The following is a 53,696-nucleotide window of genomic DNA, read 5'->3' on the forward strand; positions in this document are numbered from 1 at the left end:
GGCGGGCTCGTGGAGCGCAAGGACATCGTTCGTGGTACCCTCGTAGGCATTCAAGATCGGGGCGAGCGGGAACCGGTACAGGCTGTCGCCCCCGCTCACGAGTGCGCCGTCAGGCGGAACGCCAACCTCATCCAGCAGGAACTTCAGGTCGCCAACACTCCCGAGCTGGTCGGCGGGGGCCTCCACGCCATCGTCGTGGAGGTGCAGTTCAATCCCTTGGGTGCCCAGGTCCGCCCGGTGACTGGCCGCCCACTCCCGAAAAGCGGGGGCATCGTCATGGTTGACGGCAACGTGGATCTCGGTAAGGGCCGACCAGGCGGTGAGCGCGCCCAGAAGGTAGTCCAGAAGGGGGCGGCCCGCCACCGTGACCAGTGACTTCGGGGTCTCGGCGGTGACGGGGCGCATCCGGGTGCCGAAGCCCGCGCACAGGAGAAAGGCATGCATTGGGGAAGCGGATGGTGCGTCCGGGAGAGAAGGGGATTGGCTCACGCCTGGGCGGCAGCCAGGGCCTCGATGACCTCGTCGTGGACGGGCCCGTTGGTGGCGACGACGCCCGTGTTGGCCTCCAGCAGGCGGCCGTGGGTGAAGTCGAGAGGTGTGCCGTGCATGTCCGTCACGGTACCCCCGGCAGCCTCCACTGCGAGTGCCCCGGCCGCGTGGTCCCAGATGCGCTCGGTGTAGTCGGGGCTGTCCGGCCGCGGGAGGCGCAGGTAGATCTCCGCCTCGCCCCGCGCCACGATGGCGTACTTCGCCTGGCTGTCGATCCGGATGGAGTCGGCCGTGATGCCGAGGCGCTCCCCGGCCTGCGCGGCGAGGTCGTGGGAGCTGTGCGACGAAACGAACGATTCACAGAACCGGCTCTCCGACGGGTCGGTCGTGCCGCTGGTCTGGATTGGGGTGGGCACCGCGTCGGTGGCCGGCGTGAGCGGCTGTTGTACGGTCCCCTCGCCCCGAACGGCCAGGAACGCCTGGCCCCGTGATGTGGGCGGATCGGCGTCGAGCGAATTCGGAAGGTGGGGGCAGCACAGGGCTGCCACCTGGGGGCGGCCGTCCACGATCAGGGCGAGCGCGATCGCGTACTGGTCGCCCCGCACGAAGCCCTTGGTTCCGTCAATCGGATCGAGCGTCCAGAAGCGCTCGCTGTAGCCCTCGTCGGTGCCGTGGTCAATCCAGTCGAACACCAGGCCCGGATTGACGTCCGGGTGGTGGGCGCGCACCTCTTCCAGGAGGTGGGCCCGTACATCGGCGTTCGCGTCGGCCCGCAGGGCCGAGCTGTCTTCCTCGCCGATGACGGGGTCGTCCGGAAAGGCGTCCCGAAGCGCCTTGCAAATGACGGCCTGGCTGCCGAAGTCGGCCACGGTGACGGGCGTGCGGTCGTCCTTTTCCATCACGTCCCCGTCGAGGTCGGCCCGGACGGACTGGCACAATTCGGCGGCGGTCTGAACGGCACGGAAGGCGACGGTGCGTTCGCGGTCGTAGGCGGGCATACGCAAAGAAAACAGGAAGTGTGGAGGAGCGAGAGGCGAGTCCTACGGGCCGTCCGCCCTGCTCAGGAGAACGTCGTAGGGGGGAAGGTCGTCGAGAAAGGCATAGCTCTGGTCATCAAAGTCGATGGCACAGGCGTAGTGCGTCTGGCCGTTGGTCACCACGAGGTACGGGGCCTGCAGGACGATGTTGTAGCGGGCCCCCTGGTCGAAGGCGTCCTGGGCGATCGAGACGCGCGGGGCCTTGCACTCGACCAGAAGAAGCGGATCGCCCTGCCGGTCGTGCACAATGACGTCGGCGCGGCGCGGCTGGCCCTGGACCCGGAATGCGGCTTCAATGGCAACCAGGCCCGCCGGCACATCGAGCTCCTGGATCAGATACTGCACGAAATGCTGACGCACCCACTCCTCGGGCGTCAGGCGGACGTACCGGTCCCGGAGCGGGTCGTAGATGGCCCGAGCGTCCCCACGGGCCTGCGTCCGAAACTCGTACGTGGGCAGATTCAGCGCGTCCACCACCCTGTTGATCGGTGCGAGAGAGCGACTGGACGGGTCCGTATCGGCTACGAGACGGGAGACCCGGGGCTGTCGCCGTATCCCGTCATCTCCACGTACCCGCGGCCGGTCGCGGAGCCCTTCACCCGAACGAAGCCTTCCCAGTAGCGGACGGACACGTTGAGCTCCTGGTCCGGAAACAGGGGCGTAATCCGCAGGTCGATGTCTTCGTCGGGCACGCGCAGGGTCCAGTCCACGGGGTAGGTGTGCGTGCCGTCCGGGCTCGTCCAGGTCTCAAGGACCTCCACAGAGACGTCCGAGCGGTCTAGCGTCTGGGTTGCGCCGTCCGGGCCCACGATCACCCCTTCGCTAAAGCGGCTCGGGGTGCCGTCCGTCCGGCGGAGTTGATAGTACATGAGGTCGCGCCCGTCGTCGAGCTGGAGCGAGAACCAGTCCCACCCCTCCTGGTCGGGGCCGAGGGCGGAGGTGCTCCACTCCCGGTCCATCCAGCTGTTGCCGGTCACCGACAGCGTGTCGCCCGACAGGACGAGCGTCCCCTCGGTGGCCAGGCGCGTGTAGGAGTAGTAGTACGACGCGTTGCCGCTCCCCGGCCCCTTCTGGCTCAGGCCCTGATCGCCCTGCAGCACGCGCGGCTTGGTGGGACGGAGGGCGAGGTCAATGCCGACGCCTTCCTGCTGGGCCCGCAGGCGGAGCGGGAACGCGGACGAGTCGGGCCCGGTCATCGACCAGTCGTCGAGCCACACGCGGAACGGGGACGAGTGCGCCCCTGCCAGCCCGGCGCCGCCCCGCTGAAACCGCTCAAAGGCGTGAAATTCCTCGGTCGCCCCGTCGGTGACGGCGAAGTGCGCCAGGTAGAGCTGGTTCGTGCGCCAGCCGGCCGTCGACGAGTCGGGCGCCTCGGCCGGCGGGGTGAGGCCGGTCCGGAAGATCGTCAGCTCGTAGCCGTAGGGCTGGGCGTCCGGGCCGCTCAGCGTGCCGGTTACGTACCACCACTCCGTCTTGTAGCCGGGATGCGGGCCGTAGTCGTCCGGAAACGAGAACGCCCGGGGCGCCGTGGCCCGCCGGTAGCCGGTGGTGTCCCCGGCCATCGCCTCCGATACGGAGACCGACGTCTGCAGCTCGGCCTCGCCGGACGAGGCCGTGAGCCAGTAGGCCCCCAGGCCGAGACCGGCGACGGCGGCGGCGAGGACTGCAAGAATCGAGACCGAACGAGTCATGTTGAGCAGGAAGGGTCTGGTGTATCGGTGTACCTCAACGGTCCGCCCCGGCCCCCGTTCGCTGCTCGGCGAGACCGTGGGGGGCTCCCGGCGCGGCCCGCTACGTGGTCGTTACGGGGGGCAGCAACAGCCGCAGGGCCAGCGGGACCGTCCCCATCGTCAGGATCACCACGGCCACGACGACCGCGAAGGCGTCCGGGGAAACGACCCCCAGGTCGAGCCCGCGCTGCATGACCAGAAGGGTGATTTCGGAGCGGGGAATAAGGGCCACGGCAAACGTCAGCGCACTGCCGGGCCGCAGTCGATTCATGACGGGCATGAACGAGCCCAGCCCCTTTCCCACCACCGCAGCCGCAAACAACAACAGAACTGCTCCTAGATTTCCGAACAGAAGAGACAGATCGAGCGCAAACCCAACGTGGAGGAAGAAAAACGGAATGAACAGGTCGGACAGCGAGTCGAACGAGGCGTCAATCTTGACGGAGAGTGGATCCCGACTGAAGATGAGCCCGGCGAAAAAGGCCCCGATGGCGGCCGAGAACCCGAGCAGCGCCGCAAGGCCCGCCACCATGAGCCCGACGCCGAGGACGCTGATCATCAGGTCGGGCCGGGGCTGAAGATCGTGAAGCCAGTGCGTGAGCGGATGCTCCAGGTACTGCGCAAACAGGAGTCCGCCAAGCGCGAGCAGGGCCATTTTTCCGAGGACAAGCCCGAGCGTCAGGGCCATCGGACCGACAAGGTCGGCCGAAAGGCCGGCCTGCAGGTGTGGCACCAGCGCCGTGAGGAGGGCGAAAAGCACAACGCCCGAGAGATCGTCGAGCTCCGCCACGTCGAGCATAAGTGCGCCTTTGGCAGAGCCGAGCTGGTCCGTATGCCGCCAGATGCGTACCGACACCCCGATCCCCGTCGCGGTGAGGGCGACGGCGGCAAACAGGCTGGGAAGGAGCGCCCAGTCGAGCAGGAACAGGGCCACGCCAAGCACCGCCCCGAGGCTCAGGGTGATGTTCGCGATCCAGATCCGCGTCGCGCCCGAGAGCCGGCGGAGCAGGTTCTTCGGGGTGCATTCCAGTCCGATGCGAAAGAGGAGGGCAACGATCCCGAGTTGGGCCAGGAAGGAGAGCACCTGAGGCCCGTCGACGAACCAAAAGAGGCCTGTCCCCTCGACCAGGCGAAGGGCCATTCCGATCAAGAGGTACCCGAGGAGGTCGGGAAGATTGAGGCGCTCGAGTGCGGCCTTTGCCAGACGTGAAAGAACGATCAGGATGCCAACCAGAAGGGCCCCACGCGCCGCAAGGTCTTCCATTTCGAATGCTGTCATCAATAATCACGCTGTGGACCGCACACCAACGGTTCCTCGGCGCGAGTCGTTGGGTCGGCAGGCCCACAGGGCTGGGGGAGGACGAGGGCGATGTGGTGTGCCGTTCGTTCTCAATCTCCCTGTAGGGCCACCGCCGGGTTTGACCGCGCCATGCGCCACGTCGGGTAGAGGCCCGCCAGGAACGCGGCCACGACCGCCAGCACGAGCGACTGGACCAGGACGTCGGTCGGCACTGTGAGCTGGAGCGTCCACCCGAAGGAGCGCTTGTTGATGACGAAGACCAGCACGTAGGCCAGCACGTAGCCGAGCGGCAGCGACAGGAGGCCGGCGATGGCGCCCATCAGGCTCGATTGGAGCGTCAGGTAGCCGCCCACCTGGGGGGGCGTCATCCCGGTGGCCCGCAGCACGCCCATCTCCCGTCGCCGTTCCAGGGCCAGGGCCATGAGGGCCGTGAGCACCCCGATGAACGCTACGGCAATGGCGAGCAGGCGCAGGACCGTCGTGATGGTAAATGTGCGGTCGAAGACGCGCATCGACGTCTCGCGCAGGGCCCGGTTTGACCGGATGAGCACGTCCTGGAGCCCCGCCACGGAGGCGCGCATGTCCGCAATGAGGGCGTCGACGGAGGTCGTGTCGGCGGCCGCAAACGCCAGGCCGGACACGCCGCGGTCCTCGTAAAACTGCTCGTAGGTCGACCGGCTCATGAGGGCCACCCCGAGGTCGGAGCCGTAGTCGTAGTAGACCCCTTCGACGGCAAATGGCTGCTGGCCCCGATCCGTCTGGAGGCGCAGCGTGTCGCCCACGCCCACGTCATAGCGGTAGCTGTAGGGCTCGGAGACGAGCACGGAGGGCCCCGACCGAACCGCCTCCCACGCCGTCTCGGGAGTGCCGGCCTTAAGCTGGTAGATGTCGGCGGTCTCGGGGCCGGGCTCCACGGCCACGAGGTCCGTGCGCCCCACGTCGGCCCGTACGGTGACGCGACGGACCGAGTAGGCCCCTTCGACGCCCGCAACGTTCCGCAGGCGACGCGCGACGGTGGAGTCGATCGTGGCGGTGGAGCGGCGGAAGACGAGGCTCGGCGGCTGCACGTAGACGTCGGCCTGCAGCGACTGCTCCAGCCAGCTGGTGACGGTGCCGCGGAAGCTGTCGATCATCACGCCCACGCCCACGGTCGACGCGATGGCGATCGTGAGGGCGGCGATCGCGACGCCGGCGCGGCTCAGGTTCGTGACGACGCCGCGGGCCGCCATGCGCCCGATGACGCCGGCCGCCCGCCCGAGCAGGGGGCGCGCCCCGTTCGACAGCCCCACCACGGCCCACGGAATCATGAAGGCCGCCCCGACGAGAAGACAGAACAGCGCCCCGTACCCGGCCCAGATGCTCTGTTCGGTGACGAGGAGCAGGAGGCTGCCGGCCGCGGCGACGAGGAGGCCGAACCCGGCCCACCCGGGCGCCCGCCGGCGCAGGGTGCTCTCTCGGGTCGACCGGCGCAGCACGGTGCTCACCGAGGCGGCGGTGGCCTCCTGGGCCGGGGGCAGGGCTGCGGCCAGCGTGGTGCCGACCCCCAAGAGGGCGCCTTTCGTCAGCGTCCACGCCGGGACCGACAGCTCGCTCACCTCCACCACGAAATAGAGGTCGTTGATGGTCTGCGCCAGGAGCTGCACCAGGCCGGACGCCAGCACGATGCCGAGCAAAAGCCCAATCCCGCTGCCCACCAGGCCCAGCACGGCGGCCTCCCCCACCACGAGCCGAAAGACCTCCCCGCGCGTCACGCCCAAGGCCCGCAGCCGGCCAATCAGGGCGCGGCGCTGGACGACCGAAAAGGTCATCGTGTTGTAGATGAGAAACGCGCCCACGATGAGGGCCAGCAGGCTGAGCGCCGTCAGGTTGAGGTCGAACGCCTTCGTCATTTGGGCCACGGTCTCCGTCCGGGTGTCCGAGCGCCGCAGTTGGGCCCCGTCCGGAAGGGATTCGCGCACCCGACGGAGGTAGGCCTCCCGGGCCGACGCCGCCGAGGGGGTAAGCAGGTCGATCCGGCTCAGCTGGCCGGCCTGGTCGAAAAGCTGCTGGGCCGTCGATACGTCCACGACCAGCAGGTTGGCCACCGCCCGGCGCGTCCGTTCGTTCTGCGGCGAGATCAGCCCGCTGAGCACCACCGGGTGGGTCGTGCCCTCGATCCCCACGCGCAGGGTGTCGCCGGAGGAGAGCCCAATCGCCTCGGCGGTGGGGGCACTCATGAGGGCTGCGTCGTCCGTCATGAAGGTCCCGAGGTCCAGGTCGCTGCCGGCCCCGGTGCCCAGGTAGGGCCGGAAGGGCGCGTCGGCCAGGGGATCGATCCCCACCACCTGGAATGTGCGGTCCCCTCGTTCGAGGGAGCCGTAGCCCTCCACGATGGGGGCGGACGGGCGAATGCCGGCCGCCCGGAGGCGCCGGTACACGTCGTCGTCGAGCGCCCCGCCGGCCCCCACGACCTGGTGCGTCGCGGCGCCGGTGACGGTCTCGGCGGACAGCTCAAACGCCCGGCTCGCGCTCGTATTGGCGAGGTCGATCGCCACCACCACGGCCACCCCGATCGCCACCCCCAGTACCGACAGGCCCATGAGCCACGGGTGGCGGGTCAGGTAGCGCCGGCTGGAGCGATGCAGAAGTGTCATCGAGGAGCGAACGGGACGGGTGAGAGAGACAGGGACGAGCGCGGCGCCCTGGGCGGCGCCACGGCGCTTCGTTCACGAATCGCCTGTGTGTGGGCTACGTCCCCGACGTGATGTATTCGGGCACCTCTTCGTGCAGGGATCCGCCGTGGAGGTGCAGGACCCGATCGGCCCGGGGAACCACCTCCGGGTCGTGCGTGGCCACGAGGAGGGTGGTATCGGTATCGACCACGAGGTCGCTGAGGAGGGTGAGCACCGCCTGCCCGGTGTCGTAGTCCAGGTTGCCCGTCGGTTCGTCGGCGAGAACGAGGAGGGGCTCGTGGGCCAGGGCCCGGGCGACGGCCACCCGCTGCTGCTCCCCGCCGGAGAGGCGGTCGGGGAACTGGTCGGCCCGGTCGGCCAGCCCGACCCGGTCCAGCATCGCACGGGCCCGGTCTTTCGTGGCCCGGGGCGCCCTGCCGGCCAGCTCAAGGGGCAGCCGCACGTTCTCCCCAACCGTCAGGGTCGAGATCAGGTTGAACGACTGAAACACAAACCCCACGTGAGAGCGGCGAAAGCGAGTGCGTTCCGTCTCGGACTTGCCGGTGAGGTCGGTGTCCCCGATCCGGACGCGGCCGGAGGTGGGCTGGTCAATGCCGCTGATCAGGTTGAGGAGCGTGCTCTTCCCGGCCCCGCTGCGTCCCATGAGGACCGAGAAGTCCCCCCGATTCAGTCGCAGTGAGACCTCCTGAAGCACCGCGCGCTCCTGATCGCCCTCCCGGTAGGTCTTTGTGAGGGCGTCGAGCTGGACGAGGGGCGACGAGGCGTCGGGCATACTGGCGGGCGGCGGTCGGAATGGGGCTTGGCGGCAGGGACGAGACCCAAGTCCAAAAACCCAACGCCGAGGATGGAGGGGGCCGTTCCGAGGGGAGCGCCTCTCTCCAGAATCTTCGCGCCCGACCGCCAACGAGATGAAGTCCGAGGACCTGCGATCTCGACGTCTCCCCGTGAGAGGAGGGCCTGCCCTGGTGCTGTTCGGACCAGATCCAAGGATGCACGTGGGCGAGGCCCCCGCCCGGGCTCAGCCGAGCGGCATCGGGCAGAGCACCGACCTTGGGGCGCGCGGCGGCATTTCTTCATTCTCAGAACCGGATTGTCGCCAACGAGAGGCTTACCGCGTAGCGTGCGCCGCTGCCGAGCGTCGAGGTGGAAGGGGTGATGCTCGCCCCCAGGTCGAACCGGTAGAATCCGAGGTCCAGCCCGAAGCCTCCGGAGAGGGCGACGGCCTGTGTGCCGGAGACCCGAGCGCCGGCGCGGATGGGGACGGGCCCGAGGTGGAGCGTCCCCCCCATATGGAGGGCCGCCGGACTGGGCACCGCCCCGGCGTCCTCGTTAAGCCCGATCGATGCGCCCCCGTTCAGGGTGACGAGGCCCTGGTCCCAGGTGCTGTTCACGTGTAGCGTGGTGGGAAGGCCGGTAGCGAACGACGAGCGGTCGCGATTCACGTCCTCGTAGGCGGCATGAGCAAGACTGTCGACCTGGTCTTCGATGTACTCCCCCGTTGCGCCGTCGTACTCATCATCGATCCGATCCGAGTCCAGCGTCACGCCCTCAAACCGAAAGACATCCTCCACGGGCGTCACCGTCTGGGCCTCCTGGCTCCAGCTGATCCGGCCCAGGTCCGTGATGCTCGCCGAGACGAGCAGCCCCGGCCGCACCGTGTAGGTGGCCCCGAGGTCGAGGCCGCCCCCGATCCCCGCGATCCCGGACGACCCCCCCACGACTTCGTCCACCGGGTCGTCGTTGAAGGCGTTGAACGTGTCGAACAGGCCGGTGCTCAACGGGCCCGCCGCCCGGGCCGTGTAGTCGAATCGGTGCACCAGGGAGTCGCCGCTCACGGTCGCCTGCGAGTTGAGGGCGGCGTCCGCGAAGGCCGTCCCGAAAATCACGCGGGGCGAGACGCCCACCGACAGGGGCACCGACGAAAACCGGTAGCTGAAGGCCCCGGTGACGTCGACGGTCGCGTACGCTCGGCTGCGCCCGTCGACCGGTACGGTGCGTTCCTCCCCCGTCCCTCGGAGCAGCACGTCAAACAGGCCCTTGTTCATCGCGGAGGTCTGAACGGTGCGGCCCCGAATGCCGAAGCCGACCGCCCAGGAGCGGTCGCTCGGGCGATGGGTGATCGACAACGGGACCACCTCCAGGTACGTGCTTGCCGTTTGCTGGTCCCCCCCGAACCAGTCGTCGAGGATGGCCTTCTGCTCGTCGTTCGGGAGGGCCTTTTCGTTGTTGTAGAAGAGGGGGTCGATGTGCTCGAACTGGTAGAAGTCGCCCCCGTGGTAGGCCCCCACCCGAAGCAGCTGAATCTCGAGGGAAGGGTCGGTCGGCCCGACCGTCAGGTTGGCCGGATTGGAGTAGAGCGCGGCCGGGCCCGTATCGAAGACGGACGTGCCCCCGCCGGTGCTCACGGCCGTCACGCTGCGCATGCCGGACTGGCCGTGAACGGATTCGGGCGCCAGGGCCAGAAGGCCCGAGAGGAAAAGAACAAGGGCCGAGCGGAAGACAAAGGCGTGGGGCGTCATCGGTCCAACCTGCTGTGTCGGGAAAGAGAGGTGCCGGGGGGGGCGGTCGCGTCGAGGCCTCTGGGGCTTAGTTGCCGGTTTGAACGGAGGCGTCGGCCTCGAGACGGACGCGGTTGAGGATCAGCTGGTCGTCGGCCCGGAGGCGAGCGACGGCCGACGTGCCCCCTCCCGATCCCGCCTGATCCATGTTGAGGGCGAGCCGAATTTCATCGCCGTCGGCCAGCGCTCGCAGGTCCTCCTGGGTACTGCCGAGGGGGAAGACGAATGTGCCCGATGACGGAGCCGCTGCCGCGCCGTCGTCGTCCTTCGCGGCCGGCTCAATTCGGAAGTTGTCGTTTTCGAAGTCGCCGTTGAACGTCTCAATTGCCGAGCCCGCGGCGTCGACAATGACCATCCTCACGTCTGCCCCGAGGGGCAGGCCGTTCGTATATTCGAACTGCAGCTCCGCCGTCGAAATGTTCACGTCCTCCTCCGGGTCGGTCAGGTCGTTGAGGTCGGACAGGTCCGCATCGATGGTGTCCCGCACGCGGAACCGATCCTTGATGCGGAGGGGGACGTTGAGCGAGAACTTCGCGTCCAGCGAGATGGGTGTTCGGACGCTCAGGCCGCCCTCGTCCGTGTTGATCCGGGCCTGCCCGGCCAGGCGGACCTCCGTCGGGAGGGCGTTGACGAAGTCCGCCACGTTTGAATTGTCTCCATCCACCACGAGCGGCGTTCGCACCGTTTCGCCCAGGGACGCATCCTCAAGCCCAACGCCCAGCTTGATCAGCTCCTCATTCGGAAGGGTAGAGCCGTTTTCCGTAAACGCAGAAAAGGGTGAGGGCAGGGAGGACACGTTCCGGTCCGCCCCGCGCGACGCGTCCTGATCTTCCGTTCCGCCAAGATAGATCTGGTCTGTCTCGTTCGTCCCCTGAATCGCCGCATACAACTGGGCGTCCGTCGACGCGAGGTTGGCGGTTTCAACCTGGAAGGTTAGGCTCACGTCCGCCAGCTCGAGCCCGTCCACGCGTCCCGTGATGCCCCCAAAGCCATCGAAGGCCGCCGTCCGCACTTCGCTGTCGTCGGCAACATCAACGGCTCCCCCGTCTTCATTCGGCGTGACGGCCACCGTGAACGGCCTCGCCGCACCGACATCGATCTCCTGAATCTCAAAATTGTCGAGGGCGGTCGACGCCCCGAAGGAGATCTTGTCGTCGTTTTCCACTCTCAGGTCGGGGTTCACTTGGCCGTCAATCTCAAACGTGACCGTCCCGTCTTCGTCGATCTTCGGCTTGTTCGGGTACACGCGCGTGCCCTCCGGACCAATGCGAAACCCACTTCTCAGGTCGTTTATGTCCCGTTCGTATTTGCCACTGGGATTTTCGACAAAGCTGACGACGAGCTGGTCGTCTTCGCCGTACGGCTCAACTCGAATGTCGGGATATACGAACCGAAGCTCATCGAACACACGCTCCTGGGCGGTCGGGGAAACCGTGATGTCTTGCCCCCTAATCTCCGTGCTTCCGAGCTCCACGTAGTTGTCCTGCGCCTTGTCGAACGCGACCCGGTCGCTTCCACGTACCGGGATAGTGGCCGTTGCCGATCTCTGTAGCTCCTCTTCGGTGAGATAGTCCCCGATCCGCTGTTCTCCCGAGGACGGAATTCCTTCCTCTTGCAAATCAATGAGGTCCCGTTTGAAGCTCTTCTGGGCGAAGGTGAGGGCCCCGGTCGCGTTGTCGAGGGCGCCGTTCAGGTTCCCGATGTCGAAGTTGTCGATTGTCTGCACGACCGAGATGTCGTTGTTCGCCGCCTCCACTTCGAACAGGGCGTCGAAGTCCGACGAGGTGGTGTCGATCAGCGGGTCGAATTCACTGTTCGGCCCCCCGAGAAACGTGAAGGTTTTTTCCTGTACGAGCGGCGTGCTGACCTCCGTGTCGGTGTTGAGGGATGGCGAGGAATTGCCCGTGGGCACGTCGCACCCCATCAGAGTGACGAACGTGAGTGCGGCCGCTGTGAGGGGCCACCAGCTAGCCTGAGAAGAAGACATGGCGCAGAACCGGTTGCGGAAAGGAAAGACGGTGTTCACTGAAAGTGGGAGCGGTGGCCTCTCGGAGACGGGCCGTTGTCCGCGGTAGGAAAAGGGGCGTTTCTCCAAAACGGCCTCGCCGTGATCAAAATTCCTGAGGTCAGCCCTGAAGCGCAGCACATTGAGCGGCACTCGCCCTTGAGTCCGGCTCACATGGTGCGTTGGTCAAGAATCGCGCCAGGTCGGATGCCCCGCCCTTACGCTGCGGCCTGGTTTCTTGAGGGCGACGATACCTGTGCTGGACCTGTAGTTTCTTCGCCCCGCAGTGCGCAATTACGCGGCCTGCGTTCGGCGGACATGGATCTCCACGCCGGACGGGCACGCTCGACGTTCGGGGCGACCGGGCCGTGGTCGTAGACAGGCGTGCCGTCGCCGCCCGTCTGGCCGAGAGGGCTTCTCCTGCCGACGCCCAATTGGGCCCGCGTGGAATCAGCAATCATCCAGAGAGCGGGTGGCGGGTCGTGCTTGGCGCCCCGCACCCCTCGTTATCGGCAGGGACTGAGGCAATCGGATCCGGTACGGCATCCGCCACAGTTCCGGCTTCCCGCGCCGTCATACAGGCCCCCAGGCGCTCGTCGGATGCAACACATCTGCGCGCTCGTCTCGTCGGCCGGTCTCTCGTGCAGGGCCCTCGCCCCGGCGCAGCCCGTTGGTCCGGACGTCAGTAGACCCTGATTCGTCCCATTGCGGCGGCGACGCCGTCAATTCCGGGCGGTCGTCGATACGATGTGAGTGGGCGATGGGGGCGCTGCCCCGGAGGATGCGCTTGAGACCCTTCCTCGACACCCTCGACATCCGTGGCGGCTCCGTTTGACGACCGCGGGGCTACGCCTCCTCGCGGCGCGGGGCCAGGACGTAAAGCACGGCCATCCGCAGGGCGACCCCGTTTGTGACCTGGCTCAGGATGATGGACCGCTCGTGGTCCACGACGGCGTCGGTCAGTTCAATGCCGCGGTTGACCGGCCCCGGGTGCATGATGAGAAGGTCGGGGTGACGGCTTAGGTGGTCGGTCGTGATGCCGAACTGGCGGTGGTACTCCCGGGTGCTGGGGAAAAGGCCTGCGTTCTGCCGCTCCATCTGGATGCGCAGGGCCATGGCGATGTCGCAGCCCTCTAGGGCCTCGTCGAGGCGGGTCGTGGTGCGCACGTCCAGCGCCGCCTCCATCTCCACCGGCAGCATCGTCGCCGGCCCGCAGAGCGTGACGGTGGCCCCGAGCGTGGTGAGGGCCTGCACGTTGGAGCGGGCGACGCGGCTGTGCGTGATGTCGCCGATGATGGAGACGTTCAGGTCCTCAAACGAGTCGACGTGCGCCCGCATCGTGAGCACGTCGAGCAGCGCCTGGGTCGGGTGGGCGTGGGCCCCGTCGCCCGCGTTCAGAATGACGCTGTCGGTGCAGCGGGCGAGGAAGTGGGGGGCGCCGGGCGACGGGTGGCGGAGCACCACCACGTCCACCTTCATGGCCTCCACGTTGCGGGCCGTGTCCTTCAGCGTCTCGCCCTTCGTGACCGACGAGCTGGCCTTCGAGAGGCTCACGGTCTCGGCGGAGAGGCGGCCGGCGGCGAGGTTGAACGAGAGCTTCGTTCGGGTGGAGGGCTCAAAGAAGAGGTGGGCGACCGAGGTGCCCTGCAGGGTGGGCACCTGACGGATGGGCCGGTCCAGCACCTCCCGAAATTCCTGAGCGGTGTCGAGCAGGTACTGGATCTCGTCGGCCTCGTAGGGGGAGAGGTCCAGCAAGTGCTGGTGGCGCAGCCCGTCGGGGCGATCCAGGGCGGCAGACGATTCGGAGGCAGCCATAGGAGGGGCGGGAGAGGGGATATGGGAATCAGGGAAATCGCGGAAACGGGCACGCTCAGCGGCCGTCGTCGGCGGACGGACGGGACGCGGGGGCTTGGACCAGCCACACGCCGTCCGCCTCGTCGACCTCCTCGACGCGCACCCGCACTTCCTCGCCGGGCAGGGTGGGCACCTCGCGCCCTACAATGTCCACCGAGATGGGAAGCTCGCGATGCTGACGGTCGATGATGGTGAGGAACTGAATGGTGGCGGGGCGGCCCCGGTCCATGAGCGCGTCGAGGGCGGCGCGCCCCGTTCGGCCGGTGAACACCACGTCGTCGACGAGCACGATCGTCCGGTCCGTGACGTCGAACGGGATGCGTGTGGTCTGAATCTCGGGCTGCTCCAGCCGCAGGCGCACGTCGTCCCGGTACATGGTCACGTCGAGGAGCCCTAGGGGCAGCTCCAGTCCCGTCTGGGCCTCGATGCGGCGTTGGAGGCGACGCGCGAGGTGGACCCCTCGCGTCTGCATGCCCACGAGGGCAAAGGTGTCGGTGGGAGACGCCGCCGCCTCGGGGGCGAAGCGCTCGATGATCTGCTGGGCCATCCGGTCCAGCGTCCGGCCGAGGTCCTGGGCCGTCATGAGGTGCGCTTTGATGTGATCGTCGGACGGCATGGGGGCGTCGGGCACGATGAGAGCGGAAAGGCGCTGGGGGAAATTGGGGCCGTCGCCGTTGGGGCGAATCGCCTCCCTCAAGGAACCGAACAGGCGGCAAACTTTCTAACGGGTCCGGTGCATTTGGGAATTTGCCAGTTTCTTTATGGCCGAATCCAATGCCGCGCGTCGCTACCTCGATCCCGTCGTCGTGTCGCAACTCGAGACCATGGAGCTGCGGGCGCGGCTGATCGTGGAGGGGTTCATCACGGGATTGCACCAGAGTCCCTACCACGGCTTCTCGGTCGAGTTTGCCGAACACCGCCCCTACAACCCGGGCGACGAGCTCCGGCACGTCGACTGGAAGGTCTACGCGAAGACCGACCGCTACTACATCAAGCAGTACGAGGAGGAGACCAACCTCCGCAACTACGTCGTCCTCGACACCTCCGCCTCGATGCGCTACGCGGGCGACAGTGAGCTGTCAAAGCTCGACTACGGGTCGTACCTCGCCGCGGGGCTCCACAACCTCATGCTGAAACAGCAGGACGCCACGGGGCTCATCGGGTTCGACGAGTCCGTGCACACGCTCCGGCCCCCGAAGGCGACACAGGGATACCTGCGGCAGTTGCTCGTCACCCTCGAGCAGTTTCGGCAGCGGGACGCGACGGAGCAGCGCACGAACGCGGCCGCCGCCCTCGAGGAGGTGGCCGAGCGGGTGGAGCGCCGATCCCTTATCATCGTGATCACGGACCTCTTCGAAAACATCGCGGCCCACGACGACCTTCTGCGGGCGCTTCGTCACCTCCGGCACCGGGGGCACGAGCTGATTGTCTTCCACGTCCTGGAGGGCCAGACCGAGCGACAATTTCGGTTTCCGGACCGGCCCATGCTGTTTCGGGACGTGGAGACGGGGGAGGAGGTGTCGCTCCGGCCCGCCCAGCTGCGCGACCACTACACGGAGGCGGTGGAGCACTTTACCGAGACGTTCCGCCGCAGCTGCCTGGAACACGACATCGACTTCGCAGAGCTGGACACGAACGAGGCCTACCACACGGCCCTCATGGCGTACCTTAACAAGCGCTCGCGCCTGGTGTAGTCGCCCTCACGGGCGGGCCGCGGCCTCCGACGCCGAGGCCGTGAGGGCCTCCAGGTGGTCCAGTAGCGCCGCCCGCGCCTCGGGCCCTGGGAGGGCCACAATCACGGGGCCGTCTCCCGTACGCACGCAGAGCACCTGCTCCGAAACCGCACTGGCAAACACCTGCGTGGCGGCGTAACGGCGGTAGTGACGATGGTAGCGCTGGGCCGAGATGAGACGAACGTCCTGAATATCGGGGGCCGAGAGGGTGCGCGTCTGGTCCCCTTGGCGAAGGGTGACCGCATCGGGGCGGCACGTCACGCGAACCGCCGGGCGGAAGCCCACGAGCCCAAGCCCGGCTAGGACCAGAACCGATCCCACCTGTGTCTGCCAGAACAGGGGCTCCCACCCCGGAGACGCGGCAAGGGCCGAGGTCAAGAGCGCCCAGCCCAAATAGTGCGCCATGAGCAGGATGATGGTGAGGCCCGTCATCGCCACCAGGTAGAGCGCTTCCCCCTGCAGCCGGTCGTTCGTCCAGGCCCGAACCGCGCGGCCGAGGACGGAGGCGCTGGGGCGGTAGGTCCGAGGGGCCTCAAAGGTCCGCGTCACGATGTCCATTGGGGATTGATGGAAAGAAGTCCCTGCCGGAAGGGAGGAGCGGGAGGGGCACAAGGAGCACGACTGGCCGTCGGGCACAGGCCATCACGCCCAACCACACGAGGGCGGGTGGGGTGCGTGGGGCCCAGCCTGGGGAGGAACTATTTCATGGGGCGCCATATTCGCTGAGGTCAAGCGTCAACTCTTCGCGGAAGGCCCGGTAGCCCGTCATCAGGATTGCGGTCATGGGCACGGCAATCAGAAGGCCGAACACGCCGAGCAGCGTCCCGAAGACGAGCAGGGAGAAGAGCACCAGGAGCGGGTGCAGGCCGACCTGGTAGCTGAGGATGTTTGGGGTCAGCACGCTCTGTTCGAGCAGGCTTTCCCCCAGGAGGACCGCAATGACGATGACGGCCTTGACCCAGCTCCCGAGGATGAGCGCCACCAGGGCGCCCACGACCATCGTGATGAGGGCGCCGATCTGGGGAATCAGGTTGAGGAGGCCGGCGAGCAGCCCGATCAGCAGCCAGAACGGGATGTCGAACAGAAACAGGAGCACCGACACGTTGATGGTTGCGATGATGCTGATGAGAAGCTGCCCGCGAAAGTACCGGCCCACGATGCTTCCGGCCTCGACCAGGTAATCGCGCCGCCCGCCCGCCGTGGGAAAAAGGTCGACCAGGCCCGACTGGACTGTCGGGTAGTCCTTCAGGGTGTAAAAGAGGATGACGGGCACCAGGGCGAGGAGCGTGACGACGCCTAGAAAGGACCCCAGGGAGGCCACCAGGTTTTCGGCGGCGCTGGGCAGGCGGCCGGCCTGCTCCTTGATCAGGGCCTGGAGTTGGGCAATCACCTCCTGCTTTCGGAGGAGCCCGGCCCCTTCGAGGGCGTCCAGCACCGTGGAGGCCTCCAGCCAGGCGCGCAGGGTCTGGACGGTCCCCAGCACCCGGTCGGAGAGGGCCTGCGCCTGATTGGCGATGTTCGGGGCGAGAATGAGAATGAACAGAACAAAGACGCCCACCACGAGGCTGGTCACCACGAGCGAGGGCAGCCAACGGGGCACCTGATAGCGCTCCCTGAGCCGCTCGACGAGCGGGTTCAAGAGGTAGGCCAGGAGGTACACGGCCGCAAACGGAACGAGAACGCGGCTGACCTTGTCCAGCGTCCAGAGCAGAAGCAGAAGCCCCCCGGAGAGCAGCAGGGCCCGCACGGCCTTGTGGCCGCGCAGTGGCCAGAGGAGAACGACGCCCGCAAGGCCCACGAGGGCCGGAGACAGAAAGCCGTTCTCCGGCGGGGGCGTGTGCATCTCGTACAACATCACGAGGAAGAGCACGACCCCACCCGCCACGAGCACCGCTTCGAATGCCACCCTGCGAAGCCGTTCCAGCCGGGACGCCGGGGCCGACGATCCGGGCGAGGAGGGGTCCGAAGGGTCGAGGGGCACGACCGAATCGGAAGACTCCGATGAGTCGGGCGAGGGGGAGTCGGGGGGCATGGGACGGGAGACGGACTTTGACGGACCGCCTGCTGCAAACTGCTTCTGTCCTGATGGGTTCGGGCCGCCGGTCGTCTACGTTTGGCGGGGGCATTGCTGCTCGTGAGAGACCCGGAGCCCGTCCCCCAGTCTATGGTTTTGGAGAAAAGAGGAACGGGCCCGACCTCCCGGGCGGGGTCGCAGTACAGATTCCGAAGAATCTCTGTCCCCTTCTCTTCCGCAAGCCGATTGCTATTGTGGACCCTACCGACTCCTCTGCACCGCTTCCCCCACCCCTTCGGGGCACCAATTCGGGAGCGTTCACGCGCCGCACGATCGCCGCCCGATGGCCCCGAATCGCCGGGCGTGTCATCGCGGACAACGACTTTCCCGACCCGATCAATGCTCGCATCCAGGCCCTCCGCGATGCGCTTCCCAACGGGCCGATCCGGCGGCTTCGCGACGACGAGGCGCCCGACGCGGCCCTCTGGGAGGAGTATGTGGCGCCTCATCTCGGGAAGACCTGGTTGGAGGTGCCGTGGTTCTTCGGTGAGACCTATTTCTATCGTCGGCTGTTAGAGGCGACCGGATACTTCCGGGCCGGGGCCGGGCGCCAGGCCGACCCGTTTGCCGATCAGAAAGAGCAGGGCCTCGCTCACACTGAAGCCCGAATCGAGGCACTGGCTCGGCGACGGAACCGGGCCCGCGACGAGGGGCACGAGACGCATTCCGTCCTGACACGGTTGCTCCGTTCGGCGCTCTGGGGCAACCAGGCCGACCTGAGCATGTGGACGGCCGACGAGGAGGGGCCGGGCCACCGGCATCCCGAGCGGGCCGAAGAGCACCTTCTGGTCGACGACACCCCCGTGGCGCTCGCGCAACTGGAGGAACGGGATCGCCCGGCCCGGGTCGACGTGTGGGCCGACAACGCGGGGTTTGAGCTCGTGTCGGACCTTGCCCTGATCGACGGGCTGCTTGCCGCCGCGGCCGTCGGGCGGGTAACTTTGCACCTGAAGGCGCATCCCACCTTTGTCTCCGACGCGACCGTCGACGACGTGCACGCCACACTCGCCACCCTGGCCGACGCCGACGAGGCGCCTGTTCGGGCTCTGGGGGGGCGGCTGCGCAGGGCCCTCGCGGCCGGGCGCCTTCGCCTGCGGGAGGGGTGGGTCTGGACCTCGCCGCTCCGGGCCCGTGAGCTGCCGCCTCCCGTGCGTGCCGAAATGGCCCGGGCCGATCTCCTGATCAGCAAGGGGGACGCCAACTACCGGCGCCTCCTGGGGGACCGGCAGTGGGACTTCACGACGCCGTTTGCGGAGGCAAGTGCGCCGGTGCCGGTGCCGGTGCTGGCGCTCCGGACGCACAAGTCGGAGGTGGCCGCCGGGCTGTCGGCGGCCCAGGTCGATCGGCTCGACGACGAGGAGCCGGACTGGGCGGTGAACGGAGAGTGGGGCGTCATGCAGTTTGCCCCGGCCGACGCATCGCCGGAAGCCATGCGCCCCGTGGCCTGAGAACGCATGCAGGAACGCCCGGGCGCCACGATCGTGGGGAAACGAACTGTCAACCCCCATCTCATTTGGCCTGCAGATTCCATGTCCGACCGCCTGACGTCTCGCCAGCGCGCCCACCTTCGCAGCGAAGCCCACGGGCAGGATCCCCTCGTGCACATCGGCAAGGAGGGGGTGACCGACGCCGTCATGCAGGCGGTCGAGGAGGCCTTCAACACCCGCGAGCTGGTCACCATCCGCGTGCTCGACAACGCCCCCCGCCCCGTCCGCGAGGTGGCAGAGGCGGTGGCGGACGCCCTGGAGGACGTACAGGTCGTCCGTACGATCGGGGGCACGGCCCTGTTTTACCGTCCGCACCCCGACAACCCGAAGATTGACCTGCCGGCGTCGGGGGCCGAGGAGGCGTAGGGGCGCCCCTACGCCGTCTGCGTCGTCCAGTATCGCCGCAGCCCCAGTGCCGCCATCCAGCTCGGATTGGCCCGTTCGTAGCGGTCCCAGGCGTCGCCGTCGACCCCATGGTCGGAGGCCCGGCCGCGCATCCACTGCGTGACGGCATCCTGGAGGGCCTCATCGCCGTCGTCCCACCCGGGCAGCGTTCGGGCGGCCCAATTGTCGGCGGTCTCGATGGCGGCCTCCAGCCGGTCGAAGTGGGCAGGAAGGTCGTCGTAGAGCCCGAAGTGCGTGGGGGCGAGATGGTGAAGGTCATGCCGGTCGGCCGCGGCCCGGAGGGCGGCCAGGCTCTCGCGCCAGGCATCGAGGTCGATTTCGGGGGGCGCGAGGGGAAGCTCGACGTGGCGCTCCTCGGGCATGCGGACGCCCCCCACGTCGCCGGTGAAGCAGACGTCCCCGAGCACATAGCTCATGTGGTGGGAGGCGTGGCCTGGCGTGTCGAGCGCAGTCAGCGGCTCCCCGCCCAGGGGCACGGTGTCCCCGTCGTTCAAAGCGACGAGTTGGTCGTCGGGGACCGGGTGCATCTCCCCCCAGAGGGCATCCATGTCGTCCCCGTAGATGCGCCGCGCACTTGCCAGTAGGCGGGCCGGGTCGGACAAGTGCGGGAGCCCGACGTGATGGGCGTAGATCGTGGCGCCGTGCCGGGCGAGATGGCCCGCGGCCCCGGCGTGGTCGAGGTGGATGTGCGTCAGAAAAACCTCCGAGATGTCCGCCGGAGTAAGGCCCCGGGCGGCCAGCCGGGCCTGCAACATGGGGACGGTGGAGCCAGGGCCCGTTTCGATGAGGGCCACCCCGTCGGCGTGGGGGTAGAGGTAGGCTGCGATGATGCGCCGTTGGTCCTGGAAGTGGAGGTCGAGCGTGTCGAGTCGGTCCAGCATGGCGGGACGGAAGAAATGAAACGAGGGCGGCGATCTCGCGCGGCCATAGAGGGGCCGTTGAGGGGCAGCGAACGAATTGAGACGTACGTTCCTTCCCCCAGTCAGCGGGGAGGCTCTGCCCCATCGGCGCTCGGTTGAAGCAGGCTGCGCACCTTGTGGAGCAACGACTCGCTGCCGGCCGTGACCAGACTGCCGCCAAACACGACGTCGTCGGCCTCGGGGGCGAGCGGTTGGGCAACACCGCCGGCCTCCCGCACGCAGGGCACCAGGGCGGCCACGTCCCACGGGCGCATGAGGGTGTCCACGGCCGCGTGGGTCCGCCCCCGGGCCACGAGGGCGTGCTGAATGCAGTCGGTGACGAACCGAAACTTGCCGGCCCGCCGGACCAGATCGGTGAGACGGTAGGGCGTCTGGTCGGCCTCCGCCGTGACGTCGGAGCTGTGGAGGGCCGTGGTCGTGACGGTGGCGGCATCGAGCGACTCGACCGGGTCTGCGCTCACCGCGTGCTCGGCCTCGCCTGTTCGAAACCAGCAGCCTTCCCCCCGGGCGGCGTATACGGTCTCGCCGAGCGCAGGGAAGTGGATCACCCCCGCGACCGGCGTGCCGTTTTCCAGAAGCCCCACGAGTGTGCCGAAGAGGGGCACCCCAATCGTGAACCCGGCGGTCCCGTCCACGGGGTCGAGCACCCACCGGTACTGGGCGTCGTCGGGGCCGCTCGCGCCGAACTCCTCCCCGAGTACGGCATGGTCGGGGCGCTCGTCGGCCAGGTGCTCGCGCATGACCCGCTCGGCTTCACGGTCGGCCTCCGTGACCTCCGTGCCGTCCGGCTTGTGGGTGACGCTGACCGTGCGGAAGCGGGGAAGGATTTCGTCTTCGGCGATGTGGGCCAGGTCGAGGGCCAGGTCGAGGTCGGAAGAAAGGGCGGACATCAGAACGGCGTTGCGTTGTGGAAAAGTGAGTTGTGGGGCCCGCCGAGTCCGAAGGGATCACGAGGGGGACGGGTCCGAGGCCATCTCGTTAAGTGTCCGGCGGGCGGCCTGTTGCTCGGCGTCCTGTTTGCTTCCGGCGGTGCCCCGTTCGTGGGCTGCGTCCCCAACCCGCACCTCCACCGTGAAGGTTTTGTCGTGGCTCGGGCCCTTCTCCTCGACGACGTGATAGGTGGGCTGAGGGCGCCCCAGGGCCTGAAGGTGTTCGAGCAATTGGCTCTTGTAGTTGTCGTCCCGGGTTGCCACGTCCTCCAGGTCGACGCGGGCGAGCACGCGGTCCTGGACGAATCCCCGCGCTGCCTCGTGGCCCAGATCTAGGTAGACCGCCCCCACGAAGGCCTCGAACGCGTCGGCGAGGATGCTGGGGTTGTCGCGCCCGTCGCCCTCGGCCGCGTTTTCGCTCATCAGGAGGTGGGGGCCGAGGCCGAGGCCACGGGCGTAGGTGGCCAGGGGGCGCTCGCTCACGAGCCGGGCCCGGAGTCGGGTGAGCGCGCCCTCGTCCTTCTCCGGAAAGCGGCCGTAGAGCACCTCCCCCACAAAGACGTCGAGGAGGGCGTCCCCCAGAAACTCAAGCCGCTCGTTCGACCGGAACGTGCGCGCCGGGTAGACGCGGAGCAGCGATCGGTGCGTGAGGGCCCGCCGGTAGTGGGACAGATCGTCGACCGGACGCCCCACGAGCTGCTCGACCGCGGCCGGGTCGACCTGCACGCCGGGGGGAAGAGAGTCGCTCATGCGCCGTCGAGACAACGATTGCGGGGAATGACGAGGGGTGAGTTTACGCAGGCCCCCCCGCTGGGATCTAGTGACTCGACGAAGACGGCCCGGAATTGGCGAGGAAGCAACGAGCGGCCGCCGGGATCACCGTTCGACGGACGGTCGTGAAACCCGGTGTCTCGTCTTGTCGCATTGCATCTCTCCGGCCATGCCCCTCGTCTCCGTAAACCCCACGACCGAACAAGAGATCGAACGATATTCGACGCACACGGGCCGAGAGGTCGAGCGACGCCTCGAACGCGCCGCGTCGGCCTTCGAGGTGAACCGGAGCCGCTCGTTCGACGAGCGGGCCGCGCGCCTGGAGCGGGCCGCCGACCTCCTCGAAGGCAACGCCCCCGCGCTCGGGGCCCTCATGACCGAGGAGATGGGGAAGCCCCTCCCCCAGGCACAGGCTGAAGCCGAGAAGTGCGCGTGGGCCTGCCGGTACTACGCGGAGCACGGCGCCGATTTCCTGGCCGACGAGCCGGTGGAGACGTCCGCCCGGAAGAGCTATGTGGCCCACGAGCCGCTCGGGCCCATCTTGGCGGTCATGCCGTGGAATTTTCCGTTCTGGCAGGCGTTTCGGTTCGGCGCGCCGACCCTGATGGCCGGCAACGTGGTCCTCCTGAAGCACGCGCCGAACGTCACCGGCTGTGCCGAGGCGATCGCGGACCTCCTGCGGGAGGCCGGATTTGCGGACCACGAGCTGCAGGTGCTGCGCGTCGACGAGGAGACGGTCGGGACCGTTCTGGACGATCAACGGGTTCGGGGCGCTACGCTCACCGGAAGCGTGCCGGCCGGGGCGGCGGTTGCCCGGCAGGCGGCGGCCCAGATCAAGCCCACGGTGTTGGAGCTTGGCGGCTCCGATCCGTTCATCGTCTGTGCCGACGCCGACCTGGAGAAGGCCGCGTCCGTGGGGTGCACGGCACGCATGCAAAACAATGGCCAAAGCTGCATCGCCGCAAAACGCTTCATTGTCGAGCGGGCCGTGCTCGACGACTTCCAGGAGCGGCTGGTGGAAACCGTGGAGGCCCTTACGGTCGGCCCCCCCACGGATCGGGAGACGGACGTAGGGCCGATGGCGCGGGCGGATCTGCGCGACACGGTGCACGACCAGGTGGAGCGGGCCATTGGGGCGGGTGCCGTGGCCGTCGCCGGGGGGCACACCCTCGAGCGCGACGGGTTTTTCTACGCCCCGACCGTCCTCGCCGACGTGGATCCCGGCACTGTGGCCTTCGACGAGGAGATTTTTGGGCCGGTGGCGTCTGTCATTGCGGCCGACGACGCCGAGCACGCCGTGGCCCTCGCCAACGACACGCGGTTTGGGCTCGGGGGGAGCATCTTTACCGAAGACCTCGAAAAGGGAGAGCGAATGGCCCGTTCTTTGGAGGTCGGCTGTGTCTTCGTGAACGAGATGACAAAGAGCGACCCCCGCGTTCCGTTCGGGGGCATCAAGGACAGCGGCTACGGCCGTGAGCTGTCCCGCCACGGGATCCGGGCGTTCGTGAACGCCAAGACCGTATGGGTTGAGGAATGAGAAAACGGCCCGGGCCGCCCCCAGGCTGAGCGACCCGCGCGGGCGTTCCCGGGTCCCGCCGCGAGGGGGCGGGGAGCCCCGACGTGCTCCCGCCCGCCTTCGGGGGACGGAAGGCGAAACGAAGCCAAGTCCCTGCCGTGAAAGCAGCCGTGGTCTCCCATTCCAGACGAACCTCGACCAAGCCTTGTGGCCACCAACTCCGATTCTCAAGGGGCCGTGTTCTGGGACTGGCTGCGTCCCCTCTTTGCCGCAGACGACGAGCCTCGACGGGACGGAGATCCTCAGCGCGGCATGGCCCTCACGGTCTGCGTCCTGCTTTCCTGCATCCTCTGGCTGTCGCTGACCCTCGGTGAGCAGCGCACGCAGACCGTCCGGCTGCCGGTCGAGGTGGTGGAGGCCCCGGCGGGGCAGGCCCTCGCTGAGGTGCCCCCGACCCACGTGCAGGTACGGGTGGAGGGGCGGGGGCTCGACCTGCTCCGACTGCTCTACAGCCCCCCCGTTGTCGAGGTCAGTGCGACCACGAGCCGGGTCGACGTGGCCGACGAGGTGACCCTGCCGCAGGGCACGTCGTTGCAAATTGAGGCGGTCACCCCTGCGTCCTTCGAAATGGCCCTGGAGCCTCGTCGGGCCCGAACGGTGCCGGTCCGGAGCCGTGTGGAGGTCGTTCCCGCGTCCGACTACGAGCTGATCGACGACCCGCACCTTGCGCCCGACTCGGTGAGGATAGAGGGGGCGGCGTCCGTGGTCGAGGGGATGGATGCGTGGCCCACCACTGCGAGCACGATTGAGGATCTGCAGGACACCGTTGAGGTGGAGATGCCCCTGGCCGATACGCTTCGCCGGCTCGTAGACGTGCATCCCCGGTCGGTTCAGGTGACGGCACGGGCGGGGCGGTTCGTGGAGGAGACGCGGGCGGTGGAAGTGGGGGTGACCGGCGTGCCGTCCGGGCAAGACCTCGTGTCGCTTCAGCCGTCCACGATTCGCATTCGGTATCGGGTCCTGTTCCGCGATCTGTTCAAGGCGCGCCGTGCCTCGGAGTTCTTCGCCACCGTTTCGTACGATCAAATTCGCTCCGACACGACCGGGTACGTGACGCCGAGGGTACACGTCCCGCCCGACCTCCACATCCGAGACGCGGCCCCCGTTCCGTCGCGGCTGCGCTACTACACCTTCGTCTCCGAGAGCTAGTGGACGGCGGGGCCCGAACTGGTGAGAGCGCCGTCGTGGCGGGCGGCCGTGAACCCTGAACACATCCCCTGTGTCTGGTCGATGATTTTCTTGGTCTTCGCCGTGGCGAGCAGCGTCACCATTGGCATGATATTCAAGCATGCCAGCCGGCAGCAGCTGGACCGGACGGCTCTCCTGACCGTGAATTACGCCGCGGCCGTGGCCGTAGCGGTGGGGGTCCTCGGCGTGGGGGGGCGGGAAATCGATCAGGGCCTCGCCCTGTCGGGGCCGCTGGTGGCGCTTGGGGCGGGGACAGGGGCCGTGCTGATTGCAGGGTTTTTCGTGCTGGCGTGGGCCACGGAGGTGGCGGGCATGTCGCTCGCGATCGGGGTCATGCGGGTGTCTGTCGTCGTTCCCTTTCTGGCGTCGTGGGGCGTGTGGGGGGAGGTGCCCAGCCCGGCACAGGGCGTGGGGATGGTGTTGGCCATGGGGGCGTTTTTCTTGCTGGCGCATCAGCGATCGGCCCCCGATCCCGTCCCTGCAGGGGGGGCTGCCACGACCGAGCCGACGGCCCCTTCTCGTTCGCCGGTCTGGTCCCACGTCGATTGGTTCGCCGCGGGCGTACTGGCCCTCACGTTCTGTGCGGGGGGCGCCATCGATGTGCTGATGAAGACATTTGAAGAAGGCTTCGGGGCCGAGAACAGCCGGGTCCTGTTTCTGCTGCTGGCGTTCGGGGTCGCCTTCCTCGTGGGCGCCGTCATCGTCGTGCGTCGGGGGCTCCGAGACGGGGCGTGGCCGACGCCCCAAACCGTTGGGTGGGGCGTCCTGCTCGGCCTTGCGAACTATGCCTCCCTTGAGTTTCTGCTCCGCGCCATCGAGGGGCTCCCCGGCACGTTCGTCTTTCCGGCGAACAACATCGCCATCATGGTCCTCGCGGCCCTCCTCGGGGTGGTCGTTTGGGGGGAGCAGCTCTCCCGCCCCAATCGCATCGGCCTCGGCCTGGGCTGCGTCGCCCTCGTGCTGCTCGGGCTGTGATGCGCCGCCTGCTCGCCGTCTCGCCGCCATCGTCCGTCGTTGCCGACCATGACCCCCCACGTGCGTGCCGCCATCGGGGGCGGTGTGATCGCAGGGCTTCTTCTGGTGGTAGGGGGGCTGCTTTGGGACCCGGGCCCGTCGGACGCGACGGTACGGAAGACGGTCCTCACGACGATTCAAGACGAGGCCCCGGCGTCCTTCCTCGTCACGGGCACCCTGGACATGCGGGCAACGGTGCGGGTGGACTCGGCGCAGTACCTCACGCCCTCGTGGCTGACGTACCTGCTGCGACAGACCCAGCCGAGCGCCCTGCCCCTCCTGCGGGGCGGGTCGGAAACGCAGGTGCGGGTGCCCGGGACAGTGTCCTATGGCTTCGATGTGCAGACGCTCGACGCGTCGATGATTGCGGTGGACGACCGGGGGCGGGTGGGCGTGGCCCTGCCCTCGCTCGCCGTCTACGGCGTGGAACCGGACCTTGGCCGACTGGAGGTGCGCTCGCGGACACGTGGCTGGATGCGGGTCCTGCCGTCCGACATGCCGGCGGCCGTCCGACGAGAGGCGCTGGGGGCCGTCAAGGCAGCCTTCCGGGAGCAGGCGGTGCGTCGCCTTGGGGCCGCCACCCAGCCGCGCGTCAACACCGCACGGGCCCTAAAGAAAATGCTTCGGCCGGCCCTGGAGGCCGCCGGGGTGGAGGCGCCCCAGTTTCGGATCCGGGTCGGCGACGAACTCGTCCTCCAACCGAAGGGCGGATAGGCGCAGTCCGTGCACGCACCACGCGTTCGGGGCGGGGCGTGATTTTGAGACACCGACGGAAGGGGCCCGGTAGGCGGGAAAGTCCTTCAACTTTCAGTTTGAATTGAAACCGCGCCCCCCAGCCCCTGTACGGGGTCTTCGGCGACTCAATCGTGGAAGAGTCGGCCGTGGTTTCGTGACATGTAAATCCTGACCCAGTACGCTCCGGATGGAGGGGTCCGCCACACCATACGTCGACACCCCGTACGGCCTCCTCACGGAGGGCGGACGATGGTACCACGTCACGGAGAGCGACGTGGAAGAGTATGCCGGGGCGGTGCTCAACCACGTGCCGCTGGCACAGCTGCTCCGCTGGGCGGACACATGGGTCGACTCCGCCAGGACCGTCACGGTCTGGGCGTTGCCGTTGATGCTCTGGGGGCTTCCCGTGGGATGGGCGGTGGGAGGAGCGCTCACGCTGTTTGTCGCGTGGGCCCTGTTGAGCCCGTCTCTGCCGAGCCTGCTGGCGGTGCGGGCCGTGTCCGCGCTCGACCACGTGCTCGCGCAGGCGCTGTACTACGTGGTGGCGATGAGCGCCGTTGCCGCCGCGGAGATGTACGCGGCGCTTGGGGCCGGCCTTTTGGGATTCGTGCTCCTGCGGTGGGGGGTGCTGGGGTGGGCAGCCGGGTATGTGGTCCGTCCATTGCGCCGAGCGCTCTATCCCTTGCCGGTGGCCGACCAGGTGCTCCGGGGGTTGATCGTCCGGGTGGCACTCAAGCATCGCCTGTCCCTGCCGCAGGTCGACGACATCACCAAGGACATCCTCGATAATCTGCATGATCGCCAGGGGACAGACCCGGACGACGCGTAGACGGGCGTCCAGGCGTTCGCAGACTCTGTCTTTTCGTGCACGGTCCCCACAGTGGTTTGTATGAGTGACGGCTTGCGACCTCGTGCTGCGGAGGCACCGACCACCCTGTACCTGGTTCGGCACGGCGAGACCGAGTACAACCGACGGGGCATCATGCAGGGCGGGGGCATCGACAGCACCCTGAACGCGACCGGCCGCGAGCAGGCCCGGGCACTGGCCCGCCGGTTCGCGTCGGCGGACATCGATGCGCTGTACGCCAGTACGCTTCGGCGGGCCACGCAGACCGCCGATATTCTCGCGACGACCCACGATCTGCTCTCGCGTACCCATCTTCGAGCCCTGAACGAAATGGATTGGGGCGTCTACGAGGGGGAGGCTCCATCTCCGGAGCGGGACGCGTCGGTCGACGCCCTCAAATCAGCCTGGCGTGAGGGGGCATACGATCGGGGGCCGAAGGGGGGCGAGTCCATCCGGGAGGTGCAGGGCCGGGCGCGACAGGCGCTCCGGCACATCCTTGCACGAGAGGCCGGGGGAACGGCCCTCGTCGTGACGCATGGCCGGTACCTGCGCGTGTTGCTCGCGACCCTCCTCGACGCGTACGAACTGGAGCACATGCCCGAACTCGACCACTCCAACACCTGCGTCAATCAGGTGGTCTACGAGCGGGGGCAGGCACGGGCCGAGCGGCTCAACTGCACGGCCCACCTCTCAGGGGGCTGTGCCTCGGCCCCTGCCTAGCCGATCCGCCACGCCTCATGGCAGACGGTGCGAGCGGCCTCCCCCGCCCGCTCCTCCCCTTCACCCACGACCCGTTTTTCTCACGCACACCTCCATGCTCGATCTCGATCCCACCGTCATTCGTGACATCGAGGGGGCCGACGACGTCCGTGCGGCCCTGGCGGACCGGATCCGTGATGCGACCCGGTCGTCGGCCGCCCGGACGGTTCGCGTGAGCGTGCCGGTGCCGGGGCGCATGCGCCCCATCGACTGGGTGCGGGCCCGGTCGTCCGCCGAGGCGGTATACTGGTCGGGGCGGGACGAGGACCGCACGGTCGCGGCGTGCGGCACGGCGGACGTGGTGTCGGGCAGTGCGGCGCCCGTCGACTACCAGGCCCTCGGCCGCGTCCTGGACGAGCGCCTGGACGGCGCCGATTCTGGGGTCCGATACTACGGGGGGATGCGGTTCGACGCCGGGCAGCCGACCGCCCCGAACCGACCCGACGGTCGCTGGGCGCCGTTTGGCACGTATCGCTTCGTCCTGCCTCGGTTTGAGTTGGTGGAGGCGGACGGCACGCTGCGGCTCGTGTGTGCCTTGGTGCTTCCCCGCGATGCGGAGCGCGTGGACGAGATTGTGGACGCGCTTGGCGCGGTGGCGCTTCCGGTCCCCAGCGAACACACGGCCCTGCCCCGCCCCCACCAGCGACAAGACGTGCCGGGCCACGGCGAGTGGACCGACATGGTGCGCTGGGCACTCGACGCGATAGACGGCGGGTCCCTCGACAAGGTGGTGCTGGCCCGACGCGTGGCCCTCTCGCTCGGCGCGCCGATGGACCCCCTCCTCGTGCTGAGTCACCTGGAGCCCGCGACGCCGGGGTGCTACCACTTTGCGGTGCGTCCGTCACGGGGGGCGGCGTTCGTCGGGGCCTCCCCGGAGCGCCTCTTTCGACGGGCGGGCCGGACCGTCGTCAGCGAAGCGGTGGCCGGCACGCGGCCCCGGGGGGAGACGGCGGCGGCGGACGCGCGGCTCCGGCAAGAGCTCCTGCAGAGCCCGAAGGAGCGCCGCGAACACGCGTTCGTGCGGGACGCCATCCGGGACGACCTGAACCGGGTCTGCCGCGAGGTCCGCATTCCGAAGAAAAGGGGAGAGTTGGCGTTGGCCCGCGGACGCCATCTTCACGCCCGCATCACCGGTACGCTCCGCCCCGATACGGGGACGACGGACGTGTTGGAGGCGCTGCATCCCACCCCAGCGGTGGGCGGGGTGCCGACCGATGACGCCGTGGCGGCGATCCGGGCCCGAGAGCCGTTCGATCGGGGGTGGTACGCGGGGCCCGTTGGGTGGGTGGGGCGCGACGCCGCCGAGTTTGCAGTGGGCCTGCGGGCGGGCCTCGTGGAGGAGGCGCAGATGGCGCTGTTTTCGGGGGCGGGGATCGTTGAGGGGTCGGCGCCGGACCGGGAGTGGGACGAGATCGAACAGAAGATTGGCGACTTTGCCGCCATCATGGGCGTGAGCGATCCCCGGATGGCCTCCCGGTAGTTCTTCTGATCAACCAAGTGCGCCTGTGGCCCATCAGTCCTGGTCCGTCCTCGACGCCCCGAATCCCACCTACCTGTGGACGCAGCTGCTCGTCGAGGAGCTCGTGCGGAATGGCGTACACACCTTCTTCGTCGCGCCGGGATCCCGTTCTACGCCCCTCACGGTCGCCATTGCGCGCCATCCGGAGGCCGAATCGGTGCTGCACGTGGACGAGCGGGGCGCCGCGTTTGCGGCACTGGGCGTGGGGCGCGCCGCGCGGGGGCCCGCCGCCTGGGTCACGACCTCCGGAACCGCCGTCGCGAACGGCCTGCCCGCCGCGGTGGAGGCGTCGGTCGACGGCGTGCCGATGCTCCTCCTCACGGCCGATCGCCCGCCTGAGCTGCGCGATACAGGGGCCAACCAGACGATCGACCAGGTGAAGATCTTCGGGGACTACGTGCGGTGGCAGGCCGATGTCCCCCCGCCGTCCGACGAGGTGGACCCCGCATACGTCCTGACGACGGCCGACCAGGCCCTGCACCAGACCCTCCGGGCGCCCGCAGGCCCCGTGCACGTGAACTGCATGTTTCGGAAGCCGCTGGAGCCGGTGGAGACGGAGGCGTCGGTCGCCGTTCCGACGGCCGTCGACGCGTGGGCGAGGGGCACCGAGCCGTACACGCACTACCCGACCCCCGCTCCTTCTCCGCCCGGCCCCGAGGTCGACGCGCTCGCCGAGACGGTACGTGGGACCGAGCACGGGCTCGTGGTGGCGGGGCGGCTCGACTCGGCCGCGGCGGCCGACGCGACCCGACGGCTGGCCACGCACCTCGGCTGGCCGCTCATTCCCGATCTTACGTCGCGTCTCCGTCGGGGCGGGCGGGAGCAGCCGGAGCAGGTGCCGTACGGGGACCTGGTGCTGACCTCGGCGGCCTTCCGGGAAGGCCATCCGCCCAGGGTCGTTCTGCAGGTCGGGGGGCGGTTCGCGTCGAAGCGGCTGCGTCTCTTCCTGCGCGATAGCGCTCCCGAGGTCTGGGCCGCTGTGCGCCCGGATCCGTCCCGCATCGACCCGGATCACCGGGTGACGCACCATGTGGAGGCGGCCGTTCCCGCGGCGGTCGACGCGCTGGTTGCGCGGCTGGAGGAGGGCCCGAGGGGCACGACGTGGCGCGACGACTGGGCCGGTGCCAGCGAGCGCGCCGGGGCCGTCGTGCAGGCCCACGTGCAGGAGTCGGACACGCTCACCGACCCGCTCGTGGCCGCGCTTCTCACGGAAGAGATGCCGCCGGAGCATGCGCTGGTGGCGGCCAGCAGCATGCCGGTGCGGGACCTTAACCGCCACGCCGCCCCAAGCGGGACGGGCGGCCCGGCCTTTGCCAACCGGGGCGCGAGTGGCATCGACGGGACCGTGGCAACCGCGGCGGGCATTGCCGAAGGACGAGACGGCCCGGTGACGCTCCTGATCGGAGACCTCGCCCTCCAGCACGACCTGAACGGGCTGGCCCTTCTCCAAGACCGTCCCATCGTGGCGATCGTCGTCAACAACGACGGTGGAGGCATCTTCCACTTCCTGCCCATCCGCGAGCACGACGAGTTTGACCCGTACTTCACGACGCCCCACGGGCAAGACTTCGAGCACGCGGCGGCCCTGTTCGACCTGCCGTATCATCGCCCGGACTCCCCGCCGGCCCTCCGCAGCGCCTACGTGCAGGCCTGTCGGTCTGGCGAATCGGCCCTCATTGAGGTCCAAACCGATCGTGCGACGAACCGGCAGGTGCACGATCGGCTGGAGGCATCGGTCGAGAGGGCCGTGGAGGAGGGGTGATCTCGGCCAGACACCGGGCGTGCATTGTGCTACGTGTCGACGGCGTGTGCACCCGTTCGGGAAGCCTGCTCGTCACCCGGCCGTCTGCTCCCGGTAGACGGCCTCGATGCAGTCGGCAAGCGACAGGGCCCAGTCGAAGTTGAAGGCCTCGAAGCCGTCCAGCACCTTCGTCTGCTTCATCTCGTCCAGGGACGCCCCGGCCTGGCGCTGCTGAGTGACGTACTCGTTGAGCGCCGAGAGAAAGTCGCGCATCACCAAGAGGTCCTCGCGCCCACCGGTGACGCCAAAGTCCGGGTTGCCGTGGCCGTGAATGACGATCGTATCGTCGTCGAGGGCCCCGTGGATGGTTTCGAGACTGTCAATCCACCCTTGGGAGTCCGCCCCCCCACCGACATCGATAAAGGGGTAGGCCCGGTTGAAAACCAGGTCGCCCACGTGGACGATGTTCGCGTTCTCGAAGACGACGATCGCGTCGCCGCCCGTGTGGGCCGGGCCGCGGTAGCGAAGCGTGATGGTCTCGTTCCCGAGGGGCTCGGACCACGTGTCCTGGAACGTTTCCGTCGGGTACGTTTTCTCGTCGGCCGTTCCGTCCTCGGCGCCGGCCCGCATCAGGTCCGGCACGTTGGCGTGCGCCACGAGGCGGTCGGTGTGCCGGGCAAAAACGCCGTTGCCGCCAATGTGGTCGCCGTGGTGGTGCGTGTTGATGACCATCGCGAGGGGACTGTCGGACCGTTCGCGGAGGCCGTTCCAACAGTCGGGGGCCGACTGGGGGGACTGCGTGTCGACGACCGCGAGTCCGTCGTCGGTGGCGAGCCACCCGATGGTGCCCCCGCGCTGGGTGAAGGTGCCGATGCCGCCCCGGAGGGACGTGAAGCCGTCCGCGGAGGCGAGCCAGGCGGGGAGGGACGAGAGGGCCGGAGCGGCGGCGAGGGCAAGGCCGCACTGGCGAAGAAATGTACGGCGAGACGACATGGAATTGGGGGGAATTGTTGCGATAAAATGTAGAGTTCAACGTAGCCCCCGCCGGCGGCGAATGCCAGCGCACCGGCCCGCGAAGAGACAAGATTTTCCAACCCTGGCGAGCCTCACACGCAAGGGGGGATGGGATCGTCTCCGTCCTCCAGGGCGTTGAGGTGTGCGCTTGTATGCACGCTCGTCTTGTTTGCTGCACCCCCTGACTACTCGCTCATGAACGATTCGACGGACGCCCAGGACGTGAGCCAGGCACGTGTCTGGCTGTGGGCGGCCCGGCCCAAAACGCTCGGGGCGGCCGTCGCCCCTGTGCTCGTCGGGACGGGGATGGCCCTTGAGGCCGGCGCGTGGCACCTTCTCTCGGCGCTCCTGGCCCTTGCCGGGGCGGTGCTCATCCAGGTCGGGGTGAACTACCACAACGACTACGCCGACTACGTGCAGGGCGCGGACACCCCAGAGCGCGTGGGGCCGCTCCGGGTCACGCAGGCCGGGCTCGTGGCCCCTCAAACGATGCGACGGGCTACGATTCTGGTCTTCGGCCTCGCCGTGATGGCCGGCCTCTACCTCATCGCGCGGGGCGGATGGCCCATTCTGGCCGTGGGCGCGGCGTCGATTGGGGCGGCCATCTGGTACACCGCGGGCCGGTATTCGCTCGCGGCCCTCGGGCTGGCCGATGTGTTTGTGTTCGTGTTCTTCGGCCCCGTGGCGGTGGGGGGCACCTACTACGTGCAGGCCCTGTCGCTGCCGACAGAGGTGCTCCTCGCCGGGGGGGGGCCGGGGCTGCTGTCGATCGGCATTCTACTGGTGAACAACGTTCGGGACGTGGCGGAAGACCGTCGGGCCGGCAAGCGGACGCTCGTCGTGCGCTTCGGCCGGCGATTTGGGGTCGCCGCGTACGGGGCCTGCCTGGTCGGGGCCCTGTTGCTCGCAGGACTTTTGGCGGCGGGCCTGTTCGGGACGACGCCCCACCCGTGGGCGGCCCTGCCCCTCGGGTTGCTCCCGCTCGCGATCGGGCCCATCCGGAGACTGTCCGAGACGACGGATCCGGAGGCGCTGAACCCACTGCTCGGGGCGACCGGCCGCATCCTGGTGCTCTGGGCCCTCCTCTTCGCCGTTGGCTGGAACCTCTGATGCCCCCGTGCCCGTGACGATCTCGGAGAGTGCTTTGTACAGGTACGCGCTTCCGCTCACCGCGCCGCTCCAGCTGGGGGGCGAGGCGGTGACCCGGCGCCGGGGCGTGCTCGTGCGGCTAACGACGGAGGAGGGCTGCGTCGGCTGGGGCGACGCCGCGCCCCTGCCGGGCTTCAGTGACGAAACACTGGGGGACGTTGAACAGCACGCCCGCGCCGCACTTCCTCGCTGGACAGGCAGATCCTTCTTCGACGCTCAGGGGGACCTTGACGCCCTGCTGCAGGCCCTTCCCTTCGAGGCGGAGGCCCCGTCGTCCTTCCGGTTTGCGGTGGAAGGGGCCCTGGTGGGGGCCGCTGCCGGGGCGCACGAGACGTCTGTCCCGCAGATGCTGGGGACGCCACGACAGACCGTGGCGCTGAACGCCCTGCTCCCGCGCGCTGGGGAAAACGGCCCCACGCAGGCCGTGCGGCGGCAAGAGGAGGGCTACCGGGCCGTCAAGGTGAAAGTGGGGCGGGGGGACGTCGAAGAGGATGTCGCACGCGTCCGGGCGATTCGGGAGGCCCTCGACGCGTCCGTTGCCCTTCGTGCCGACGCAAACCGCGCCTGGTCGTTTGATGAGGCCGTGACGTTCGCCGACGGCATCGACGATCTGCACATCGCCTACGTGGAGGAGCCCCTCGCCGACCCGGCCCGCCTGGACGATTTCATCGAGAGAACGAGTCTCCCCGTGGCGCTCGACGAGACGACCCGGGAAGCCCCGCCCGCAACCCTCCGAGGCCTGCCGGGCGTGACGGCCGTAATCCTCAAGCCGACGCTCCTCGGGGGCCTGCTGCGCACACGAGAGTGGGGGCGCGTCGCACGAGATGCGGGCGCGGCCCCTGTCCTCAGCGGCTCCTACGAGTCCGGGGTCGGGATTCAGATGCTCGTGGCGCTGGCGGCGTCCGGGCCGGCGGTGCCCGTGGGCCTGTCCACGTACGACCGCCTCGCGGCCGACGTGTACGACCCTCCGCTCCCGATCGGCGGCCCAAACGTGGACGTGCCCGCCGTCGCGACGCCCTCCACGGCTCGCATCGCGTGGGGGCGGCTCGATCTCATCGAACGCGTTTCGGCCTGATCCGCACACCATGGCTGCCGGCCCCTATGCCCCGTGTCCGATTCATCGCCACGCCCAGGCGCGTCCCGATGCCTTGGCGCTCTGGACGCCCGACCGACGGTGGACGTACGCGGCACTTGACGCAGCGGTCGCGGCCACCGGCCGGCACCTGCGGGAGCGGGGGTGGGCCGACGGGGCACGTGTCGCGCTTCGGCTGCCGCCAGAACCGGCGTTTGTGGTGCTGCTGTGGGCCTTGTGGCGCGAGGGGGCCGTGGCCGCCCCGATCAGTACCCGCCTCCCGGACGTGGAGGCCTGGCGGGCCACGAGTCGGCTCCACGCCCGTGGTCTCGTCACCCGGAACCGTGAGGCGCTAAACGAGGGAGGCGGGGGGGCAGACGCCGTGCCTCCCGAGTCACTCGTGGTCCGAAATGCCACGAGCAGGCCCGCGTCGACCGCCCGGTCGATCCGTCGCCGGGCGACCATTCTCTTCACGTCCGGCAGCACGGGCCGCCCAACCGCCGTCCTGCACTCCTGGGCAAATCATCTGTACAGCGCGAAGGGGGCGAACGCGAACGTCCCCCTCCGGGTCGGGGATCGGTGGCTGCTTTCGTTGCCGTTGTATCACGTGGGGGGACTGGCCATTCTTGTCCGGTGTGCGCTGGCCGGGGCCGCCGTGGCGGTGCCGGGCCGGGACGCGTCTGTTTCGGAGGCGGGGGCCACGACCGGGGCGACCCACCTGTCCCTCGTGCCGACCCAGCTCCGTCGCCTCCTGGATGCCCGACAGGGGCGGGCCCCGGAGCGGGTGCGCGCCGTCCTCGTCGGAGGGGGGCCCATTCCGTCCGGGCTCCTGCGCCGGGGCTCCGATCGGGGATGGCCCCTGCACACCAGCTACGGCTCCACCGAGATGGCATCGCAGATCACCACGACGTCCCCTGGGGCCTCGCGTGCGGACCTGCAGACGGCCGGGCGCCGGCTCCCGCACCGCCGCGTGCGGATTGCGGAGGACGGCCACATCCTCGTTGCGGGGCCGTCCTTGTGCGTGGGCGTAATCGAAGGGGACACCCTCCGGGATCCGCGCGAAGACGGCTGGTACCCGACGGGCGACGTGGGGCACGTCGACGCACAGGGACGCCTCCACGTGCAGGGACGTGTCGATCGGCAGTTCGTCTCGGGGGGGGAGAACATCCAGCCCGAAGAGATTGAGGCGGCGCTCGAACGGGTCGACGAGATCGAGCGGGCGGTGGTCGTGGCGGTTCCCCACGAGGCCTACGGGCATCGGCCCGTGGCCTTCGTCCGGACGCGCGGCCCCCTGCGGCCGGACGCCTGGCGCCAGACGCTGTCGACGTCCCTGCCCAAATTTAAGCTCCCGGATGCCATTCGCTCCCTTCCCGAGGCCGCCGTGGACGGGCAGTTGAAAGTGGACCATGAGGCCCTGCGTCAACGGGCCCGGAGGGGGTAGAAGAAACGGCGCCCGGTGCCCAGAAGATCGGGATTGCGTTCGGAAAACGATGCAGGACTGTTGCATTCGGCGGGCCTGCCCGTTTCCTTAAGGACGCACCAGCAGTCGATAAACACCCCTCTTCGATACGTCCCGAAATTGGAAGCGCTTCCGAAATGGACACACCGCCCCCTGTTCCCGACGTGACGCCGCTGCATGGAGAGCGGATCACGTTTACGCCGCTCCGAATGGAAAACATCCACACGCACTTCCGCTGGAACAACGACCCGGAATTGAATCGCCTCGACAGTGAGGTGCCGTACGAGGAGGAGTCGTTCGGGGCGTTCAAGGGGCGGTTCGAGCGCATGTGTGAAGAGTCGTCCCCCTCGACCCGGACGTTCGAAATTCATGCCCTTGAGGAGGACACGCTCATCGGCGTGGCCTATGCGGCGCACATCAATCCGCACAGCCGCCACGCGAAGGTCGGCATCACGATTGGGGATCGGGACTACTGGGGCCGTGGCTACGGTCGCGCCTCGTTTGAGATGCTGCTCTCGTACTGCTTCGATCAGGGAAACCTGCACCGCGTGAGCGCGGAGACCTTCGAGTACCACACGGCGTGGCGGGATCTGATCGAAGGAATGGGGTTCACGAGGGAAGGGACGGCGCGGGACTACCTGCGCCGAGACGGGCGCTACTGGGACAAGGGCCTGTACGCCCTCTTGGCACCAGCGTATCGGGCACGCCGGGGGGAGGCACGGCAGGAGCCGTCCGTGGAGGCGGCGTGAGGAGGCCTGCAGGGAAACAGAGGTGGGGACAGGAGGGGCGGAGTCGGGCCCCGCGGCCGGGAAGCTAGTCGGCCAGGCGCTCCAGCCAGACGACCAGGAGGTCGTCCTCAAAGCTGTCGGAGGGGCTTCGGGACAGAACCCCGTCCAGCAGGGCCTGAATTGGGGCGTCGCCGCCGTAGGCCTCCACGGCGAGGTCCCGGACGCCGTCCTCGCCCAGCATGCTGCCGTCCTGGGTGTGCTGTTCCGTGAGGCCGTCGGTGTAAGACACCAGGGCGGTGCCTGGGTCGAGGTCCAACGAGACCTCCGAGAAGCGCACGTCCTCTTCCAGGCCCAGGATCAGGTCGCTGTGCTCATGAATTGTGGCTCCGTCCGGACGTACCAGGACGGGGCGGCAGTGGCCCGCGTTCGCGTACGTGACGGTGTGGGCGTGAGGGTCCCAGTGGAGGAGCAGAAACGTTGCGAACGTGTCCTCCAGCACATCGTCGTTGAGGAGCATGTCGTTCAGCTCGCCCATCAGGGCGGCCGGGGAGGTCGACTCCTCCAGCAAGGTGTGGAGGGTGCCCCGCACGTAGCTTAGGAAGCTAAAGGCGTAGAATTTGGCCCGGAGGCCCTTGCCCATCACGTCCCCAATCGTGAGGAAGTAGGTGCCCTCGTCGGTCTCCGTCCAGTCGAAGAGGTCGCCGCCGCCCTGCTCGCGGGACTCGCTGTAAAAGTCGAGCTCGTAGCCGCCCATTTCCGGCGTCTCGTCCGGCAGGAGGCGGTTGGAAAAGTCGCGCCCGATTTCCGCGTCGAGCTGGGTCTGGAACATGTCGATGCGTTCCAGGAGGCGCTCCACCCGAGAGAGCAACGTTTCCATGTCGAAGGGCTTGGTGATGTAGTCGTCCACGCCCTTCCGCTCGCCCTGCTGGCGCGCCTCTTCGTCGGCCCGGGCCGTGAGGAAGATGAACGGAATGACGCGCGTGTTCTTGTCGGTTTGCAGGGCCGACTGCAGCGCGAAGCCGTCCATCTTCGGCATCATGATGTCCGAAATGATCAGGTCGGGGATGGTCTCCTCAATTTGATCCAGGGCCTCCTCGCCATTTGTGGCGGTGTAGACCTCGTAGTGCTTGCCGAGGCGGTACTTCAGAAGCTCCCGAACCGTGCTATCATCCTCAACAACTAAAATAGTGTGTTCAGCCATGGATCGTGGTCGGAGGGGATGATAAATTCGAAGCGGTGAAGGCCGTCCTCCGTCGGCGAATACGAAAGGTCATCGGTACACGTCTTGATGATCCGGAGGCCCATGCCGCGCTCCGGGAAGGCCTCCGGGTCCTCGTCGTCGGCCGGGAGGTAGGAGGTGAGGTCGAAGCCGTCCGAGTTGTCGAGCACCGAGCAGGCCACCCGTTGGGCGTCACAGGTCAGCCGGATTTTGACCATCGGGGTGCCGTTTCGGAAGCGGGCGTGCTGGTGGAGGTTCGCAATCCACTCGTGGAGCACGAGGCACGTGCAGTGAAGCGTTTCGTCGTCGATTGTGCCGTCTTGCTGAGAGACGGGCCAATCATCAGAGAGGGTACGCACCTCATCGATCGCCCGATCGAGGTCCGTGTACGTCTTCGTAAAGGGGTCCATGGAGCCGGATCTGTGTCCAACAAGGCAGGCCGCCGTTGATGCAGACGCCCAGGGTGGGGCAATCGGCTATCCCGAAAACGCCTCGCGGGCGGCGTCCACGGACGGGAATTGGCGAAAGACCTTGTACGTTCGGGTCAACTGGACGACCACCTGAACCGGCTCCGACACGTCCGCGAAGGCGACCTTCCCGTCGTCCGGCGAGATGGCCCGGTACAGCGAAAAGATGGACCCGAGGCCGGTGGAGTCGAGCACCTCTGTGTCGGAAAAGTCGAGAATAAACTGCCGAACGCCGTCGTCAACGTGCTCCTGGAAGGTTTCCTTGAAGTCGTCTGCGTTCCGAAAGTCTAGGGCTTCCCCAACGTGGATGATGACGGTTTCGGAGGAAGCGGTCTCGGCGTCAAAGCTCATGATGGTGAAACGAGTCGTCTAGACGGAGAGTGGTGAGGAGAAGGTGTGCCGCAGGAACGCAGCGTGGGGCGTAGGGCCCCTCCAAAGCAAAGGGCCAAGTGGGCATGAGAGAACCCCGGGAATGAGAGAACAAAATCAATGCCAATATAACGGATAGGGGCCGGACTGTGAAACGAGGCCCCAGGCGCCGCCATTGCTCCCTTGGGGAAACGCAAAGCCTGCGGGGGATATTGAGGTCTTAGTTTGGATCAATGGACCGACGCAAACACAAAGTCGGTGGAATTTGTGATCCGCGCTGTACAACAAAAAGGTTAAATTGAGAAAAATAGGAAATCGTGACTCGACTGCACTGGGGCCGGCGTTCTGTGTTGGGGCTACTGGTCTGCGTGGCCGTGGGGGGAGGGCTTCTGGCCGGCGGCTGCGAGCACCGAACGCGGCCGGGGGGAACCGACCGGGACAAAACGACGACGGGACCGACGCCCAAACACGTGAGTTGGGATGCCGCGTTCAACATGTCGGAAAACGGACGACCGCGGGCCGTTCTCCGGGCCCGTCGGATGGAGCAGTACCGGACCGACGACAGCACCTACTCGGTCTGGCGTTCGATGGACGACACGACGAAGGTGCGGGTGTACCTTTTCGACGAAGAAGGTGATTCTTCGGCCACCGTCACGGCCGACAGTTTGGTGTTTCAGGACCAGAAGGGCGTGCTGGATGCGTACCGAAACGTGGTCGTGACCACCGAAGATAACAAACGGCTCGAAAGCGAACACCTTACGTGGCACCAGGCCGACCGGACGATCCGCACCCGCCGGTTCGTGCGCATCCGCACGCCCTCGGAGGTGGTTCAGGGGGACGGGCTCGTCGCGGACGAGGATCTTGAAACGTACCAGCTCGGACGGTTTTCGGCGGAGGTGGACGTCGACGAGGACAACGACACGGATGAACAGCAGTGAAGCGCGACGCCCCGGCCCTGCGCAGCATTCCTGCTTTTCGTGGGAATTCCGGTCCGGGCGCCGTGGTGCAGAGCAACTCGTCTTGACAAACCCGATTTCCCGGTGGGAACACTGCCGTCATCTGCATGACTGATCCCTTTGACCATCGGATGTGGCACCTCCTGGGACGCGCCCTGTTGGTGGCGACGGTTGGAATGGCGTGGATGGGAGGTGGAACAGAGGCGTGGGCCCAGGCCGAAGGCGACACGTCCCGGGCGGCCCCGACTGGGGTAGAGCCGGCGGGCTTGGACTCGCTGCCGACAGGGGGGACCGTGCCGCCGCCCACACCGGTGCAGCCAGCACCCGACACCATCGCCCCCCCGCGGGCCTTCGTCAACGCCGACTCGCTGATCCGGAGGGAGCGGCGTGTGCAGGATCTGTACGGGGATGTCTTCGTCCGCCAGGACTCGACGCGATTGCGGTCGGACTACGCCCGGCGGTACCTCTCTCGCAGCGAGCTCCTCTTTACCGACAACGTGGTCATCTACGAACGGGGCGACACCCTCCGGGCCGATACGGTGCGGTACGACCGCGCGACCGAAGTCGGGTACGCCCGCGGCAACGTGCGACTAACGAACGGTGAGGTGAACGTCCGGGCCGACAGCGCGCGATACTTCGCCTCGGAGAAGCGCTCGGTTTTTCCCGACAGCGTCGTGCTCGTTGACGGCGACCGGGTGCTACGGGCCCAGCGGGGCACGTACTGGTCCGACGAAGGCCGGGCGGAGTTTGGGGGGCGCGTGCGGCTCACCGAGCCGGGCACGACGCTTCTCTCGGACTCCCTGACGTACTACCGCGACCGCGATCGGTCTGTGGCCTACGGAAACGTCTTCATCGACCGGCGGGGCGACGACGGGGCGGGCGCCGACACCACGGCGCGGACCTATTTGTTCGGGAATCGGGCGGACAACCGGGAGGCCCGTCGCTACAGCCGGGTGGAGGGCGACGCGCTGCTGGTCCGGGTCCGGATGGACTCAACGGGCGCCCCAAGCGACACCCTGGTGGTAGCGGCCCGTCGCCTGGAGGCCTTCCGCACGGACATGCGTCGTCGGCTCGTGGCGGTGGATTCGGTGCGCATCTGGCAGCCCGACCTTTCCGCCACGGCGGATTCCGCGGTGTACGACCGCGTCGTCGCCACTACTCCCGACAGCGTCGCCGGTCGGCGGCCCCCAATCGACACGATCCGCCCGCCGCCAGACTCTGTGGCCCCACAGGCCGGTTCCGACTCGCTCCGGGCCGCTGCCGCCACAGCCTCCCCGCCCGTTCCCTCTCAAAAACAGGCAACGGCCCCCCCCGATTCGGCCGGCGGTCGGTCCCGACCCGTGCCCGACACGTCGGCGCGTCCTGCCGGGGCGGGCCCCTCCGGCCGCCCTTCTCCTACAGCCCGGCGAGGTGCCCGTGGGGCCCCAGCACCGCCGTCCCGGAGGTGGCCCCCCCCAACGGCACGGGCCGACAGCGCCCTGCCGATCGAGGAAACCCGCCTGTTCCGGGCCCCCACGACGTGGTTTGACGACAGTCAGGTGTGGGGGGACTCCATTCGGGTCCGGGCGCGAAATCGGAGCCCCGACACCGTGTTTGTCCGGGGGGCTGGATTCGCGGCCCAGCGCGATTCGGTGCTGGATCGAATCCAGCAACTGAAGGCCGAGACGATTACCGCATACTTCGACAAAGGCACCCTCCGCCGCATCCGGGCCCGCCCCAATGCCCGGGCCATCCGGTTTCTGGCGGCCGAGAACGATTCCCTGAACGGGGCGGCCCGGACGTCCGGCGACCGCATCGAGCTGCGTTTCGTGGACGGCAGCGTCCGACGGGTGAGCGTCATTGGGGGGACGCAGACCACCTACTACCGGAACAGTGAGAACATCCCGGACCCTTTTCAGCTGGAGGGCTTTCAATGGACGCCAGCACGGCGCCCGATCCGAGGCGAGCTGCTCCGGGACGCCCGGGTGCGTCGGCGGCTCGATCGAGGGCCGGCGCGTCGCGACCGCCCGGTGGCCGGGCCGGTGCCTCCGCCGGGCGCCGAGGGAGCGTGGGCCTTTGGGGCCGACTCGACCGCCCAGACCTGGACCGAACCGCCGTCCCCCACAGACTCCATGCCCGTATACCTCCGGCAGGGAATGGTGCCCGAACGTTCGTCTTCGGACTCTGCGGATCGGGGCCCGGCAGTCCCGCCCGACTCCCTGCGATCCCTCCCGCCGTCAGACACCCTCAGCACAAGGCCCAGTCCCGACTCATGAGCGCCTCGTCCTCCGATGGGTCCTCTGTGGACCGCGACGCCTCCGGCGAGCCGGCGACGCTCGCGGCGCGTCACCTCACGAAGCGATACGACAAGCGGGCCGTGGTCGACGACGTGAGTCTTGAGGTGAAGCAGGGGGAGATCGTGGGCCTCCTCGGCCCGAACGGCGCCGGCAAGACGACAACCTTCCACATGATCGTGGGTATGATTCGTCCCAACGGGGGATCCATCCACCTGGAGGACGACGACATCACGCGACTTCCGATGTACAAGCGGGCCCGACGCGGGGTGGGGTACCTGGCCCAAGAGACTTCCGTCTTTCGGGAGCTTACGGTGGAAGACAATCTGCACGCGGTGTTGGAATTCCAGTCGATGAGCGACGCGGACCGCACCGCCCGCGTGGAGTCGCTCATCGAAGAGTTTGGGTTGGAACGGGTGCGAGACTCGAAGGGATACGAGCTGTCCGGGGGCGAGCGCCGCCGCACCGAGATTGCGCGGGCCCTCTCGACCCGGCCTCGGTTCTTTTTGCTCGACGAGCCGTTCGCGGGCGTCGACCCGATCGCGGTCGAAGACATTCAAAGCATCGTCGCGGGCCTTCAGGAGCGCGGCATCGGGGTGCTCATCACGGACCACAACGTACACGAAACCCTTGCAATCACGGATCGCGCCTATTTACTATATGAGGGGCACATCTTAAAGCACGGCACCGCGGAAGAGCTTGCGGCCGACCCCGAGGTGCGCAAGCGGTATCTCGGCGAGAAATTTTCGCTCGAGCGGTACTAGTCGGTTTGAGCCTCCCTGGTCGGTTTTTTGCAGCGTCCATCCCCGGCCACTGCGGTCGCAAAAAAGCCCGGCTTCGACCCGGCGCGCGTTTGCTTTTCATCTCTGTTGTCACGTCAAGCCAATCGGACGTCTATGTGTGGAATTGTCGGATACATTGGGAGCCAAGAAGCGGAGGAGCTCCTGCTCACGGGCCTCAAGCGCCTCGAATACCGCGGGTACGATTCGGCCGGACTCGCGACGGTCGACGACGCGGCCCTGCACGTTCAAAAACAAGAAGGAAAGGTCGACGATCTCCGGAGCAGCCTGAACGGGGCGTCCGTGGCCGGAACGACCGGCATCGGGCATACCCGCTGGGCGACCCACGGGGCCCCGAATGACGTCAACGCCCACCCCCACGTCAGCTCCGACGGGGCCTTCGCCCTGGTACACAACGGGATTATCGAAAACCACGGGGCCATCAAGGAGCGGCTCGAAGAAAAGGGCTACGCCTTCCAGAGCGAGACCGACACGGAGGTGCTCGTGAAGCTGGTCGAGGAGGTAAAGCGGGCCACCGACCTGTCGCTTCCGGAGGCGGTGCGGCAGGCGCTCACCCAGGTGGTGGGCGCGTACGGCATCGCGGTCGTGTCGCGGGAAGACCCGGATCTGCTCATCGCGGCCCGCAACGGAAGCCCCCTCATCCTGGGCGTGGGCGACGACGAGTACTTTGTGGGGTCCGACGCGGCCCCGCTCGTGGAGCACACCCGACAGGTCGTCTACCTGGAGGACGGCGAGATGGCCACGCTGCGGCACTCCGGCTACGAGGTGACCACCATCGACAACGAGCCCCTCAAAAAGGAGGTGCACGAGCTCGAATGGTCGCTCGGGGAGATCGAGAAGGGAGGGTACGACCACTTCATGCTGAAGGAAATCATGGAGCAGCCCGATGCCCTGGAGGACGCCATGCGGGGCCGCGTGCGGCCCGAGCACAACCAGATCCACCTGGGCGGGCTCCACGGGCACTGGGATCAGCTGCGGGAGGCGGATCGCATCGTCATTGCGGCCTGCGGGACCTCCTGGCACGCGGGCCTGGTGGGCGAGTACCTCATCGAGTCGGCGTCCCGCGTTCCGGTGGAGGTCGAGTACGCGAGTGAGTTCCGGTACCGGGACCCTGTGCTCCGAGAGGGCGACGTGGTGCTCGTCATCTCGCAGAGCGGGGAGACGGCCGACACCCTCGCGGCGGTGCGCGAGGCCCACAGCAAGGGCATCCCCTGCTTCGGCATCTGCAACGTCGTGGGGTCGACCATTGCGCGGGAGACGGACGCGGGCGTGTACCTGCACGCCGGGCCCGAGATTGGCGTCGCGTCCACGAAGGCCTTCACCGCGCAGGTGACCGTGCTCTCGATGATCGCCCTGAAGCTGGCGGAGGGGCGCACGCTGTCGAAGGCAGAGCTGGCCGACAACATCCGGGCCCTCGCGGGGGTGCCCGACAAGGTGCGCCGCGTGTTGGACGCCAGCAATGGGGCCCTTCAATCGATGGCGCATACCTACCGGTACGCGTCGAACTTCCTGTACCTGGGGCGCGGCTACAACTTCCCGGTGGCGCTGGAGGGGGCCCTCAAGCTCAAAGAGATCTCCTACATCCACGCGGAGGGCTACCCGGCGGCCGAAATGAAGCATGGGCCGATCGCGCTTATCGACCGGTCCATGCCGGTGGTCTTCATGGCGATGAAGGACAGCACCTACGACAAGGTGCTCTCCAACATCGAAGAGGTGGCCGCCCGCGAGGGGTCGGTCATCGCCATTACCGACGATAAGGACGCGGAGCTGGAGGGCCTGTGCGAGGCGGTCGTGGAGATTCCGCAGACCAAAGAGTTTCTCTCTCCGCTTCTGACTGTGATTCCGCTGCAGCTCCTGTCGTACCACATCGCGGTGCTGCGGGGGTGCCACGTCGACCAGCCCCGCAACCTCGCGAAGAGCGTGACGGTGGAGTGAGTAAGGCCTGGCGGGTGTTGCTGCTGTGACCAAACAATACAGCCTAGGCCTGCGCCCTACGGTCTGCCCCAGGGCCAGAAAGGAATTCGGTTCCAACTGTGCTGATCGGTGGGAATTACACGACCGTGGGGGCGTTGCTCCGGACGAACTCGACGCCCTTGCCTCCGTAGGGCACTTCGCAGTAATCCCGTCAGACCCACCTGCTCTATGATCGAACGCGAGAAGCTCGACAAGGTCAAGCATCGGTTTCAAGAGGTTGAAAGCCTCATGGCGGATCCGGAGGTCGCGAACGACCCGGACCGGATGCGGGAGCTGGGGCAGGAGCACAGCCGCCTCGAAGAGGTCGTGGAGGCCATCGACCGCTACGAGCGTCTTCTGGACGAGCGGGGCGAGCTCGAGGAGATGATCCGCGATGAGAGTGGGGAGATGGAGGCCCTGGCGAAGGAGGAGCTCGAGCAGCTCGAGGCGAAGCTTCCGGCGGTAGAGGAAGACCTGAAGCAGAAGCTCATCCCGAAGGACCCGGAGGAGGAGAAGAATGCCATTGTGGAAATCCGGGCCGGGGCGGGGGGGGACGAGGCCTCCCTCTTCGCCGGCGACCTGTTTCGGCTGTACACGCAGTACGCGAAGCAACAGGGGTGGACCTACGAACTCATCGACGCGTCGCCGGGCACCCAGGGCGGATTCCGGGAGGTCATCTTCGCCGTAAAGGGGGAGGACGTGTTCGGTACGCTGAAGTACGAGGCGGGCGTGCACCGGGTGCAGCGCGTCCCCGAGACCGAGTCGAGCGGCCGCATCCACACGTCCGCGGCCACGGTGGCGGTCCTGCCGGAGGCGGAGGAGGTAGACGTGGACATCAACCCGAGCGACCTCACGATCGAGACGTTTAAGGCGACCGGCCCCGGCGGGCAGTCCGTGAACACGACCGACTCGGCCGTGCGCATCAAGCACGCGCCGTCGGGCGTGGAGGTGTCGTGCCAGGACGAGAAGAGCCAGCACAAAAACCGATCAAAAGCGATGCGCGTCCTGCGCTCCCGCGTCTACGAGAAGAAACGGGAGGAGCAGCGGGCCGAGCGGGAAGAGGCCCGCCGGTCTATGGTGGGAAGCGGCGACCGGTCGGCGAAGATTCGGACCTACAACTTTCCCCAGGACCGCGTGACCGACCATCGACTGGAAGGGGGCCAAAAAAACCACTCCCTCCAGCCCATCATGGACGGGGAAATCGATCCGATCATCGATGCCCTTCGTGCCGAAGAGCACGCGGAGAAGTTGGCGAATCTGTAGGCCGTTGGGCCGGACCGTCTACTCCCGTCGGGCGCCCTGGGCCCGAGGCGGCACAGCGCGCCGTGCGGCCGGCGCCCATGCTCGCAATTCTGAAGGCAAAAGAGGGCGGGGCGGACTGCTCACTGATTCCCCTCCGCACCGCGGAATCCTCACCCTGTTTTCAAGGCGTCTGTGCGACCTCCTGGGACGACGGTCGTACATGTCAACTGCGTTTTCCCTGCTCCTCCGCACTCCGACAGCCGTCGGCGTTCTACGAGGGGCATGACTCAACTTCATCCCATAGGGACCCAGGCACACGACATGGCACAAAAGTATCAGTACGAACTGACGTACGTCATCAGTGGGGTCGTCAAGCAAAACCAGGTGGACGACATTGTCCGCAAGGTGAACCACCTCATCGAGAGCAACGACGGCGACGTGCTTGAGGTCGACGAGTGGGGCAACCAACGCCTCGCCTACGAAATCGACCGCAAGCGCAGCGGCTATTACGTGAACATGTATTTCCAGGCGCCGGGCGAGCTCGTTCCGCGCCTGGAACGAGAACTGGACATCAACGACGACGTGCTGCGCTACCTCACCCTGCGCATGGACGCGAAGATGAAGCGTCACTACGAGCAGCGCAAGGAGCGCCGTGCGCAGGAGGCCGCCGAAGAAGAGGCGGCGGACGAGTCCGACGAGGAGTAGCGTCTCCCCTCTTTGCCTTCCCGCGTTTCTCGAACTTGAGCTTCCGATGACCCATGGCTGACCAAAACGACGTCGACTACGAGCACCTCGAATACGTGGACTACAAGGACACCGAGTTCCTGGAGCAGTTCATCAACAACCAGGGCAAGATCTTGCCGCGGCGCGTGACGGGGGTGCCCGCCCGCGTGCAGCGCCAGATCACGAAGGCGATCAAGCGGGCCCGGCACCTCGCCCTCATGCCGTACGTGTCCGAGTCGGTTCGGTAACGGACCCGGACGAACTGTCTCCACCATTTCCGACTGACCCGATTGCATCATGCAGATTATTCTCCTCAACGACGTGGACCACCTCGGCGAAAAGGGCGAGGTCCACGAGGTGGCCGACGGCTATGGCCGCAACTACTTGATTCCCCAAGGACTCGCGCGGGTGGCCACCGACGGGGCCATTCGCCAGTTGCGCGACGAGCAGCAGCAGCAGGCCCGCAAAGAGGCCGCCAAGAAAGAGCAGGTCGAAGAGCTCAAGGACGAGCTCGAAGACATGCAGGTGGTCTTCACCGCGAAGGTGGGCGAGGACAACCGCATCTTTGGCACCGTGACGACTCAGCAGATCGCGGTGGAGCTCTCCAACCGCGGCTTCAACATTGACCGGCGAGACATCGAGCTCGACGAAGACATCCGGTTCGTGGGGGCCTACACGGCGTCCATCGACCTGGGCTACGGCATCGAAGCGACCCTGGACATCCAGGTCATTCCGGAGTCGGGCTGACCGAATGGACAACAGACTGCGGCGACAGAGGGGCCCTCATTTGCGTGAGGGCCCCTTTGCGCATTCCTGTAGGCGCTTCTGCTTTCTGCAGGCGCTTCCATTCGAGAGATGTCGGAAGGCGGCCTGCGCCGCGAGGAGCAGCCGAACAGTACGTTGCCCCGGCCGTCCGTCCTTCTCAACCCCGCCACTTAGTAGGCGTCGGGTTCGCGTCCGGTGCCGGCCGCCCCTTCCGCCGTGCGCACCCCCTGCTCCACGTCCCGGGGCAGCCGTTCGGCTTCGAAAACGATGCCGTCCTCAATCGTGCGCAGTCGACACCGTCGGCCCCTCGAACGCCTGTGCGCCCTCGAGCGTCGCGGCGCGAGCGACCCCAGCGGCCCGACCGATCCCGGCCTCCCGCGGTGGCCCCCGCACGTCCCCCGCGGCTCAAAACACACAGGGGGAGGAGAGAGAACAGAGGAGGGGGGACGGCTACTCGTCCAGCCCGGCGTCGAGCGCCGCGGCAAAGTCTGCCACGAGGTCGTCGGGGCCTTCAAGCCCTACGGATACGCGCACGAACCGATCGGTAATGCCCATGGCCCGGCGGGCCGCCGGGCTCACGTCCTTGTGGGATGTGTGCACGGGCTGCGTCACGAGCGTCTCGACGCCCCCGAGGCTCGGCGCACGAAGGGGGAGGGAGAGGGCGTCGAAGAACGAATCGACCGCTGTCTGTGGGGCCAGTTCGAGGCCCACCATGCCCCCGAACCCGTCGAGCAATGTCCGGGCGCGATCGTGATGGGGATGGGACGAAAGACTGGGGTGGTGCACCCGTTCGACGCCGTCGTGATCGGCCAGCGCCGCCGCGAGCGCCCGGGCCGTCTCGTTTTGCTTGCGCACCCGCACCCCGAGGGTCTTCAGGCTCCGATGCAGGAGGCCACACGCGTGTGGGTCCAGCATGCCCCCAAGCAGCTTCGTCGTCCGGAGCGCGTTGTCCAAAGGCTTCGACGCCCCGGCCACCACGCCCGCAGCCACGTCCGAGTGGCCCCCGAGGTACTTGGTGGCGGAGTGGAGGACTACGTCGAACCCCAGGGAGGCCGGACGGAGGTTGACGGGCGAGGCGAACGTGTTGTCGATGACGGTCGTGAGGTCGTGCTCCTCCGCGCGGTCGACCATGCCCGTGAGGTTCAGGACCTCGAGGCGCGGATTGGTGATCGCTTCCGCGTAGAGCACTTCCGTATTCGGCTGCAGGGCTTCAGTCCATGCCTCGGGCGTGTCCTCGGGAACGAGGGTGTGGGTGATCCCGAACCGAGGAAGCAGGTCGTTGAGAAGGGCGAGGGTCCCGCCATATAGGCTGTGCGGAGCAACGAGATGATCGCCCGCATTCAGCACGCCCAAGAGGGCGGACGAAATGGCGGCCATCCCGCTCGCCGTCACCAGGGCGCGCTCCGTCTCGGTGAGGGCCGCAAGTTTTTCGTGGAGGGCCTCGTGGTTCGGCGAGTTGTTGTACCGGACGTAGCGGGGCGACGCCCCCGGCTCGTCGTGGGTGTAGGTCGCCGTCTGGAAGACGGGCATCGACACGGCCCCTTCAATCCGTGGCTCCGGCTCGCCGGCGTGAATGGATTGAGTATCAAGGGTGGACATATGCCAGACGGGCATCGCCGCTAAAGACTCGAAGACAGCGACCGATCCTGGAGGTTGGACTGCAGGGATGAGATGTCGTCCTGCAGTTCGGGGTCGGATTCCAGGTCCTCCTCGATCTTGCGGTAGGCGTGGATCACGGTGGAGTGGTCGCGCCCGCCAAATCGGGAGCCGATGTGGTCGTACGACTCGTCGGTCAATTCGCGGCAGAGGTACATGGCGATCTGGCGCGCCTGTGCCACCGTCTGTTTGCGGGATCGAGAAAGCAGGTCGCCCTTTTCGAGCCGAAAGTACTCGGCCACCTGCTCGATGATGTCGTCCGCGTTGAGGGCGTCTGCGCCCTCGTCGGTGTGCTCGCGCAGGAAGCGACGGGCCGTATCGAGGTCGAGCGTCCGGTCGTCGAGCTGGACGAGGGCGGTGAGGCGGGTGAGGGCCCCTTCGAGCTGGCGCACGTTCGAGTCGATGCGCTGGGCGATCAGCTCCAGCACGTCCGGCGACACGGCGATGTCCTGCCGGGCGGCCTTGCGCTGCAGGATCGCGATCCGCGTTTCGAGGTCCGGGCGCTGGATATCGGCGCTCAGGCCCCACTGGAAGCGAGAGAGCAACCGCTCCTCGATGCCAGGGATCTCTGCGGGGGGACGGTCCGCACAGAGGAAAATCTGTTTTCCGTTCTGGTGGAGGTCGTTGAAGATGTGGAAGAACTCCTCCTGGGTCTTCTCCTTCTCGCCAAAGAACTGGACGTCGTCGACGATGAGCAGGTCGGCCTGCCGGTAGTAGCTCGAAAACGCCGCGATCCGGTTCTCACGGACCGACTGCACGAACTGGCTCGTGAAGCGGTCGCTGGAGACGTACAGCACCCGTTCGGCGGTGTTGTGCTCCAGGGCGTAGTTGGCGACGGCCTGCGCCAGGTGCGTTTTCCCCAGGCCCACACCGCCGTACACCAGGAGCGGGTTGTAATTCGTGCTGCCGGGCTCCTGTGCCACGGCGAACGCGGCGCTCCGGGCCAGGCGATTGCCGTCCCCTTCCACGAACTCGTCGAACGTGTACTCCGGACGAAGGTGCTGCTTGGCCTGTTCGTAGAGGGCCGAGCGCTCATCCGGGGAGCCCGCGTCGGTTTGGGGCGGGGAGGGGGCGGAGGCATCTTCCGTACGGCCAGGGTCCGAGACATCGGCGACGTCGGGGGAGGACGGGCGGGGCGTGGTCGGGCCCGTCGGCGAGGAGGCTCCCCCGGAGGTCGATGCGTCCGGGGAAGGAGACTGGTTGATCGCCTCCCGACCGGCTGGGGACGAAGACGACACCGGCTCCGATGGGCGCGGGGACGTGGAGGAGCGTCCGGCCTGGTCGCTGGAGGGGGCGGACGACGGTCGATCCTGGGGGGACGAAGGCGCGTCCGGCTCGTCGGGAGCAGATCCGGACGACCCGGAGTCCGTGGCAATCTCGTCGGGGCGTTCCTCCTCGGGGGCCACCTGGTAGGTCACGTCCGTCGGCTCCCCGACCGCCTCACTCACGGCCTGCCGGATGGAGCGCTGAAACCGACTGCGGAGGTACTGGATGCCGAAGGGCGTGGGCACCTGCAGGGTCAACGTGGGGGATCCCTCATCCGTAGACAGGTCGAGGGGCTGGATGGGGTCCAGCCAGTTCTGAACCGTTCGCTCCGGAAGCGTCTCGCGGAGATCGCGAAGCGCAGTGCGCCAAGCGTCGGAGGCGGACGGGACCATAGATGAGAAGAAGACCGTGCGTTAGCGGCGACAGAGAAGCGGCGCCGGCGGAGGCTGAGATCGACGCCCGCACAACGTAGACCACAGCCGTTCAGAACGCAAGTGTGTGCCGGGAAAATTTAAAGAGGCGCGGCCTCGCGCCGCTAACGGTCCCTCCGAAATTTCGGGCCCGAATCGCCTCCACGAAAGGAGGCCCGACGGCCGTGGCGCAGGCCAGGCTCGTGCAAGAATCTGACGCCACCCTCAGGGGCCTCGCGGGCCTCACCGTGGGAAACTGAATGGCACTACAGATTGCCCCGACGCTCCTGCTCCCGCTCCATGGCCTTGAACAGAGCCTTGAAGTTGCCGGCGCCGAACGAGCGAGCCCCTTCCCGCTGAATGATCTCAAAGAAGACCGTGGGGCGGTCCTGGACCGGCTTGGTAAAGATCTGAAGCAGGTAGCCGTCCGGGTCGCGGTCCACGAGGATGCCAAGCTCCTCAAGGTCGTCGATGGACTCGTTGATGGAGCCCACGCGCTCGGTGAGCACCGCCCGGTCGTAATACGTGTCCGGGACGTGGAGAAATTCGACGCCGCGGCGACGAAGTTCGCGCACGGTGGTGATGATGTCGTCGGACGCGAGTGCGACGTGCTGCACACCGGCCCCCCGGTAGAACTCGAGGTACTCCTCAATCTGGCTCTTCTTTTTGCCTTCGGCGGGCTCGTTGATTGGGAATTTGATCTTCTCGTCCCCGTTGGCCATCACCTTCGACATGAGGGCCGAGTACTCGGTCGAGATGTCCTGGTCGGTGAAGTGGAGCATGTTGAAGAAGCCCATCGTTTGGGCGTAGTACTCCACGTACGTATCCATGTCCCCTTCGTGGACGTTGCCCACGCAATGATCCACGTACTGCAGTCCCGCTGGCGCGGGCGGCGACCAGAACTCGTTCTCCCACCGCTCGAAGCCCGGAAGGAAGGGCCCGTCGTAGTCCGACCGTTCTACGAAAGTGTGTACGGTGTCGCCGTAGGTGGCAATGGTAGCGGTCACGACGCGTCCGTGCTCGTCCTCCTGAACCGTGGGGGACTGGACGGGCGGGGCGCCGCGCTTCGTCGTCTCCTCGAAGGAGGCGGTCGCATCGTCCACCTCGAGCGCGATGTCCTTCACCCCATCCCCGTGCTGGCGGACGTGCTCGCTGATTGAAGAGTCCGGCCCGAGGGCCGACGTCAGAACGAACCGGATGTCGTTCTGCGTGAGCAGGTAGCTTACCTTGTCTTCGTGTCCGGTTTCCGGGCCCCGGTAGCCCTGAATCTGGAACCCAAACAGGTGGGCGTAAAAGTGAGCGGCCTGCTTGGCGTTGCCGACGTAGAACTCGACGTAGTCGGTGCCGTTGAGTGGGAGGAAATCTTCGGGGCTCTCGACGTCGGGGTCCGGGGCGGTGGTCGGGTTGGCCATGGTGCGCAAGGGGATTGTGGACGGGGAAAATCGGAAGCGCTTTCACATGCTGGAATCGTCGATACTTTTTCTCTGCACAAACGTTTCGGGGGCGTTGGCTAGGACGAACCGGAGTGGGCCTGGGCCGCGGTGGTGGGCGCGGACATCGTGAACCGAACCGGAAGACGGAGTCGGATTGGAATGGGATCGCCGTCGACCCGGGCCGGAATAAAATCAACCGATCTTACGCCGTCTACGGCGGCGGAATCGCACAAGGGATGAAGGGATTTGACCACCTCGATATCCCTCACGCTCCCGTCGGGCTCGACCCGAAACTCGAGTTCCAAGCGTCCCTCAATGCCCTGAGCGCGTGCTTTCTTCGGATAATGGATGTTCAGGTACAGGCTGCCCTTGCCCCCAACGATCTGTGGCGTACGATCTGCGACGTCGAGCGTGCTTGCGTATCGGGCCTTTTTGTTCCGGCTGGCGTTGGACTCCGAAGGGGAGGATCCCGAGTCGCCGTCGCCCTGGGCCGTTTCCGAGGGTGAAGAGGCTTCCGGTGCGGCCTCGGGTGAGGAAGGGGCGCTGGTGGGCGGAGGCGCCCGTTCGGACCGGCCGCCTGGGTCCGTGTCGGTGGGCTCCTCGGGCACCACGTCGCCGAGCAGAATCCGGTCGGGGGACGAATCGATCGTCCATCCTACCTGTAGCGATGAGCGTTGGAGCGGGAGGTGAACCAGGGCAATTACGACGACGAGACTGGCGGCCAGCCCGACCATGCAACGTAGGGGGTAGGCGTCCAGGACGACATCCGTGATTGTATCCATGACGGGCACGGGGCTGGGAAGGGACATCCATCGTTTCTTTACACGAATAATGCGCACATTGATTCCACTCGTGGACAATTGCCCCTGACACGCACGATTCCGGATGCGCGGACCAAACCGGACCGTTTCGTGTGGCATGGGGGCGCGTGTGTTGCTCATTTGAGTCAGTCTTTGAGTCCTATGTTTTCGGCACTTGTGCTCGACGACACAGAGGGTGAGATTCAAGCCCAGGTCCGGGAGCTCCAGACCGACGATCTTCCGGGGGCTGAGTCGGAGGAGGTGCACCTGGAGGTTCTGTACTCGAGCCTCAATTACAAAGACGGGCTGGCCGTCACGGGCAGTGGGCAGGTCATTCGTGGGGACTACCCCATCGTGCCGGGCATCGACTTGGTTGGGCGTGTTCTCAACACCGATCACGACGCCTTCGAAGAGGGGGATCGCGTTATCGGAACCGGCTGGCAGCTGGGCGAGGTGGCCTGGGGCGGGTACCGCCAGGAAGCCCGCGTGGCCGGTCGTAAACTCGTCCCGCTTCCCGATGGGCTGTCCCCGGCCCAATCCATGATCATTGGCACGGCCGGGTTTACCGCGATGCTTTCAGTGATGGCACTCGGCGAGCA

At 67.4% G+C, this 53,696-nt stretch carries 48 protein-coding genes (1 of these 48 only partly in view); 24 read left to right on the plus strand and 24 right to left on the minus strand.

Annotation, left to right across the window (positions count from 1 at the left end; genetic code table 11):
* The 11 genes from OJA40_RS14870 to pyrR form a co-directional block, all read right to left on the minus strand.
* On the minus strand, window positions 1-444 hold the 5' portion of the coding sequence (locus OJA40_RS14870; RefSeq protein WP_208426736.1) for a nucleotidyltransferase family protein. Its footprint begins 372 nt before the window's first position; only the first 444 of its 816 coding nucleotides appear in the window; its start codon is at window positions 442-444; its stop codon lies beyond the left edge, outside the window.
* Between the two features lie 41 nt (window positions 445-485).
* The gene (locus tag OJA40_RS14875; protein ID WP_208426735.1) at window positions 486-1,487 is read right to left on the minus strand and encodes a 3'(2'),5'-bisphosphate nucleotidase; all 1,002 of its coding nucleotides are present in this window, start codon (window positions 1,485-1,487) and stop codon (window positions 486-488) included.
* A 42-nt stretch (window positions 1,488-1,529) separates the two neighbouring features.
* The gene (locus OJA40_RS14880; protein ID WP_263792729.1) at window positions 1,530-2,000 is read right to left on the minus strand and encodes a type I restriction enzyme HsdR N-terminal domain-containing protein; all 471 of its coding nucleotides are present in this window, start codon (window positions 1,998-2,000) and stop codon (window positions 1,530-1,532) included.
* A 47-nt stretch (window positions 2,001-2,047) separates the two neighbouring features.
* Complete coding sequence (locus tag OJA40_RS14885; RefSeq protein ID WP_263810983.1) at window positions 2,048-3,217, minus strand: lipocalin-like domain-containing protein; 1,170 nt, start codon at window positions 3,215-3,217, stop codon at window positions 2,048-2,050.
* Between the two features lie 100 nt (window positions 3,218-3,317).
* Window positions 3,318-4,520: a cation:proton antiporter gene (locus tag OJA40_RS14890; RefSeq protein ID WP_263810984.1), complete on the minus strand. Its 1,203-nt coding sequence runs from the start codon at window positions 4,518-4,520 to the stop codon at window positions 3,318-3,320.
* Between the two features lie 125 nt (window positions 4,521-4,645).
* Window positions 4,646-7,189 (minus strand): ABC transporter permease, encoded by a 2,544-nt coding sequence (locus OJA40_RS14895; protein WP_263810985.1) that lies wholly within the window; start codon window positions 7,187-7,189, stop codon window positions 4,646-4,648.
* Window positions 7,190-7,283: 94 nt separating this feature from the next.
* Window positions 7,284-8,000 carry an ABC transporter ATP-binding protein gene (locus tag OJA40_RS14900; protein WP_263792726.1) on the minus strand — a complete coding sequence of 239 codons (717 nt, stop codon included), beginning with the start codon at window positions 7,998-8,000 and terminating at the stop codon, window positions 7,284-7,286.
* A gap of 307 nt (window positions 8,001-8,307) precedes the next feature.
* Window positions 8,308-9,747, minus strand: a complete 1,440-nt coding sequence (locus OJA40_RS14905; RefSeq protein ID WP_263810986.1) for a DUF5723 family protein — start codon at window positions 9,745-9,747, stop codon at window positions 8,308-8,310.
* Window positions 9,748-9,814: 67 nt separating this feature from the next.
* Window positions 9,815-11,773 (minus strand): hypothetical protein, encoded by a 1,959-nt coding sequence (locus OJA40_RS14910; RefSeq protein WP_263810987.1) that lies wholly within the window; start codon window positions 11,771-11,773, stop codon window positions 9,815-9,817.
* Window positions 11,774-12,637: 864 nt separating this feature from the next.
* On the minus strand, window positions 12,638-13,606 hold the full coding sequence (locus OJA40_RS14915) for an aspartate carbamoyltransferase catalytic subunit (protein WP_263810988.1): 969 nt from the start codon (window positions 13,604-13,606) through the stop codon (window positions 12,638-12,640).
* A gap of 55 nt (window positions 13,607-13,661) precedes the next feature.
* Entirely contained in the window at window positions 13,662-14,261 is a 600-nt protein-coding gene (pyrR, locus tag OJA40_RS14920; protein ID WP_208426726.1) for a bifunctional pyr operon transcriptional regulator/uracil phosphoribosyltransferase PyrR, read from the minus strand.
* A 145-nt stretch (window positions 14,262-14,406) separates the two neighbouring features.
* Between pyrR and OJA40_RS14925 the strand changes: the two genes are divergently transcribed.
* Window positions 14,407-15,339: a DUF58 domain-containing protein gene (locus OJA40_RS14925; RefSeq protein ID WP_263810989.1), complete on the plus strand. Its 933-nt coding sequence runs from the start codon at window positions 14,407-14,409 to the stop codon at window positions 15,337-15,339.
* A gap of 6 nt (window positions 15,340-15,345) precedes the next feature.
* Here OJA40_RS14925 and OJA40_RS14930 read toward each other — a convergent pair whose 3' ends face one another.
* Window positions 15,346-15,936 (minus strand): hypothetical protein, encoded by a 591-nt coding sequence (locus tag OJA40_RS14930; RefSeq protein ID WP_263810990.1) that lies wholly within the window; start codon window positions 15,934-15,936, stop codon window positions 15,346-15,348.
* 145 nt (window positions 15,937-16,081) lie between these two features.
* Window positions 16,082-17,410 (minus strand): AI-2E family transporter, encoded by a 1,329-nt coding sequence (locus tag OJA40_RS14935; RefSeq protein WP_208427339.1) that lies wholly within the window; start codon window positions 17,408-17,410, stop codon window positions 16,082-16,084.
* A gap of 236 nt (window positions 17,411-17,646) precedes the next feature.
* Here OJA40_RS14935 and OJA40_RS14940 point away from each other — a divergent pair, with 236 nt between their 5' ends.
* Both OJA40_RS14940 and OJA40_RS14945 read left to right on the plus strand, forming a co-directional pair.
* Window positions 17,647-18,900 carry a damage-control phosphatase ARMT1 family protein gene (locus OJA40_RS14940; protein ID WP_263810991.1) on the plus strand — a complete coding sequence of 418 codons (1,254 nt, stop codon included), beginning with the start codon at window positions 17,647-17,649 and terminating at the stop codon, window positions 18,898-18,900.
* A gap of 81 nt (window positions 18,901-18,981) precedes the next feature.
* On the plus strand, window positions 18,982-19,305 hold the full coding sequence (locus OJA40_RS14945) for a YhbY family RNA-binding protein (protein ID WP_208427337.1): 324 nt from the start codon (window positions 18,982-18,984) through the stop codon (window positions 19,303-19,305).
* Window positions 19,306-19,313: 8 nt separating this feature from the next.
* On the opposite strand, the gene OJA40_RS14950 is transcribed toward OJA40_RS14945, so the two are convergent.
* The 3 genes from OJA40_RS14950 to rnc form a co-directional block, all read right to left on the minus strand.
* The gene (locus OJA40_RS14950; RefSeq protein ID WP_263810993.1) at window positions 19,314-20,225 is read right to left on the minus strand and encodes an MBL fold metallo-hydrolase; all 912 of its coding nucleotides are present in this window, start codon (window positions 20,223-20,225) and stop codon (window positions 19,314-19,316) included.
* A 101-nt stretch (window positions 20,226-20,326) separates the two neighbouring features.
* Window positions 20,327-21,154 carry an inositol monophosphatase family protein gene (locus OJA40_RS14955; protein ID WP_208427336.1) on the minus strand — a complete coding sequence of 276 codons (828 nt, stop codon included), beginning with the start codon at window positions 21,152-21,154 and terminating at the stop codon, window positions 20,327-20,329.
* A gap of 57 nt (window positions 21,155-21,211) precedes the next feature.
* On the minus strand, window positions 21,212-21,943 hold the full coding sequence (gene rnc, locus OJA40_RS14960) for a ribonuclease III (protein ID WP_263810994.1): 732 nt from the start codon (window positions 21,941-21,943) through the stop codon (window positions 21,212-21,214).
* A 190-nt stretch (window positions 21,944-22,133) separates the two neighbouring features.
* On the opposite strand from rnc, the gene OJA40_RS14965 reads away from it, so the two are divergent.
* The 8 genes from OJA40_RS14965 (at window position 22,134) to menD (ending at window position 31,364) form a co-directional block, all read left to right on the plus strand.
* Window positions 22,134-23,501 (plus strand): NAD-dependent succinate-semialdehyde dehydrogenase, encoded by a 1,368-nt coding sequence (locus OJA40_RS14965; protein ID WP_263810995.1) that lies wholly within the window; start codon window positions 22,134-22,136, stop codon window positions 23,499-23,501.
* A gap of 186 nt (window positions 23,502-23,687) precedes the next feature.
* A complete protein-coding gene (locus OJA40_RS14970; RefSeq protein WP_263809210.1) occupies window positions 23,688-24,689 on the plus strand; it encodes a YbbR-like domain-containing protein in 1,002 nt (333 codons plus the stop codon).
* Between the two features lie 81 nt (window positions 24,690-24,770).
* Window positions 24,771-25,703 carry a hypothetical protein gene (locus OJA40_RS14975; protein WP_263792712.1) on the plus strand — a complete coding sequence of 311 codons (933 nt, stop codon included), beginning with the start codon at window positions 24,771-24,773 and terminating at the stop codon, window positions 25,701-25,703.
* A 48-nt stretch (window positions 25,704-25,751) separates the two neighbouring features.
* Entirely contained in the window at window positions 25,752-26,456 is a 705-nt protein-coding gene (locus OJA40_RS14980; protein ID WP_263810997.1) for a DUF4230 domain-containing protein, read from the plus strand.
* Window positions 26,457-26,664: 208 nt separating this feature from the next.
* Entirely contained in the window at window positions 26,665-27,306 is a 642-nt protein-coding gene (locus OJA40_RS14985) for a hypothetical protein (protein WP_263810998.1), read from the plus strand.
* 60 nt (window positions 27,307-27,366) lie between these two features.
* Complete coding sequence (locus OJA40_RS14990; protein ID WP_208427623.1) at window positions 27,367-28,044, plus strand: histidine phosphatase family protein; 678 nt, start codon at window positions 27,367-27,369, stop codon at window positions 28,042-28,044.
* A 94-nt stretch (window positions 28,045-28,138) separates the two neighbouring features.
* Window positions 28,139-29,563: an isochorismate synthase gene (locus OJA40_RS14995; RefSeq protein ID WP_263809575.1), complete on the plus strand. Its 1,425-nt coding sequence runs from the start codon at window positions 28,139-28,141 to the stop codon at window positions 29,561-29,563.
* A gap of 25 nt (window positions 29,564-29,588) precedes the next feature.
* Window positions 29,589-31,364 (plus strand): 2-succinyl-5-enolpyruvyl-6-hydroxy-3-cyclohexene-1-carboxylic-acid synthase, encoded by a 1,776-nt coding sequence (gene menD / locus OJA40_RS15000; RefSeq protein WP_208426458.1) that lies wholly within the window; start codon window positions 29,589-29,591, stop codon window positions 31,362-31,364.
* Between the two features lie 72 nt (window positions 31,365-31,436).
* Here menD and OJA40_RS15005 read toward each other — a convergent pair whose 3' ends face one another.
* Window positions 31,437-32,336, minus strand: a complete 900-nt coding sequence (locus OJA40_RS15005) for an MBL fold metallo-hydrolase (protein ID WP_208426459.1) — start codon at window positions 32,334-32,336, stop codon at window positions 31,437-31,439.
* 216 nt (window positions 32,337-32,552) lie between these two features.
* Between OJA40_RS15005 and OJA40_RS15010 the strand changes: the two genes are divergently transcribed.
* The 4 genes from OJA40_RS15010 (at window position 32,553) to OJA40_RS15025 (ending at window position 36,786) form a co-directional block, all read left to right on the plus strand.
* Window positions 32,553-33,467, plus strand: a complete 915-nt coding sequence (locus OJA40_RS15010; RefSeq protein WP_263809572.1) for a 1,4-dihydroxy-2-naphthoate polyprenyltransferase — start codon at window positions 32,553-32,555, stop codon at window positions 33,465-33,467.
* A 7-nt stretch (window positions 33,468-33,474) separates the two neighbouring features.
* Window positions 33,475-34,581, plus strand: a complete 1,107-nt coding sequence (gene menC, locus OJA40_RS15015) for an o-succinylbenzoate synthase (RefSeq protein ID WP_263811000.1) — start codon at window positions 33,475-33,477, stop codon at window positions 34,579-34,581.
* Between the two features lie 10 nt (window positions 34,582-34,591).
* On the plus strand, window positions 34,592-36,019 hold the full coding sequence (gene menE, locus OJA40_RS15020) for an o-succinylbenzoate--CoA ligase (RefSeq protein WP_208426461.1): 1,428 nt from the start codon (window positions 34,592-34,594) through the stop codon (window positions 36,017-36,019).
* A gap of 155 nt (window positions 36,020-36,174) precedes the next feature.
* Complete coding sequence (locus OJA40_RS15025) at window positions 36,175-36,786, plus strand: GNAT family N-acetyltransferase (protein ID WP_208426462.1); 612 nt, start codon at window positions 36,175-36,177, stop codon at window positions 36,784-36,786.
* Between the two features lie 64 nt (window positions 36,787-36,850).
* Here OJA40_RS15025 and OJA40_RS15030 read toward each other — a convergent pair whose 3' ends face one another.
* The 3 genes from OJA40_RS15030 to OJA40_RS15040 form a co-directional block, all read right to left on the minus strand.
* Window positions 36,851-37,966: a SpoIIE family protein phosphatase gene (locus OJA40_RS15030; protein WP_208426463.1), complete on the minus strand. Its 1,116-nt coding sequence runs from the start codon at window positions 37,964-37,966 to the stop codon at window positions 36,851-36,853.
* The gene (locus OJA40_RS15035; RefSeq protein ID WP_208426464.1) at window positions 37,945-38,394 is read right to left on the minus strand and encodes an ATP-binding protein; all 450 of its coding nucleotides are present in this window, start codon (window positions 38,392-38,394) and stop codon (window positions 37,945-37,947) included. Before OJA40_RS15035 ends, OJA40_RS15030 begins: the two co-directional genes overlap by 22 nt.
* A 66-nt stretch (window positions 38,395-38,460) precedes the next feature.
* A complete protein-coding gene (locus OJA40_RS15040) occupies window positions 38,461-38,802 on the minus strand; it encodes an STAS domain-containing protein (protein ID WP_011404111.1) in 342 nt (113 codons plus the stop codon).
* Between the two features lie 392 nt (window positions 38,803-39,194).
* On the opposite strand from OJA40_RS15040, the gene lptC reads away from it, so the two are divergent.
* The 8 genes from lptC to rplI all read left to right on the plus strand — a co-directional run bounded on the left by lptC (window position 39,195) and on the right by rplI (window position 47,514).
* Window positions 39,195-39,758, plus strand: a complete 564-nt coding sequence (gene lptC, locus OJA40_RS15045) for an LPS export ABC transporter periplasmic protein LptC (protein ID WP_263789843.1) — start codon at window positions 39,195-39,197, stop codon at window positions 39,756-39,758.
* A gap of 125 nt (window positions 39,759-39,883) precedes the next feature.
* A complete protein-coding gene (locus OJA40_RS15050) occupies window positions 39,884-42,031 on the plus strand; it encodes an OstA-like protein (RefSeq protein WP_263811003.1) in 2,148 nt (715 codons plus the stop codon).
* Entirely contained in the window at window positions 42,028-42,813 is a 786-nt protein-coding gene (gene lptB / locus OJA40_RS15055) for an LPS export ABC transporter ATP-binding protein (protein WP_208426467.1), read from the plus strand. Before OJA40_RS15050 ends, lptB begins: the two co-directional genes overlap by 4 nt.
* Before the next feature lie 132 nt (window positions 42,814-42,945).
* Complete coding sequence (glmS, locus tag OJA40_RS15060) at window positions 42,946-44,784, plus strand: glutamine--fructose-6-phosphate transaminase (isomerizing) (protein ID WP_208426468.1); 1,839 nt, start codon at window positions 42,946-42,948, stop codon at window positions 44,782-44,784.
* A gap of 207 nt (window positions 44,785-44,991) precedes the next feature.
* Window positions 44,992-46,065, plus strand: a complete 1,074-nt coding sequence (prfA, locus tag OJA40_RS15065; RefSeq protein WP_208426469.1) for a peptide chain release factor 1 — start codon at window positions 44,992-44,994, stop codon at window positions 46,063-46,065.
* 300 nt (window positions 46,066-46,365) lie between these two features.
* Window positions 46,366-46,749 carry a 30S ribosomal protein S6 gene (rpsF, locus tag OJA40_RS15070; protein ID WP_263789504.1) on the plus strand — a complete coding sequence of 128 codons (384 nt, stop codon included), beginning with the start codon at window positions 46,366-46,368 and terminating at the stop codon, window positions 46,747-46,749.
* Between the two features lie 53 nt (window positions 46,750-46,802).
* Window positions 46,803-47,015, plus strand: coding sequence for a 30S ribosomal protein S18 (gene rpsR / locus OJA40_RS15075; protein ID WP_011404118.1), 213 nt, complete (start codon window positions 46,803-46,805; stop codon window positions 47,013-47,015).
* Window positions 47,016-47,064: 49 nt separating this feature from the next.
* Window positions 47,065-47,514, plus strand: a complete 450-nt coding sequence (gene rplI, locus OJA40_RS15080) for a 50S ribosomal protein L9 (protein ID WP_011404119.1) — start codon at window positions 47,065-47,067, stop codon at window positions 47,512-47,514.
* 468 nt (window positions 47,515-47,982) lie between these two features.
* Here rplI and OJA40_RS15085 read toward each other — a convergent pair whose 3' ends face one another.
* The 4 genes from OJA40_RS15085 to OJA40_RS15100 form a co-directional block, all read right to left on the minus strand.
* Entirely contained in the window at window positions 47,983-49,131 is a 1,149-nt protein-coding gene (locus tag OJA40_RS15085) for a trans-sulfuration enzyme family protein (protein ID WP_208426471.1), read from the minus strand.
* Window positions 49,132-49,151: 20 nt separating this feature from the next.
* Window positions 49,152-50,846, minus strand: coding sequence for a chromosomal replication initiator protein DnaA (gene dnaA, locus OJA40_RS15090; protein ID WP_208426472.1), 1,695 nt, complete (start codon window positions 50,844-50,846; stop codon window positions 49,152-49,154).
* 284 nt (window positions 50,847-51,130) lie between these two features.
* Window positions 51,131-52,276: a 4-hydroxyphenylpyruvate dioxygenase gene (gene hppD / locus OJA40_RS15095; protein WP_208426473.1), complete on the minus strand. Its 1,146-nt coding sequence runs from the start codon at window positions 52,274-52,276 to the stop codon at window positions 51,131-51,133.
* Window positions 52,277-52,374: 98 nt separating this feature from the next.
* Complete coding sequence (locus OJA40_RS15100; protein WP_263811005.1) at window positions 52,375-53,079, minus strand: energy transducer TonB; 705 nt, start codon at window positions 53,077-53,079, stop codon at window positions 52,375-52,377.
* A 180-nt stretch (window positions 53,080-53,259) separates the two neighbouring features.
* Between OJA40_RS15100 and OJA40_RS15105 the strand changes: the two genes are divergently transcribed.
* Window positions 53,260-53,696: alcohol dehydrogenase catalytic domain-containing protein (locus OJA40_RS15105; RefSeq protein WP_423816499.1), on the plus strand; the 437-nt coding region annotated here is incomplete at its 3' end.

The organism is Salinibacter pepae, from assembly GCF_947077775.1.
In the GTDB taxonomy this organism is placed as follows: Bacteria; Bacteroidota; Rhodothermia; order Rhodothermales; family Salinibacteraceae; genus Salinibacter; species Salinibacter pepae.

Coding starts and splice junctions, on each gene's coding strand:
- OJA40_RS14875 (WP_208426735.1), bottom strand. CDS start 1,487: ATGCCCGCCTACGACCGCGAACGCACCGTCGCCTTCCGTGCCGTTCAG.
- OJA40_RS14885 (WP_263810983.1), bottom strand. CDS start 3,217: ATGACTCGTTCGGTCTCGATTCTTGCAGTCCTCGCCGCCGCCGTCGCC.
- OJA40_RS14890 (WP_263810984.1), bottom strand. CDS start 4,520: ATGGAAGACCTTGCGGCGCGTGGGGCCCTTCTGGTTGGCATCCTGATC.
- OJA40_RS14895 (WP_263810985.1), bottom strand. CDS start 7,189: ATGACACTTCTGCATCGCTCCAGCCGGCGCTACCTGACCCGCCACCCG.
- OJA40_RS14900 (WP_263792726.1), bottom strand. CDS start 8,000: ATGCCCGACGCCTCGTCGCCCCTCGTCCAGCTCGACGCCCTCACAAAG.
- OJA40_RS14905 (WP_263810986.1), bottom strand. CDS start 9,747: ATGACGCCCCACGCCTTTGTCTTCCGCTCGGCCCTTGTTCTTTTCCTC.
- OJA40_RS14910 (WP_263810987.1), bottom strand. CDS start 11,773: ATGTCTTCTTCTCAGGCTAGCTGGTGGCCCCTCACAGCGGCCGCACTC.
- OJA40_RS14915 (WP_263810988.1), bottom strand. CDS start 13,606: ATGGCTGCCTCCGAATCGTCTGCCGCCCTGGATCGCCCCGACGGGCTG.
- pyrR (WP_208426726.1), bottom strand. CDS start 14,261: ATGCCGTCCGACGATCACATCAAAGCGCACCTCATGACGGCCCAGGAC.
- OJA40_RS14925 (WP_263810989.1), top strand. CDS start 14,407: ATGGCCGAATCCAATGCCGCGCGTCGCTACCTCGATCCCGTCGTCGTG.
- OJA40_RS14930 (WP_263810990.1), bottom strand. CDS start 15,936: ATGGACATCGTGACGCGGACCTTTGAGGCCCCTCGGACCTACCGCCCC.
- OJA40_RS14935 (WP_208427339.1), bottom strand. CDS start 17,410: ATGCCCCCCGACTCCCCCTCGCCCGACTCATCGGAGTCTTCCGATTCG.
- OJA40_RS14945 (WP_208427337.1), top strand. CDS start 18,982: ATGTCCGACCGCCTGACGTCTCGCCAGCGCGCCCACCTTCGCAGCGAA.
- OJA40_RS14950 (WP_263810993.1), bottom strand. CDS start 20,225: ATGCTGGACCGACTCGACACGCTCGACCTCCACTTCCAGGACCAACGG.
- OJA40_RS14955 (WP_208427336.1), bottom strand. CDS start 21,154: ATGTCCGCCCTTTCTTCCGACCTCGACCTGGCCCTCGACCTGGCCCAC.
- rnc (WP_263810994.1), bottom strand. CDS start 21,943: ATGAGCGACTCTCTTCCCCCCGGCGTGCAGGTCGACCCGGCCGCGGTC.
- OJA40_RS14965 (WP_263810995.1), top strand. CDS start 22,134: ATGCCCCTCGTCTCCGTAAACCCCACGACCGAACAAGAGATCGAACGA.
- OJA40_RS14975 (WP_263792712.1), top strand. CDS start 24,771: ATGATTTTCTTGGTCTTCGCCGTGGCGAGCAGCGTCACCATTGGCATG.
- OJA40_RS14980 (WP_263810997.1), top strand. CDS start 25,752: ATGACCCCCCACGTGCGTGCCGCCATCGGGGGCGGTGTGATCGCAGGG.
- OJA40_RS14985 (WP_263810998.1), top strand. CDS start 26,665: ATGGAGGGGTCCGCCACACCATACGTCGACACCCCGTACGGCCTCCTC.
- OJA40_RS14990 (WP_208427623.1), top strand. CDS start 27,367: ATGAGTGACGGCTTGCGACCTCGTGCTGCGGAGGCACCGACCACCCTG.
- OJA40_RS14995 (WP_263809575.1), top strand. CDS start 28,139: ATGCTCGATCTCGATCCCACCGTCATTCGTGACATCGAGGGGGCCGAC.
- OJA40_RS15005 (WP_208426459.1), bottom strand. CDS start 32,336: ATGTCGTCTCGCCGTACATTTCTTCGCCAGTGCGGCCTTGCCCTCGCC.
- OJA40_RS15010 (WP_263809572.1), top strand. CDS start 32,553: ATGAACGATTCGACGGACGCCCAGGACGTGAGCCAGGCACGTGTCTGG.
- menE (WP_208426461.1), top strand. CDS start 34,592: ATGGCTGCCGGCCCCTATGCCCCGTGTCCGATTCATCGCCACGCCCAG.
- OJA40_RS15025 (WP_208426462.1), top strand. CDS start 36,175: ATGGACACACCGCCCCCTGTTCCCGACGTGACGCCGCTGCATGGAGAG.
- OJA40_RS15030 (WP_208426463.1), bottom strand. CDS start 37,966: ATGGCTGAACACACTATTTTAGTTGTTGAGGATGATAGCACGGTTCGG.
- OJA40_RS15035 (WP_208426464.1), bottom strand. CDS start 38,394: ATGGACCCCTTTACGAAGACGTACACGGACCTCGATCGGGCGATCGAT.
- OJA40_RS15040 (WP_011404111.1), bottom strand. CDS start 38,802: ATGAGCTTTGACGCCGAGACCGCTTCCTCCGAAACCGTCATCATCCAC.
- OJA40_RS15050 (WP_263811003.1), top strand. CDS start 39,884: ATGACTGATCCCTTTGACCATCGGATGTGGCACCTCCTGGGACGCGCC.
- lptB (WP_208426467.1), top strand. CDS start 42,028: ATGAGCGCCTCGTCCTCCGATGGGTCCTCTGTGGACCGCGACGCCTCC.
- glmS (WP_208426468.1), top strand. CDS start 42,946: ATGTGTGGAATTGTCGGATACATTGGGAGCCAAGAAGCGGAGGAGCTC.
- prfA (WP_208426469.1), top strand. CDS start 44,992: ATGATCGAACGCGAGAAGCTCGACAAGGTCAAGCATCGGTTTCAAGAG.
- rpsF (WP_263789504.1), top strand. CDS start 46,366: ATGGCACAAAAGTATCAGTACGAACTGACGTACGTCATCAGTGGGGTC.
- rpsR (WP_011404118.1), top strand. CDS start 46,803: ATGGCTGACCAAAACGACGTCGACTACGAGCACCTCGAATACGTGGAC.
- rplI (WP_011404119.1), top strand. CDS start 47,065: ATGCAGATTATTCTCCTCAACGACGTGGACCACCTCGGCGAAAAGGGC.
- OJA40_RS15085 (WP_208426471.1), bottom strand. CDS start 49,131: ATGTCCACCCTTGATACTCAATCCATTCACGCCGGCGAGCCGGAGCCA.
- dnaA (WP_208426472.1), bottom strand. CDS start 50,846: ATGGTCCCGTCCGCCTCCGACGCTTGGCGCACTGCGCTTCGCGATCTC.
- hppD (WP_208426473.1), bottom strand. CDS start 52,276: ATGGCCAACCCGACCACCGCCCCGGACCCCGACGTCGAGAGCCCCGAA.
- OJA40_RS15100 (WP_263811005.1), bottom strand. CDS start 53,079: ATGGATACAATCACGGATGTCGTCCTGGACGCCTACCCCCTACGTTGC.